At 65.6% G+C, this 57671-nt stretch carries 50 protein-coding genes (2 of these 50 cut by a window edge); 31 read left to right on the forward strand and 19 right to left on the reverse strand.

From position 1 onward, the window contains the following. From ABIA65_RS07430 to ABIA65_RS07455, 6 genes are all read right to left on the reverse strand, one after another. Nucleotides 1-9: the start of a bifunctional glycosyltransferase family 2/GtrA family protein gene (locus tag ABIA65_RS07430; RefSeq protein ID WP_241403919.1), read on the reverse strand. The gene continues 1239 nt to the left of window position 1, outside the view; 9 of the gene's 1248 nt are visible here — the first part of the coding sequence; its start codon is at nucleotides 7-9; the stop codon falls past the left edge of the window. A gap of 62 nt (nucleotides 10-71) precedes the next feature. Continuing rightward, nucleotides 72-1976, reverse strand: coding sequence for a glycosyltransferase family 39 protein (locus ABIA65_RS07435; protein WP_354523727.1), 1905 nt, complete (start codon nucleotides 1974-1976; stop codon nucleotides 72-74). Nucleotides 1977-2026: 50 nt separating this feature from the next. Beyond that, nucleotides 2027-3709, reverse strand: a complete 1683-nt coding sequence (locus tag ABIA65_RS07440; protein ID WP_241403918.1) for a sensor histidine kinase — start codon at nucleotides 3707-3709, stop codon at nucleotides 2027-2029. Further along, on the reverse strand, nucleotides 3687-4391 hold the full coding sequence (locus tag ABIA65_RS07445; RefSeq protein WP_241405542.1) for a response regulator transcription factor: 705 nt from the start codon (nucleotides 4389-4391) through the stop codon (nucleotides 3687-3689). Before ABIA65_RS07445 ends, ABIA65_RS07440 begins: the two co-directional genes overlap by 23 nt. A gap of 143 nt (nucleotides 4392-4534) precedes the next feature. Next, nucleotides 4535-4795, reverse strand: coding sequence for a hypothetical protein (locus ABIA65_RS07450; protein ID WP_241403917.1), 261 nt, complete (start codon nucleotides 4793-4795; stop codon nucleotides 4535-4537). Between the two features lie 156 nt (nucleotides 4796-4951). Beyond that, on the reverse strand, nucleotides 4952-5200 hold the full coding sequence (locus ABIA65_RS07455) for a hypothetical protein (RefSeq protein ID WP_241403916.1): 249 nt from the start codon (nucleotides 5198-5200) through the stop codon (nucleotides 4952-4954). Between the two features lie 202 nt (nucleotides 5201-5402). Here ABIA65_RS07455 and ABIA65_RS07460 point away from each other — a divergent pair, with 202 nt between their 5' ends. The 4 genes from ABIA65_RS07460 to ABIA65_RS07475 all read left to right on the forward strand — a co-directional run bounded on the left by ABIA65_RS07460 (nucleotide 5403) and on the right by ABIA65_RS07475 (nucleotide 10910). Continuing rightward, nucleotides 5403-6380, forward strand: a complete 978-nt coding sequence (locus ABIA65_RS07460) for an oligopeptide ABC transporter permease OppB (RefSeq protein WP_241403915.1) — start codon at nucleotides 5403-5405, stop codon at nucleotides 6378-6380. After that, nucleotides 6377-7336 (forward strand): ABC transporter permease, encoded by a 960-nt coding sequence (locus ABIA65_RS07465; protein ID WP_354523142.1) that lies wholly within the window; start codon nucleotides 6377-6379, stop codon nucleotides 7334-7336. The genes ABIA65_RS07460 and ABIA65_RS07465 overlap by 4 nt, the downstream gene beginning before the upstream one ends. Further along, the gene (locus tag ABIA65_RS07470) at nucleotides 7333-9156 is read left to right on the forward strand and encodes an oligopeptide ABC transporter ATP-binding protein OppD (RefSeq protein ID WP_354523143.1); all 1824 of its coding nucleotides are present in this window, start codon (nucleotides 7333-7335) and stop codon (nucleotides 9154-9156) included. Before ABIA65_RS07465 ends, ABIA65_RS07470 begins: the two co-directional genes overlap by 4 nt. A gap of 83 nt (nucleotides 9157-9239) precedes the next feature. Beyond that, on the forward strand, nucleotides 9240-10910 hold the full coding sequence (locus ABIA65_RS07475) for an oligopeptide ABC transporter substrate-binding protein OppA (protein ID WP_241403912.1): 1671 nt from the start codon (nucleotides 9240-9242) through the stop codon (nucleotides 10908-10910). Nucleotides 10911-10915: 5 nt separating this feature from the next. Here the strand turns inward: ABIA65_RS07475 and ABIA65_RS07480 are convergent, their stop codons facing one another. Then, nucleotides 10916-12163 carry an alpha/beta fold hydrolase gene (locus ABIA65_RS07480; RefSeq protein ID WP_241403911.1) on the reverse strand — a complete coding sequence of 416 codons (1248 nt, stop codon included), beginning with the start codon at nucleotides 12161-12163 and terminating at the stop codon, nucleotides 10916-10918. Between the two features lie 129 nt (nucleotides 12164-12292). On the opposite strand from ABIA65_RS07480, the gene ABIA65_RS07485 reads away from it, so the two are divergent. Then, the gene (locus ABIA65_RS07485; protein WP_354523144.1) at nucleotides 12293-13507 is read left to right on the forward strand and encodes an acyl-CoA dehydrogenase family protein; all 1215 of its coding nucleotides are present in this window, start codon (nucleotides 12293-12295) and stop codon (nucleotides 13505-13507) included. A 10-nt stretch (nucleotides 13508-13517) separates the two neighbouring features. Here the strand turns inward: ABIA65_RS07485 and ABIA65_RS07490 are convergent, their stop codons facing one another. Both ABIA65_RS07490 and ABIA65_RS07495 read right to left on the reverse strand, forming a co-directional pair. After that, nucleotides 13518-16130, reverse strand: a complete 2613-nt coding sequence (locus ABIA65_RS07490; RefSeq protein ID WP_354523145.1) for an AAA family ATPase — start codon at nucleotides 16128-16130, stop codon at nucleotides 13518-13520. Beyond that, complete coding sequence (locus ABIA65_RS07495) at nucleotides 16127-17275, reverse strand: metallophosphoesterase family protein (RefSeq protein ID WP_241403908.1); 1149 nt, start codon at nucleotides 17273-17275, stop codon at nucleotides 16127-16129. Before ABIA65_RS07495 ends, ABIA65_RS07490 begins: the two co-directional genes overlap by 4 nt. Before the next feature lie 127 nt (nucleotides 17276-17402). On the opposite strand from ABIA65_RS07495, the gene ABIA65_RS07500 reads away from it, so the two are divergent. Next, nucleotides 17403-17897, forward strand: coding sequence for a SixA phosphatase family protein (locus ABIA65_RS07500; RefSeq protein ID WP_241403907.1), 495 nt, complete (start codon nucleotides 17403-17405; stop codon nucleotides 17895-17897). Nucleotides 17898-17938: 41 nt separating this feature from the next. On the opposite strand, the gene ABIA65_RS07505 is transcribed toward ABIA65_RS07500, so the two are convergent. Together ABIA65_RS07505 and ABIA65_RS07510 are read right to left on the reverse strand one after the other, a co-directional pair. After that, a complete protein-coding gene (locus ABIA65_RS07505) occupies nucleotides 17939-18460 on the reverse strand; it encodes a DUF3558 domain-containing protein (protein ID WP_241405541.1) in 522 nt (173 codons plus the stop codon). 56 nt (nucleotides 18461-18516) lie between these two features. Next, the gene (locus ABIA65_RS07510; protein WP_241405540.1) at nucleotides 18517-19020 is read right to left on the reverse strand and encodes a DUF3558 domain-containing protein; all 504 of its coding nucleotides are present in this window, start codon (nucleotides 19018-19020) and stop codon (nucleotides 18517-18519) included. A gap of 211 nt (nucleotides 19021-19231) precedes the next feature. Between ABIA65_RS07510 and ABIA65_RS07515 the strand changes: the two genes are divergently transcribed. Further along, nucleotides 19232-20968, forward strand: a complete 1737-nt coding sequence (locus tag ABIA65_RS07515) for an ABC transporter ATP-binding protein (protein ID WP_354523146.1) — start codon at nucleotides 19232-19234, stop codon at nucleotides 20966-20968. Continuing rightward, a complete protein-coding gene (locus ABIA65_RS07520) occupies nucleotides 20965-22854 on the forward strand; it encodes an ABC transporter ATP-binding protein (RefSeq protein WP_354523147.1) in 1890 nt (629 codons plus the stop codon). The genes ABIA65_RS07515 and ABIA65_RS07520 overlap by 4 nt, the downstream gene beginning before the upstream one ends. A gap of 67 nt (nucleotides 22855-22921) precedes the next feature. Here the strand turns inward: ABIA65_RS07520 and abmR are convergent, their stop codons facing one another. After that, the gene (gene abmR / locus ABIA65_RS07525; RefSeq protein WP_354523148.1) at nucleotides 22922-23494 is read right to left on the reverse strand and encodes an ATP-binding transcription factor AbmR; all 573 of its coding nucleotides are present in this window, start codon (nucleotides 23492-23494) and stop codon (nucleotides 22922-22924) included. A gap of 68 nt (nucleotides 23495-23562) precedes the next feature. Next, nucleotides 23563-23775: a hypothetical protein gene (locus ABIA65_RS07530; protein WP_241403903.1), complete on the reverse strand. Its 213-nt coding sequence runs from the start codon at nucleotides 23773-23775 to the stop codon at nucleotides 23563-23565. A 106-nt stretch (nucleotides 23776-23881) separates the two neighbouring features. On the opposite strand from ABIA65_RS07530, the gene ABIA65_RS07535 reads away from it, so the two are divergent. Beyond that, nucleotides 23882-24844, forward strand: coding sequence for an AIM24 family protein (locus tag ABIA65_RS07535; protein WP_354523149.1), 963 nt, complete (start codon nucleotides 23882-23884; stop codon nucleotides 24842-24844). 36 nt (nucleotides 24845-24880) lie between these two features. Further along, complete coding sequence (locus ABIA65_RS07540) at nucleotides 24881-26425, forward strand: class I adenylate-forming enzyme family protein (protein ID WP_354523150.1); 1545 nt, start codon at nucleotides 24881-24883, stop codon at nucleotides 26423-26425. Here the strand turns inward: ABIA65_RS07540 and ABIA65_RS07545 are convergent. Next, nucleotides 26409-27032 carry a GIY-YIG nuclease family protein gene (locus ABIA65_RS07545; protein ID WP_354523152.1) on the reverse strand — a complete coding sequence of 208 codons (624 nt, stop codon included), beginning with the start codon at nucleotides 27030-27032 and terminating at the stop codon, nucleotides 26409-26411. The genes ABIA65_RS07540 and ABIA65_RS07545 overlap by 17 nt on opposite strands. Nucleotides 27033-27475: 443 nt before the next feature. Here ABIA65_RS07545 and ABIA65_RS07550 point away from each other — a divergent pair, with 443 nt between their 5' ends. The 20 genes from ABIA65_RS07550 (at nucleotide 27476) to ABIA65_RS07645 (ending at nucleotide 52015) form a co-directional block, all read left to right on the forward strand. Continuing rightward, nucleotides 27476-28297: a LuxR C-terminal-related transcriptional regulator gene (locus ABIA65_RS07550; RefSeq protein ID WP_241403899.1), complete on the forward strand. Its 822-nt coding sequence runs from the start codon at nucleotides 27476-27478 to the stop codon at nucleotides 28295-28297. 477 nt (nucleotides 28298-28774) lie between these two features. Beyond that, nucleotides 28775-29674 carry a glycosyltransferase family 2 protein gene (locus tag ABIA65_RS07555; RefSeq protein ID WP_241403897.1) on the forward strand — a complete coding sequence of 300 codons (900 nt, stop codon included), beginning with the start codon at nucleotides 28775-28777 and terminating at the stop codon, nucleotides 29672-29674. An 85-nt stretch (nucleotides 29675-29759) separates the two neighbouring features. Continuing rightward, on the forward strand, nucleotides 29760-31406 hold the full coding sequence (locus ABIA65_RS07560; RefSeq protein WP_354523153.1) for an AMP-binding protein: 1647 nt from the start codon (nucleotides 29760-29762) through the stop codon (nucleotides 31404-31406). Next, entirely contained in the window at nucleotides 31403-31624 is a 222-nt protein-coding gene (locus tag ABIA65_RS07565; protein ID WP_241403895.1) for an acyl carrier protein, read from the forward strand. Before ABIA65_RS07560 ends, ABIA65_RS07565 begins: the two co-directional genes overlap by 4 nt. Further along, nucleotides 31621-33009 carry a flavin monoamine oxidase family protein gene (locus ABIA65_RS07570; RefSeq protein ID WP_354523154.1) on the forward strand — a complete coding sequence of 463 codons (1389 nt, stop codon included), beginning with the start codon at nucleotides 31621-31623 and terminating at the stop codon, nucleotides 33007-33009. The genes ABIA65_RS07565 and ABIA65_RS07570 overlap by 4 nt, the downstream gene beginning before the upstream one ends. Next, nucleotides 33006-34430, forward strand: a complete 1425-nt coding sequence (locus tag ABIA65_RS07575; protein WP_354523155.1) for a KamA family radical SAM protein — start codon at nucleotides 33006-33008, stop codon at nucleotides 34428-34430. Before ABIA65_RS07570 ends, ABIA65_RS07575 begins: the two co-directional genes overlap by 4 nt. A gap of 210 nt (nucleotides 34431-34640) precedes the next feature. Beyond that, the gene (locus ABIA65_RS07580) at nucleotides 34641-36218 is read left to right on the forward strand and encodes a sugar transferase (RefSeq protein WP_502919552.1); all 1578 of its coding nucleotides are present in this window, start codon (nucleotides 34641-34643) and stop codon (nucleotides 36216-36218) included. A gap of 7 nt (nucleotides 36219-36225) precedes the next feature. After that, entirely contained in the window at nucleotides 36226-37473 is a 1248-nt protein-coding gene (locus ABIA65_RS07585) for a glycosyltransferase (protein WP_354523156.1), read from the forward strand. A gap of 85 nt (nucleotides 37474-37558) precedes the next feature. Next, entirely contained in the window at nucleotides 37559-38584 is a 1026-nt protein-coding gene (gene gmd / locus ABIA65_RS07590) for a GDP-mannose 4,6-dehydratase (protein ID WP_241403891.1), read from the forward strand. Between the two features lie 88 nt (nucleotides 38585-38672). After that, nucleotides 38673-39299, forward strand: coding sequence for a DapH/DapD/GlmU-related protein (locus ABIA65_RS07595; protein ID WP_241403890.1), 627 nt, complete (start codon nucleotides 38673-38675; stop codon nucleotides 39297-39299). Continuing rightward, the gene (locus ABIA65_RS07600) at nucleotides 39289-40245 is read left to right on the forward strand and encodes a GDP-L-fucose synthase family protein (RefSeq protein ID WP_241403889.1); all 957 of its coding nucleotides are present in this window, start codon (nucleotides 39289-39291) and stop codon (nucleotides 40243-40245) included. Before ABIA65_RS07595 ends, ABIA65_RS07600 begins: the two co-directional genes overlap by 11 nt. Then, complete coding sequence (locus ABIA65_RS07605) at nucleotides 40242-40961, forward strand: acyltransferase (RefSeq protein ID WP_241403888.1); 720 nt, start codon at nucleotides 40242-40244, stop codon at nucleotides 40959-40961. Before ABIA65_RS07600 ends, ABIA65_RS07605 begins: the two co-directional genes overlap by 4 nt. 4 nt (nucleotides 40962-40965) lie before the next feature. After that, on the forward strand, nucleotides 40966-42279 hold the full coding sequence (locus ABIA65_RS07610; RefSeq protein ID WP_241403887.1) for a hypothetical protein: 1314 nt from the start codon (nucleotides 40966-40968) through the stop codon (nucleotides 42277-42279). Continuing rightward, nucleotides 42276-43421 carry a glycosyltransferase gene (locus ABIA65_RS07615; protein WP_241403886.1) on the forward strand — a complete coding sequence of 382 codons (1146 nt, stop codon included), beginning with the start codon at nucleotides 42276-42278 and terminating at the stop codon, nucleotides 43419-43421. Before ABIA65_RS07610 ends, ABIA65_RS07615 begins: the two co-directional genes overlap by 4 nt. Continuing rightward, nucleotides 43418-44227 (forward strand): hypothetical protein, encoded by an 810-nt coding sequence (locus tag ABIA65_RS07620; RefSeq protein WP_354523157.1) that lies wholly within the window; start codon nucleotides 43418-43420, stop codon nucleotides 44225-44227. The genes ABIA65_RS07615 and ABIA65_RS07620 overlap by 4 nt, the downstream gene beginning before the upstream one ends. Next, nucleotides 44203-47085 carry an MATE family efflux transporter gene (locus ABIA65_RS07625; protein WP_241403884.1) on the forward strand — a complete coding sequence of 961 codons (2883 nt, stop codon included), beginning with the start codon at nucleotides 44203-44205 and terminating at the stop codon, nucleotides 47083-47085. Before ABIA65_RS07620 ends, ABIA65_RS07625 begins: the two co-directional genes overlap by 25 nt. Beyond that, entirely contained in the window at nucleotides 47072-47833 is a 762-nt protein-coding gene (locus ABIA65_RS07630) for an SGNH/GDSL hydrolase family protein (RefSeq protein ID WP_241403883.1), read from the forward strand. Before ABIA65_RS07625 ends, ABIA65_RS07630 begins: the two co-directional genes overlap by 14 nt. Continuing rightward, nucleotides 47830-49137: a hypothetical protein gene (locus ABIA65_RS07635; protein ID WP_241403882.1), complete on the forward strand. Its 1308-nt coding sequence runs from the start codon at nucleotides 47830-47832 to the stop codon at nucleotides 49135-49137. Before ABIA65_RS07630 ends, ABIA65_RS07635 begins: the two co-directional genes overlap by 4 nt. A gap of 61 nt (nucleotides 49138-49198) precedes the next feature. Further along, nucleotides 49199-50434: a Wzz/FepE/Etk N-terminal domain-containing protein gene (locus ABIA65_RS07640; RefSeq protein WP_354523158.1), complete on the forward strand. Its 1236-nt coding sequence runs from the start codon at nucleotides 49199-49201 to the stop codon at nucleotides 50432-50434. A 315-nt stretch (nucleotides 50435-50749) separates the two neighbouring features. Next, nucleotides 50750-52015: a glycoside hydrolase family 71 protein gene (locus tag ABIA65_RS07645; protein WP_241403880.1), complete on the forward strand. Its 1266-nt coding sequence runs from the start codon at nucleotides 50750-50752 to the stop codon at nucleotides 52013-52015. A 27-nt stretch (nucleotides 52016-52042) separates the two neighbouring features. Here ABIA65_RS07645 and ABIA65_RS07650 read toward each other — a convergent pair whose 3' ends face one another. The 5 genes from ABIA65_RS07650 to ABIA65_RS07670 all read right to left on the reverse strand — a co-directional run bounded on the left by ABIA65_RS07650 (nucleotide 52043) and on the right by ABIA65_RS07670 (nucleotide 57375). Next, on the reverse strand, nucleotides 52043-52807 hold the full coding sequence (locus ABIA65_RS07650; RefSeq protein ID WP_241403879.1) for a hypothetical protein: 765 nt from the start codon (nucleotides 52805-52807) through the stop codon (nucleotides 52043-52045). A gap of 205 nt (nucleotides 52808-53012) precedes the next feature. Next, nucleotides 53013-54164, reverse strand: a complete 1152-nt coding sequence (locus ABIA65_RS07655; RefSeq protein ID WP_241403878.1) for an adenylate/guanylate cyclase domain-containing protein — start codon at nucleotides 54162-54164, stop codon at nucleotides 53013-53015. Continuing rightward, the gene (locus ABIA65_RS07660) at nucleotides 54161-55453 is read right to left on the reverse strand and encodes a helix-turn-helix domain-containing protein (RefSeq protein WP_241403877.1); all 1293 of its coding nucleotides are present in this window, start codon (nucleotides 55451-55453) and stop codon (nucleotides 54161-54163) included. The genes ABIA65_RS07655 and ABIA65_RS07660 overlap by 4 nt, the downstream gene beginning before the upstream one ends. 52 nt (nucleotides 55454-55505) lie before the next feature. Next, entirely contained in the window at nucleotides 55506-56303 is a 798-nt protein-coding gene (locus ABIA65_RS07665) for an acetoin reductase (protein ID WP_241403876.1), read from the reverse strand. 25 nt (nucleotides 56304-56328) lie between these two features. Beyond that, complete coding sequence (locus ABIA65_RS07670; protein ID WP_354523159.1) at nucleotides 56329-57375, reverse strand: 2,3-butanediol dehydrogenase; 1047 nt, start codon at nucleotides 57373-57375, stop codon at nucleotides 56329-56331. Between the two features lie 94 nt (nucleotides 57376-57469). On the opposite strand from ABIA65_RS07670, the gene ABIA65_RS07675 reads away from it, so the two are divergent. After that, a protein-coding gene (locus ABIA65_RS07675) for an NAD(P)-binding domain-containing protein (RefSeq protein ID WP_354523160.1) crosses the window boundary here: on the forward strand, nucleotides 57470-57671 show its 5' portion. The gene runs 1637 nt beyond the window's last position; only the first 202 of its 1839 coding nucleotides appear in the window; the start codon lies at nucleotides 57470-57472; its stop codon lies beyond the right edge, outside the window.

The following is a 57671-nucleotide window of genomic DNA, read 5'->3' on the forward strand; positions in this document are numbered from 1 at the left end:
GTCCGTCATGACCTCATCGTCGAACCGCGCGTTGTGGAGGCGGTTGGACTGAGCTATGCGTCGGCTATGAGTCACGGTGCGCGGACCACCGGTGCCGCGGTGAGGTCGTAGACGATGACCCCATCGAGGGTCATTGGGGCGTAGTGGGACTGCACCCACTTGGCGATATCGGCAGCCTCGCGACTGCCGCTGGCGGTGTGGCCGCCGAAGGCGCCCATCATCGCGCTGCGCACGAAGTAGTGAACGTCGCCCTCGCTGATGTAGCGCTGGAACTCCGCCAGCGTCGGCGCGGGGTCGGTGCCGTTGAAGCCACCCACCGCCATCACGGGTGCGCCTGCGGCCAGCTGATAGCCGGCCGCATTGTTCGACCCCACAACGGCCGCCGTCCAGCGGTACTGATCGGCGTCGGCGGCCAGCAGTGCCGTCAGTCCGACACCCGGGGTGGGTGAGGCGAGCAGCCCGCCGCCCTTGCCGCCACCAGGTCCACCAAGCCCACCAGGTCCACCGATCCCGCGGGGGCCGCCGGGGCCACCGAAGTGACCGAGGCTGCGGGCCGGTCCGACCGAAGGTATCGCGCCGGTATGCGGGGTCGCGGCGGTCACCACCGCGTACGTCGCAGGTCCCGCCAGGCACACGAGCACCGCAAGCGCACCCACCGCCGTCGCGGCCCGGCGAGGTAGCCGACCGATCACCAGCAGCAGAACCGCCGCGAGAACTCCCCCGGCGGCGATGACCCCACGGAACCACGGCAGCCAGTCGTCGTGGCGCGCGAGCAGGACTGCCGCCAGAATGGCGGTACCCGCGATCGTCGCCGCCATGACCATGGCCGCCCGTACGTCGGATCGGTTGCGCCACAGCATCGTTGCGCCGATCCCAAGCACCGCGCCGATGGCCGGTGCGAGTGCGACGGTGTAGTAGTCGTGCACGATCCCGTTGGCGAAACTGAACACCAGGGCCGTGACCACCAGCCAGCCACCCCACAGCACAAGGCCGGCGCGTGCCGGGTCGGTGCGGGGCTCACGCCTGGTCAGGAGCAGTCCCGTGACCAGGCACACCAACGCCGCAGGCAGCAGCCAGGCGATGTAGGCGCCCATACCGCTGCCGAACAGGCGGGCCCAGCCGACGTCGAAGTTGAGATTGCCCAGGCCACCGGTCTCGTTACCGGTGATGCGCCCGAAACCGTTGTAGCCCAGCGCGAGTTCGAGAATGCTGTTCTGCTGCGAGCCGCCGATATAGGGCCGCGACGACGCGGGCCAGAGTTCGACGAGCAGCAGATACCAGCCCCCCGACACGACCAGTGCTGCCGTCGCGGCAGCCAGCCGTCTCAGTCGGACGCGCAGCGGCGCGGAGGCGGCGATCAGATATGCCGCGGCAAAGGCCGGCAAAACGAGGAAGGCCTGCAGCATCTTGGCAAGGAACCCAAAACCCACCGCAACACCCGCGCCGATCATCCACCAGCGGCTGGCGTCGGGCTCACACGCGCGCTGCACGCAGTACGCGCCGGCGACGAGCAGTAGCACCAGCAGCGCATCGGGGTTGTTGAACCGGAACATCAGCGCCGCAACGGGCGTGAACGCGAACACCACACCCGCCAGCAGTGCCGCATTCGGTCCAGCGGCACGACGGACCGCGGCGTAGAGCACCGCGACAGCGGCGACGCCCGCCACCGCCTGCGGGGCCAGCACGCTCCACGAGTTCAGTCCGAACAGCCGCACGGAGACGTCCATCAACCAGAGCGCGGCGGGAGCCTTGTCCACGGTGATGGCGTTGCCCGCATCGCTGGAGCCGAACAGCATCGCGGTCCAGTCAGAGCCGCCCGCCTGCGCCGCGGCGGAGTAGAACGCATTCCCCCAGCCGCTTGCCGACAGGTTCCACAGGTAGAGCACAGCGGTGATAGTCAGCAGAAGCCAGAATCCGATGCGGTGCGCGACAACCGAGCGCGACGGGCCACTGGATCCCTTGTCGCTCGGGAGCATCGGCGCGCGCGGGAGTACGGCAGTCACCCGTTCGAGTGTGCGGTAGGTGGCTAGGCACCAGATTTGTTCGCGCTGTGGTTGCGCTGTGAACCGTCGGGCAGGTACACCACGAACTCCGTACTGCCCGGCTCACTCGTCACGTCGATGGTGCCGTCATGTGCCTTCACCACGGCGGCGACGATGGCCAGGCCGAGACCTGTGCTGCCGTCGCGCCGCGACCTCGATGAGTCCCCACGCGCGAACCGCTCGAAGACCTCCGGCCGCAGTGTCGCTGGGATTCCCGGGCCATCGTCGGCGACCCTCAGCACCGCTCCGTCGGCGGTTGTGGCCAGTGACGTCGTCACGGTCGTTCCGGCGGGCGTGTGTGTCCTGGCGTTGGCGAGCAGGTTGCCCAGTATCTGGTGCAGCCGCGCCTCGTCGCCGGTCACCACGACGGGCTCCTCGGGAAGGTCGAGCGACCAGGCGTGGTCGGGCCCGGCGATGTGGGCGTCGCTGACGGTGTCCACCACCAGTCGCGACAGGTCGACTGTCTCGCGTTCCAGGGGCCTGCCGGCGTCGAGCCGCGCCAGCAGCAGCATGTCCTCGACAAGCTGCGTCATCCGCTGCGTCTCGGACTCGACGCGGCTCATCGCGTGGGCGACGTCCTCGGGCAGCTGGTCGCGCTTGCGTTGCGCGAGTTCGGTGTAGCCGCGGATCGCCGCCAGCGGGGTGCGCAGTTCGTGGCTGGCGTCGGCGACGAACTGCCGGATCCGGGTCTCGCTGGCGTGCCGCGCAGACAGTGCGCCGGCGATGCGGTCGAGCATCCGGTTCAACGCCGAGCCGAGCTGCCCCACCTCGGTGTGCGCGCCCGCCGGGTCGACCCGCACGATCGGTGTCGGCAGCCGCACCTCCCCGCGGTCCAGTTCGAGGTCGGCGACCTCACGTGCCGCCGCGGAAACCCGCGACAGCGGGGCGAGTTGGCGCCGGATGACCAGCATCCCCGCGACAGTCGCGGCGAGCAGGGCGATCGCAGCGACGACACAGAACATGCCGAGCACCCACAGCAGCGTGTCATCGACGACGGCGGTCGGCAGTCCCGTCACGATTGTCTGTCCGCCGTGGTGCGAGTGCAGCCCGATGACCCGGTAGCGACCGAGCCCATCGAGGTCGATGGTCTCCGGTCTGCGGTCGGGTGCCACCGTCGCGAGTTGGGCGGCGGCCGCGGCGCTGATCTCCGAGCGGCTGCCGTCGGCGGTGATCACACCGGCGTCCACCGATCCGTCGGGCGAGATGACCGCGCCGACGGTCCGGGCAGCCTGACCCGGCGCGTTCAGGAATCCGGGGCCGGGACCCGTCTCCGGGTCGAAGCGCTCACGCAACGGGATCGTGACGTCTGGGCGCATCGGCATGATCACCACCCGCGGGCCGGACGGTCCCGAGTGCCGGGGTTCGCCGTCAGCCCCCGGCGGGAGCGGGAAAGGCGGCCCCGGCGGAAACGGGAAGGGCGGCATGTCGTAGATCGCCGCCGAGCGTCGGCCGGCCTCCAGCAGCTGCTCGTCGAGTTGGTGCATCAGGAAGCGCTGCAACGCGAACTCGGTCGCGATGCCGATGGCCGCACAGACCGTCGCCAACAGCACGACCTGGGTGACCAGCAGCCGCACACGCAGCGACCAGGTGCGCGGCGAGAGAAACCGGGTTCGCGATCCCTCGCCGGCTCGGTCGCCGCGTGCCTCAGCGAGCGGGCTTGAGGACATACCCGGCCCCCCGCAGTGTGTGAATCATCGGCTCGCGGCCGCTGTCGATCTTCTTGCGGAGATAGCTCACGTACAGCTCGACGATGTTGGACCTGCCACCGAAGTCATAGCTCCACACGCGATCCAGGATCTGAGCCTTGCTCAACACCCGCTTGGCGTTGCGCATCATGAAGCGCAGCAGCTCGAACTCGGTCGCGGTCAACGTGATCGGCTCACCGCCCCGCGTCACCTCGTGACTGTCCTCGTCGAGGACCAGATCGCCGACGACGAGTTGGGCGTCGCTCGACTCGTTGGCGACCCCGGTGCGTCGCAGCAGTGCACGCAGCCGCAGCACGACCTCCTCGAGGCTGAACGGCTTGGTCACGTAGTCGTCACCACCGGCGGTCAAGCCTGCGATGCGGTCCTCCACCGAGTCCTTGGCGGTCAGCAGCAGCAGCGGGAGGCCGGGGATCTGCTGACGCAGTTCACGCAGCACGTCCAGGCCACTCATATCGGGCAGCATCACGTCGAGCACCACGACATCGGGCGGGTTCTCCCGGGCCAGCGCTATGGCGCTCGCTCCGTCACCCGCCGTCGCGATCTCCCAACCCTCGTAGCGCAATGCCATCGAGACCAGTTCGGCGAGCACTGGCTCGTCATCGACCACCAGGACGTTGATGGGGCTCCCGTCGGCCCGGCGCATGACGACGCGTGCGGGGTCATTCTCGCTGCCGGCGCCGTTGGTCATGGTTTCTCATTCTTCGCCCAGGCCATGGGCTCAACCTGTGCCGAGTCTATGTGTGGGCTGTGAAACCCGTACCGAGAAGGCGCGATCGATGACCAGGGCTAGCTGGCCGCCTCCGACTGTCCCGGCGGCAGCGGGGCCGGACCCACAATCTCGGGCGCGACCGACGACGTCGTCGGCGTCGTGGCCGGCACCGTCTGATCGATGGTCGTCTCACCAGTGGTTATCTCGGTGGGAGTCACGGGGCCCGGGGGCGCTGGCTCGGGTTCAGCCGCACTCGTCGCAATGGTCAGTCCGCCCATGGCGAGCAGGGCCCCGGCGCCCGCCGTGGCGGTCACGAGCTTCACCTTCGTGGTCTTCACGTGCGATCACTCCACTTCGATCTCATCGACTGCGTACCTGCAGAGGGGACCCATCTCGAACCCCTCTGCGCCTCGGGTAGCCGATGTGGAGATCGGTAAACACCCGGTCGAGAGATCGATGCCGCCCGATGGAGGGCGAACCGGCGTGATTCGGCGTTACTTGGCGGCCTGCTGCTCCGAGGGCAGCGGAGCCGGACCCTTGATCCCCGGCACGGCCTGCGCCACCGCCGGAACCGTCGGCGGCGTGGTCTCGGTACTGGTCGCACCCGTGCTCATCGTGGTGCCCTTGGCCAGGTCATAGGTGTCATGCTGCGCCAGGATCGTGGTGTTGAGTGCGCCCATCGTCAGCACAGCGCTGCCGCCGATGAGCGCGGCGAACAATTTCACGGTTCTATGGCTAGTCATCTCGATACCTCCGTCTCTCGTGATGCAGCGTCGTGACCTCGAGTGAACGCGCCGACGCTGTGACACCGCTGCCCGCATGCTGCGAACAATCCCCACATCCGAACCCGGCGGCAGACCCAGGCGCCGCGCCAAAGCGTCCGCTGCCGACCGTCGGGGCCTCGATCTCCTACCCTGTGCCCATGCGGCTACCTGTGAGCGCGACGTGACGCGGTTCCTGGCTCGTCGCTTCCTCAACTACGTGGTGCTGCTGGCGCTGGCGTCGTTTCTGACGTTCAGCCTCGCCTCATTGACGTTCGAACCACTCGACAACCTCTTGCAACGCAACCCCCGGCCGCCGCAGGCCGTGATCGATGCCAAGTCCGCCGAACTCGACCTCGACAAGCCGATACCCCTGCGATACGCGAACTGGGCGTCGGGCGCGGTGCGCGGCGACTTCGGCACCACCGTCGCGGGCCAGCCGGTGGCCGACGAGCTGTGGCGGCGCATCGGTGTGAGCCTGCGGCTGGTGTTCATCGGCTCGGTGCTGGGCACGCTCATTGGCGTGGTCGTCGGCGCGTGGGGGGCTGTGCGCCAGTACCGGATATCGGACCGCGTCATCACCGCGCTGTCACTGCTGTTGATCAGCGCGCCGACGTTCGTCGTCGCCAACCTGTTGATCCTCGGCGCGCTGCGGGTCAACTCGATACTGGGATTCAACGTCTTCGAGTACACCGGCGAGACGTCGACCAACCTGACCGGCGGTGTGGGCGCCCAACTGGTGGACCGCCTGCAACACCTGGTCCTGCCCACATTCACGCTGGCGCTGTTCTCGATCGCCGGATTCAGCCGTTACCAGCGCAACGCGATGCTCGATGTCCTGGGCCAGGACTTCATTCGCACGGCCCGCGCCAAGGGCCTGACGCGCAGGCAGGCATTGTTCAAACACGGCCTGCGTACGGCGCTGATCCCCATGGCGACGCTATTCGCCTACGGCATCGGCGGTCTGGTCACCGGCGCGGTGTTCGTCGAGAAGATCTTCGCCTGGCACGGCATGGGCGAGTGGATAGTTCAGGGCATCGCCACCCAGGACATCAACATCGTCGCCGCCATCACCATCTTCACCGGCGCCACCGTGTTGCTTGCCGGGCTGCTGTCCGATGTCATCTACGCCGCGCTCGACCCGAGGGTGAGGGTGACATGACCGAACCGGTGACCACCGAGTCGTCGTCGACCGCACAGTCCGGGGTCGACGCGGCCACGTTCGCGTCGCGCCGAACGCTGACGCTGCGGCGGTTCCGGCGCAACAAGCTCGCGGTGGGGGCCCTGGTCGTGCTGGTGGCCCTGTTCGTCGGCTGCTACGCGTTGCCACCGCTGCTGCCATGGAGCTACACCGATCTCGACTACTACTCGTTGCAACAGCCACCGAGCACCAGCCACTGGTTCGGCACCAACTCGCTCGGTCAGGACCTGCTCGCGCAAACACTGCGGGGTATGCAGAAGTCGCTGCTGATCGGCATCTGCGTGGCGTTCATCTCGACACTCATCGCCGCGACCGTCGGCGCGGTCGCCGGGTACTTCGGCGGCGTTCGCGACCGAGCGCTGATGTGGCTGGTGGACCTGCTGCTGGTGATTCCGAGTTTCATCCTGATCGCGATCGTCACACCGCGAACCCGAGAGTCCGGCACCATCATCTGGCTCATCCTGCTGCTGGCGGGGTTCAGCTGGATGATCAGCTCCCGCATCGTGCGCGGCCTGACGATGAGCCTGCGTGAACGCGAGTTCATCACGGCCGCAAGGTACATGGGTGTCCCCAACCGGCGCATCATCGTGCGCCACGTGCTGCCCAACGTCGCGTCGATCCTCATCATCGACACGGCGCTGAACGTCGGTGTGGCGATCCTGGCCGAGACCGGGCTCAGCTTCCTGGGCTTCGGCATTCAGCCGCCCGACGTGTCGCTGGGCACCCTGATCGCCGCGGGCACACCGTCAGTGACCACGTTCCCATGGGTTTTCCTGTTCCCGGCGGGCGTGCTGGTGCTGATCGTGCTGTGCGCCAACGTCATCGGTGACGGTCTGCGCGATGCCATCGATCCGAGTGCCACACCGCCCCTGAGCGCCCGCGCCAAGCGCAGACGGCGCGAGCGGAGCGCACGGTGAGCGACCTTCTGCGGGTCACCGACCTGACCGTCACCTTCCCGACCGACGCCGAGGACGTGTCCGCGGTGCGCGGTATGTCCTTCGAGGTGGGGCCCCGTGAGGTGGTGGCGCTGGTCGGTGAGTCCGGCGCGGGCAAGTCCGCGACGGCTATGGCCGTGGTGGGCCTGCTGCCCGAGTTCGCCGAGGTCACCGGTTCGGTGCGGCTCCACGGTGACGAACTGATCGGCCTCGACGATCGTCGGATGTCACGCGTCCGCGGCCGCGTCATCGGCACGGTGTTCCAGGACCCGATGTCGGCTCTGACACCGGTGTACACCGTCGGCGACCAGATCGCCGAGGCACTGCGGGTGCACCAGCGCGATATCGGCAGGCGCGAGGCGGCAACCCGCGCCGTTGAACTTCTCGAACTGGTCGGCATCGCGCAACCGCAGCAGCGGGCCCGCGCGTTTCCGCACGAGCTGTCCGGCGGCGAGCGGCAACGCGTGGTGATCGCCATCGCGATCGCCAACGACCCGGACCTGATCATCTGCGACGAGCCGACGACGGCGCTTGACGTCACGGTCCAGGCGCAGATCCTCGACGTGCTGCGCACCGCGCGCGACGTCACCGGGGCGGGTGTCCTGATCATCACCCACGACCTCGGAGTGGTCTCCGAGTTCGCCGACCGCGCTCTGGTGATGTACGCCGGGCGGACCGTGGAGACCGCGCCGGTCACCGATCTGGTGCGCAGCCGGGTGATGCCCTACACCGTCGGCCTGCTGGGCTCGGTGCCGCGTCTTGACTCCCCGCAGGGTGCGCGGCTGGTACCCATTCCCGGCGTGCCGCCGTCGATGGCGGCATTGCCCGCGGGATGCCCGTTCGCGCCGCGCTGCCCGCTGGCGATCGACGACTGCCGCTCGGCGGAACCGGAGTTGGTGCCGGCCGGGCCCGACCACCTCGCGGCCTGCATACGCATCGACGACGTCACCGGCCGGTCCGCAGCCGATGTGTACGGCGTGTCGACCACGCCGCCTGACAGCGCGGCCGACCCGGACGCCCCGGTGGTGCTGCGCGTCGAGAATCTCGTCAAGACCTACGAGCTGACCAAGGGTGTGGTGTTCCGGCGCCGGACCGGCGAGGTTCGCGCCGTCGATGACATCAGCTTCGAACTGCGCCAGGGCCAAACCCTGGGCATCGTGGGCGAATCCGGATCGGGCAAGTCGACGACACTGCACCAGATTCTGGAACTCACACCGCCGCAAGGTGGTTCGATCGAGGTGTTGGGCCACGACGTCGCCGGCCTGGACCGCCGCGGCCGCCGGGCGTTGCGCGGCGACCTGCAGGTGGTGTTCCAGGATCCCGTCGCCTCCCTCGACCCGCGGCTGCCGGTGTTCGACGTGCTGGCGGAGCCGTTGACTGCCAACGGCTTCGACAAGCGGGAGGTAGCCGAGCGCGTTGCCGAACTGCTCGGTGTCGTCGGCATGCGGCGCGAGGACGCCGCCAGATATCCCGCGGAGTTCTCCGGTGGACAGAAGCAGCGCATCGGCATCGCGCGCGCACTGGCAACCCAACCCAAGATCCTCGCGCTCGACGAACCGGTGTCGGCGCTGGACGTGTCGATTCAGGCGGGCATCATCAACCTGCTGTTGGACCTGCAGGAACGATTCGGCCTGTCCTATCTTTTCGTGTCGCACGACCTGTCGGTCGTCAAGCACCTCGCCGACCGGGTGGCGGTGATGCTGAAGGGATCGATCGTCGAGTCGGGTGAGGCCGCCGAGGTGTTCTCCCGCCCCCAGCACGAGTACACCCGCCGCCTGTTGGCCGCGGTGCCCACGTTCTAGATCGGCGCCCATCGGGTGTGGACGGCGCAGGTCATCGGGAGCTTGCGCCGTGAACCGTTGACACTTGGCTAGAGTCTGTCCGCATGGAGATCCGCCGCCTCGCCAGCGCCCTTTTCGTGGTCGGGCTCACGCTCACCGCCTGTTCGGGAGGCGACCAGCCGCCGCCGTCGGCGGGCGGTGAGGCCGAGATCGGTACCACCAGCGATATGAACCCGCAGGATCCCGCGACACTGCAGGAGGGCGGCGCGCTGCGCCTGGCGCTGTCGGGGTACCCGGAGAACTTCAACTCGCTGCACATCGACGGCAACGTGGCCGACTCGGCGGGGATGCTCAAGGCCACGATGCCGCGGGCCTTCCGCATCGCCCCCGACGGCACCGCGACGGTGAACAACGACTACTTCACCGACATCGAGCTGACGAAGACCGAGCCGCAGGTCGTGACATACACGATCAACCCCAAGGCCGTCTGGAGTGATGACACGCCCATCACGTGGGAGGACATCAAGTCCCAGATCGACGCCACCAATGGCCGCAACGACCAGTTCGCGATCGCCAGCCCCAACGGCAGCGAGCGCGTCGGCTCAGTGACCCGTGGTGTCGACGACCGCCAGGCCGTCATCACGTTCGCCAAGCCCTACGCCGAGTGGAAGGGCATGTTCGCAGGCAACGGCATGCTGCTGCCCAAGAGCATGACGGCCACGCCTGAGGCGTTCAACAAGGGACAGCTCACCGCACCCGGGCCGTCCGCCGGCCCTTTCATCATCACCAACATCGACCGCACCGCGCAGCGAATCACGTTGACGCGCAACCCCAAGTGGTGGGGCGCGGCACCGCGCCTGGACAGCATCACCTACTCGGTCCTCGATGACGCCGCCCGCATTCCCGCGCTGCAGAACAACGCGCTGGACGCCAGCGGTCTGGCCAGTCTGGACGAGATGGAGATCGCGCGTCGCACGCCCGGAATCACGATCAGGCGGGCCCCGGGTCTGGGTTGGTATCACCTGACGTTCAACGGCGCCGACGGCTCGATTCTCGCCGACAAGGCGCTACGCCTGGCGGTTTCGAAGGGTATCGACCGCCAGACCATCGCCAACGTCACACAGCGCGGCCTGGCCGACAACCCGGCGCCGCTCAACAACCACATCTTCGTCGCGGGCCAGGAGGGCTACCAGGACAACAGTGCCGTCGTGGCGTTCGACCCCGAGGCCGCCAAGCGCGAACTCGACGCGCTGGGGTGGACGATGAACGGCCAGTTCCGCCAGAAGGACGGCAGGCAGCTGGTCATCCGCAATGTCTTCTACGACGCGTCGACCACCCGGCAGGTCGCGCAGATCGCCCAGAACAACCTGGCCCAGATCGGCGTCAAGCTCGACCTGCAGGCCAAGGGCGGCAACGGGTTCTTCAGCCAGTACATCACCGTCGGCAACTTCGACGTGGCCCAGTTCAGTTGGGTCGCCGACGCGTTCCCGCTGTCGGGCTTGAATCAGATCTACCTGTCCACCGGGGAGAGCAACTTCGGCAAGATTGGCAGCCCGGAGATCGACGCCAAGATCGAGGCGACCCTCAAGGAGCTGGACCCGGCCAAGTCGCGCGCCCTGGCCAACGAGCTGGATCAGTTGATCTGGGCAGAGGGCTTCAGCCTTCCGCTCACGCAGTCGCCCGGAAACGTCGCCGTGCGAAGCGATCTCGCGAACTTCGGGGCAGCCGGCCTCTCCGACGTTGACTACACCGCGATCGGGTTCATGAAGAAGTAGCTTCCTCAGGTCGTGACGTGGCGAACCGCGCGCGGCAGCACCGCGGGCACCGCCGACTCCACGACGGCGGCCGCGCCGATCCCCCACACCAGCAGCCGGAACGGCAACGGACTGGGCGCGGCATCCAGTTCCGCCGCCCGACCGGGGAGTTCGTGCATCGTTCCGGCGTAGACCGCCTTGACGATCTCGAGCGCGGGCCGCTCCTTGGTGTCGATGACGCTGTGCCCCGCCGTCGGGAGTTCCACCAGGACTGAATCGGGGATGAGGTCCGCGATACGCCGCGCCACGGCGAGCGGTGTGGTGAGGTCACGTCCCCCTGCGACGACCACGGTCGGCCAGGTGAAGCCGGGCATCGCGGCGATCAGGTCGAACGGTTCCGCCACGAAGTCGACCTCACCCGTGGCGAGTTCGCGCAACGCGACGGCCGGATCCAGTGGCCCGCCGTCGGGTTCGGCTCCGTAGTTCAGCTCGCGGTACCCGATCCGTCCGACCAGATCCGGCTCGTGGTGGTAGGGCGTCTTGCGCTCCAGTAGCAACTGCGTGCCCAGACCGACCGCGCCCCAGAGCCAGTCGTGCCCGTCCACAAGCAGGTCCAGCTGACGGCGCAGCACATCGGGTCCGACGTAGCCGTACAGACCCGCGACGAGTTGCGTGGCGACCGGGTTGAGCATCCCGTCCTCGACCAGTCTGCGCACCCTGCTCGCCAGATCCGACGTCTCGGGGTCATCGCCATCCCACAGGACACTGCGCGTCGCGGCTCGGACCACGTCGATGTCATCGGCGGACAGCAGCGGAGAGTCGAGCACCATCGAGTGCACCCGGGCGGGATGTCGCACGCCCAGGCCTGCCGCGAGGTAGGTGCCGTATGACGTGCCGTAGACCACGGCCGAGACAACCCCGGCGTCGTCCAGGACGGCGGCGAGGTCGGCGACCACCGCCTCGATGGTCAGCGCCTCGGGCGGCAGATCGGCGCCGGTGTCGTCGTGGCGCGACATCCCCACCCCGCGGTGCTCGACCATGATGACGTCGAGTCCGGCGTTGGCGAAACGACGGCGCATGGCGCGGTAGAGCGCGATCGATGCCGCGCCGGGACCGCCGGGGATGATGAGCAGCGGGTGGGCAGACTTGCGTCCCGTCCGGGCGTAGAAGAGGTCGAACTCCCTGCCATCGCCGACGGGCCTGCGAACGGACCGCACGCCGGGCAGCGCGGCGAGCTTGTTGTGCACTCGCCTGCGCTTGGCGTTCATGGTCATCAACCCCATTGTGCACCGTCGGTCCAGCCCCGCGTGCGACGCGCACCGACTTGAGCGCAGGACCGCGCTTCGGTTCCCGGTGATTCAAAGCAGTGTCCACCTGGTCAGGTCGTCAGTAGAACGGTGACCATGACAGGAGTGGAAGGCATCACCCGCACCGTGCCCGGCTCAGCCGAGTGGACGGCACTGTTGGCGCGCATCGGATCCGGCGCCAAGGACCGAGACCTCAACGACGAGAATCCCTTTGATCAGGTCGCAGCACTCAAACGCGCCGGATTCGGCACGCTTCGCCTGCCGCCAGAACAGGGTGGTGCGGGATTCTCAGTCCCGCAACTGTTCTCGGCGGTGATCGACGTGGCCCGTGCCGATCCCATCGTCGCCCACATCTTCCGTACGCACTTCTGGTTCGTCGAGGAGCGGCTGCGCACGTCGTCCGACGCCAGCTCGGCCCGCTGGCTGCACAAGGTCGCCGAGGGCAAGCTCTTCGGTAACGCGTTCAGCGAGAGGGGTTCTCACGCTGTCGGCAGCCTGGTGTTCAACACCCGCCTGCTGCCCGACGGCTCCGGCGGCTACCGACTCGACGGCGAGAAGTTCTACAGCACCGGCACCCTGTTCTCGGACTACCTCACCGTCACAGCGACCACCGACCACGACTCGGTTGCCACCGTCGTGGTGCCCGCCGGCCGAGCCGGGGTGCGCCTCATCGACGACTGGGACGGGTTCGGGCAACGCCGCACCGGCACCGGGACCACCACGTTCGCCGGTGTCGCGGTCGCCGCCGACGAAGTGCTCACCGACGCCTCGTATGACGCCGAGCCCGAACCCACCGTGCAGTACGCGTCGCTGCAATTGTTCATCCATGCCGTGGTGGCCGGGATTCTGGCCAGCGTCGTGGACGACGGCGTCACGCTGCTGCGGTCACGCGACCGCAGTTTCAGTCACGCGCCCGCCGAACGGCCCACCGATGATCCGCTGCTGCAACGCCAGCTCGGGGAACTCGCCAGTACCGCGTCGATCGCGCGGGCGGCGGTGCTCGACGCTGCGGAGGCGCTCGCGGCCGCGACCGCATCGGAGATCGACGGTGTTCCCGACGCCAGCCTCGCCGCCGAGGCCCAGCTTCGGGCGGCCAAGGTCAAGGTGCACCTCGACGACGTGGCACCCGAGGCCGCCACCCGTCTGCTGGAACTGGGCGGTGCGAGCGCGGCCAGCAGACAGCGCAACCTCGACCGTCACTGGCGCAACATCCGGACCATAACGCTGCACAACCCGGTGTCCTACAAGGCGCGGGTGATCGGCCAGAACCTGCTGCACGGCACGCCGGTGCCCGCCAACGCCTACTTCTGATCGCGTCGCGTCAGGCGATCAGTTCGATGCGGTGGGCGTCGACGACTCCCGCGTAGCGCTCGGGGCTGCAGGTCAACACGATGACCTGATTGTCGCCGCCGACCGCGTCGAACACCTCCCCCATACTGGCCAGCCGATGCGGGTCGGTGAAGCCGAGCGCATCGTCGATGACGACGGGCACACCGTCCTCCTTGGCGACCAGCGCGGCGCTCGCCAGCCGTGCGACGATGCCGAGCTGTTCCTTCGCACCGCCCGACAGGGACTCGTACGGCACGGTGCAGCCGCGCAGGGTTCGGCTGCAGATGCGCAGTTCGGCGTCGATCTCGACCTCGAAGTCCGGCCCGAACACGATGCGCCCCAGCCGCTCGACCTCGACGCGGAACGGTTCGACGTAACGCTGCCGGGCGTCGTCGCGGTGTCGAACCATGACCTGACGCAGCAGGGCAACCGCATTCGAGCGGCGCTGCAGACGGGCCCAGTCCGCCTCGGCTCGGCCGCACTCGATCTGGGCGGCATCCAGCCGCCCGCTGCGGCCCTCAGTGCCGTACACACCGAGCTGCGCGGTGGTGCTCACCAGAGCATGCTGCAGATCGTCCTGGCGCCGGCCCAGCTCCGCGGCCCACCGCTGGGCTTCGTCGAGTTCGGCGGCCACAGCGGCGGGCTCAATGCTGGCGAGTTCGGCCTCCAGTGCGCTCACCTGCGCCGCGGTATCGCGGACCCGCTCCGCGGCGGCCTCGGTGGTGACGAGCAGTTCATCGTCTCCGACCACGGCGCGCAGCTGGGCGAGGCGCTCGGTCGCTGCGGCCACCCTGGCCTGAGCGGACTCCAGACGACTGCGCGCAACGGTTGTGCCAGTGGTCTTCTCGGCCATGGCCTTTGACGCCGCATCCGCCACGCTGCGTCGCAAGGCGCACGCCGCAACCACCTCACCGTGCGCCGCCGACGCCGCGCCGAGGCCGCTTCTCGCCGCGGCGGCGTCATCGGGCAGATCGGCGGGCAGATCGGCGCGCAGCTCGATCAGGCGCTGCCCCAGCATCGCGACATCGTCCTCGGCGAGCAGGGCCTCTCGGGCGGCCAGCGTCCGGTCCCGTGACGTCGTCAGCTCGCGGCGCCGCTGATCTAGTTCACGGGCCGCCGCGATATCGGCGACATCGGCATCCGCCAGCACCTGTGCGAGGACTTGGCGCTTGGTGTCGAGTTCCTCGCCGGTGTGCGCGGCCGGCGTACCGGGGATCACGCGGACCGTCAGCACCCCGGGCACCTCGACGGACGTCGGCGCGGTCGCACTGGTGGTCCACACCGCGTCCGGGCCCACGGCCACAACAGCACCGTCGACACTCACCTCAACCGGTGTGGGCGCCAGCACCTCGATGCGGGCGGACGCCGCCTCGGCCGCCGCGGATGCCACGTCGACAGCCGCCGCGGCCGCCTCGATGAGGCGCATCGTGCGCTCCGAGAGCCGAATCTGCCCGAGTTCGCCATTCACCTCGGTTAGGTGCCGGTCAGCGGTGTCGATCTTGGCGATCCGAGCCGCGAGCCTGTCGGCCTCGTCACGCCGAGCGATCTGGTCGACAACGCGCCGCGCGGCGTCGACATCGGCCTGACGCGATTCGACATCGGCCGCCCCGGCCATCGCCTCCGCTGTCGCGGCGGTGTGGACCTCGCGCGCAACCGCCTCGTCCTGGGCCGCCACCTGCACCGCCGCTTCCAGTTCACCGATCCCCGCGAGGTCGGCGTCGAGTTCGGCCCGGATCCGGCCGCGCTCATCAAGCGCTGCCACGGCCGCACCATGTGCGGCCCGGGCCGCATCGGCGACCACGCGGGCCTGATCGAGGTTGCCGCTCACCTTCTCGACGGCCAGAGCCCTCGCCCGCGCCGCCTCGAGACGGCGGGCCGCCGTGGCACTCTCGAGCGCGACCCCCGCGAGGTCGACGGTGATCGCGTCATGCCGCGCGACCGCGTCGTGAACCTCCGCGACCGCGGCCTCGCACACCGTCACGTCGGCGCGCGCGTCATCGCGACGCTTGATCGCTGTGGCCCACTCCCCCGTGGGTCGCCCGGTCGCGGTGAAGTACTGCCGGAACTCGACCTCGATGCGGTCGACGAGCAACGGCTCGGCACCCGAGAGTGCCACCGCCTGGCCGCCCGCGGCGTCCAGTGCGCGGGACAGCGCGTCGCATCCGGACAGGTCGACCGCCGCGGTCGACGCGGTCTGGAGCACCCGTTGCGCCTGCCAGAGGGCAACGTCGACGGTCTCGGCGAGGATCGCGCGGACGCGTTCGTGTGCCTCGTCCCCCGTCCACTGCTCACGGCTGGGTGCGGTGACGGTCAGCTCGGTGACCGGACGCTTGTGGAAGCGCTTGAAGTAGGTGAACCGGTAAGGGCCCGTGGATATCTCGGCCGTGACCTCGGCACCCTCGTCGACGTGCGTCGGCTTGACCTGCTTGACTTCCTTCTTGCTCGAGCGGTCCTTGGACTCCAGCAGCAGATCGAGCGCCTCGATCATCGAGGTCTTCCCGATCTCGTTGGCACCGCTGATCACGGTGACGCCGCGATCGGGAAACTCGACCTCGCGGAAGGTGATTCCGCGGTAGTTGCGCAGGACGAGTCGGTGAAGCTTCACGCCGCGCCCCGTTCCACCAGCCGCAGAAGCAGAGCCAGCGCGGCCCGCGCGTCGTCGGCGTCGGCACCGTCCGCCTTGGCGGTGGCAACCAGCTCGTCGACGGCGGCGGCGGCGAATCCACCGATGCCGAGATCGTCGAACTCACCGTCGGCGGGCACCACCGCGATATCGGTCTGCGCGACCCACGTCGTCAGCGCCGCGAATCGACGCGCGTACTTGTCCAGGCACGCGTCCAGGGCCGCCTTGTCGGTGACGGTCAGAGAACCGTTGAGCGCCAATTGCACGACCGTGCGGTCCTTGTCGGTGAGCAGGTCGAGGTTCAGGTCGAGATCGGCGATGTCGCGGCTGGTGTCGACCGTGTAGCGCAGCGTGACGAAGCGCCACACACCGACGTGACGCGCATCGACCGTGACGGGCCGCGACGGCGCGGCCTCGTCGATGTCCACCACCAGCACGTGGCCCGGGTCGGCCTCGATGTGGTCGTAGTTGGTGACCTCGGGGGCACCGGAGTACCACACCCGACCGGTGCTTCCCACCTCGGTGCGGGAGTGCTTGTCGCCGAGGGCGACGTAGTGCACCGCGCCCTTGTCGATCGCCGCCTCGACACCTGCGAGCCGTATCAGACAGGCCTTGTCACGGTCGGGTTCGAAGAGGTCCACACCACCGTGGCCCACCAGGATGCGGGTGACACCATCACCGGTCAGCCCGTCGAGCACCTCACCCACCAGGTCAGTGGTCGGGGCCTTGGAACGCCAAGGGGCGGCGACGATCTGGAGGCCGGGCCGCACGTCGTACACACCAGTGCGGTCCAGCACCGTCACATTGGCCGGGCACTCGGACAGGAACAACGCACTGGTGTACACCGACCCCGCGTCGAGCGGATCGTGATTGCCGGGCAGCAGATAGACCGGAACTCCGATGGCGCGCATGGCCTCCAGCGATCTGCTCACCACACCGGGTGCGACGTGGTTGTCCTCGAAGACGTCGCCCGCGACGACCACGAACTCGGCGCCAACCTCGGCCGCCAGCGGGCCCATCGCGGCGATGACGTCACGCCGTGCCGCCGAGTATCGCGGCTGCGCCTCATCGTTGAGGAAGTGCCGGGTCATCCCGAGCTGCCAGTCCGCTGTGTGCAGGAAACGCATCCGACCTTCCCTCCTCTTCCTCGTGTCGTCGTTCATCGGGTGAGGCGAGTGTAAGTCGGTGCTCCGACAAGACTGCGGACCTCGATCGGCATGTACTCCGCGGACCGGTCGGGCTACTTTTACCGATATGACCCGGACGCTGCTGTTGTTGCGACATTCGAAGTCGAGCTACCCCAGTGGAGTGGCCGACCATGACCGTCCACTCGCCGAGCGCGGTATCCGCGAGGCGCCACTGGCGGGCAACTGGATCCGTGAGCACGCCCCGACGGTGGATGCCGTGCTGTGTTCGACAGCGACGCGAACCAGACAGACGCTGGATCGCGCAGGCATCGACGCGCCGGTCGACTATGTCGACACGATCTACGACGCCGCACCAGGCACCCTGCTCGGCGTGATCAACGCTGTCGACCCCAGTGTGTCCACGCTGCTGGTCATCGCGCACGAGCCTGGGGTGTCAGCCCTGGCGCTCGGGCTCGCCGGACCGGGCAGCGATGCGGAAGCCGTCGGCGAGGTCGCCTCGAAGTACCCCACGTCGGCGATCACGATGTTGACGACCAACGGACCGTGGAGTCATCTGAGCCTGCGCGGCGCGGCGCTGATCGCGTTCCATATTCCTCGGTAACGCGACGGCCCTCGGTAACGCGGCGGCCCTCGGCAACAGCCTCAGTTGTTGGTGTTAAGCGTCAGTTCCATCAATTTGATCGCCTGACCGCACGCGTCGATACCCGGTGCCTGCGGGTTGACCCACCAGCCGACCACGCCCGCGGCGTCGCTGGCGACACCGCACGCGCCGTTGGCGTCGTTGGGCTTCATGACGATCGACGGCACCCCGGCTATCGACCTGTTCTCGACCTTGTAGTTGAGATGCGCGGCGACCTCACGCTCGTTGTCGAGGCTGCCCTGTTCGAACCAGAACCGCGTGATGTCGACCAGACCCGCCGGGTTCATCGCCTGCCACCGGCAGATCGCGCCCACGAAGGTGCTCTGGATGTCGAGCGGATCGGCACCGACTGTCTCGGCGAGGATGTCCTGGGTCAGGACGTCGCACTCCTTGAGCAGGTTCGGGTACTTCTTCTCCGAGTCGTTGTTGCGCGGGTTGTCACCCGAGCCCGCGATGACCGCGGTGCCCTCGACCGCACGGGTGCAACCCTGCAGCCCGAGCAGCACGGTCACCGCCGCGAACACCGCGAAGACTCCGGCGCCGACTTTGCGGCTGGCCCCGCGACTGCCGCCCGCGCGCCTCACTTCGCGTTCACAATCGACTGGCGCGTGAGTTCCTTGGCGACCTCACACGCGTCCGGGAAGGGTTTCTGAGCGAAGCTGACCGACCACTCAATGAAGTCGTCATCGAACTGGATGCCGATCTCGCAGAGGCTGACACCCAGTGTCGGGTCGTCATTGAGTGCGATGAAGCCGTCGTGTCCTTCGATGTTGATGTCCTCGACGCTGGTGCGGGAGAGTTCCTCGGTCTTGCGCTCGCGGCCGATCGGGCTGCCCCGGAACCACGAGAACGAGAAGTGCGGCCCCAGCACGCCGCCACCGGCGAGCCACTGGCAACCGGCCGATGTGCGTGCGGTGTTGACGAGACCTGGGATCTCCGTCAGCTGACCGATGACCTGGTCGCTGATGCCACCGCACTCGGGGAACAGCGGCCCGTGCTTGATGTTGGCGGCCGGCGCCGGCGTCGAGGGCACTTCGGGTCCACTGGACCCGTTCGAACTCGAGCAGGCGGCGAATATCGGCATCACAGCCGCGAGCGCTGCGGCCAGCACCTTCGTACTTCGCCCGCCACGAGACCCGGCCCGGCGGTCGGCGCGTCGTCCAGTCACGCACGCAACTGTAGCGGCAGCGGAGAATCAGGCTTAACGACATGCCGATTGACCTGGCGTTTTCAGTTGTCTCACCAGCGCTGCGTCGGTCATGATCCAGCGCGGGAAGGTATGCGACAGTTACGGGATGCTCTGGGCCCTGGTGCGTCAGTTCGTCGCGCCGTACCGCGGTCTGCTCGCCGTCGTGGCGGTGCTGCAGATGGTGAGCGCTCTGGCATCGCTCTATCTGCCGACCATCAACGCCGCGATAATCGACGACGGGGTCGCCAAGGGTGACACCGCGCTCATCGTCGAACTCGGCGGCGTCATGCTCGGGGTCACCGCGCTGCAGGTGCTGTGTGCGGTCGGCGCGGTGTACTACGGATCACGCGCGGGCATGGGATTCGGCCGCGACCTGCGCGGCGCGATGTTCCACCACGTGACGGGACTGTCGGCCGAGGAGGCCGGCCGGTTCGGCACCGCCTCACTGCTCACCCGCACCACCAACGACGTCCAACAGATCCAGGTACTGGTGCAGATGACGTGCACCATGGTGATCACCGCGCCCATCACCAGCATCGGCGGTATCGCCATGGCGATTCACCAGGACGCCGGCCTGTCATGGCTGCTGCTGGTGAGCGTCCCCGTGCTGACACTGTCCAACTACTGGATCGTGTCGCGGTTGCTGCCGCTGTTCCGGCAGATGCAGCGGCTGATCGACGGCATCAACCGCGTTCTCCGCGACCAACTCTCCGGGATCCGGGTGATCCGCGCCTTCGGCCGCGAACCCGTCGAACAGGCCCGGTTCGGCCACGCCAACCAGGCACTGTCGGACACGGCCCTGACCGTGGGCCGCTGGCAGGCACTGATGATCCCGATCACCACCCTGGTGATCAACGTGTCCAGCGTGGCGTTGATCTGGTTCGGCGGCATGCGCATCGACGCCGGCCAGATGCAGGTCGGCTCGCTGATCGCCTTCCTGTCGTACTTCATGCAGATCCTGATGGCGGTCCTGCTGGTCACGGTCGTGCTGGCGATCCTGCCCCGCGCTGCGGTGTGCGCCGAACGGATCTCAGAGGTGTTGTCGACCACGACGGGCGTCACCAGCCCCGCCGATCCCCGACGCCCGTCGACGCTGCGGGGCGAACTCACCCTGACCGACGCGACGTTCCGCTTCCCCGGGGCCGATCGTCCGGTGCTGCAAGGTGTCTCGTTCACGGTCGAGCCGGGCACGACGACCGCGGTGGTGGGGTCGACGGGCTCGGGGAAGTCGACGCTGGTGTCGCTGCTGTGCCGACTGTTCGACGTGACCGGCGGGTCGGTGACGGTCGACGGCGTCGACGTGCGGGACTACGACACCGAGGTGCTGTGGTCGGCGGTCGGGCTGGTGCCGCAGCGGGGCTACCTGTTCTCCGGCACGGTGGCCGACAACCTGCGATTCGGCAAGTCCGACGCGACCGACGACGAGATGTGGGAGGCGCTGCGGGTGGCCTCGGCCGCCGACTTCGTCGCCGCCCACCCCGAGGGACTGGCGATGCCTGTCGCCCAGGGTGGCATCAACTTCTCGGGTGGGCAGCGGCAGCGCCTCGCGATCGCTCGCGCGGTGATCCGTCGACCCGCCATCTATCTGTTCGACGACGCGTTCTCCGCGCTCGACGTCCACACCGACGCCCGGGTCAGGGAGGCGCTGGGTGAGGTGTCGGTGGGAGCCACCGTCGTCGTGGTGTCCCAGCGCATCTCGACGGTCGCCACGGCCGATCAGATCATCGTTCTCGACGACGGCGTCGTCGTGGGTGTGGGCACACATGCGTCGCTGCTGGTCGACTGCCCCATCTACGCCGAGTTCGCCGACTCCCAGGCCATCGCTGTGGGAGACGCGCGATGACCCGTCCGATGCGCTCGGTGCTGACGACACCGAACGAACCCACCCGAGACTTCCGGGGAACGGCCGTCCGTCTGCTCAAGAGGCTCACGCCGCAACGCGGTCTGACCCTGACGGTGCTGTCGCTCGGCGTGGTCGGGGTCGCGATCGGCGTCATCGGCCCGCGCATCCTCGGACATGCCACCGACCTGCTGTTCAACGGTGTCATCGGTCGTCAACTGCCGGCAGGCATCACCAAGGAACAGGCCATCGAGGCCGCCAGGGCGCGCGGCGACACGACGTTCGCCGATCTGCTGTCGGGTATGAACGTCGTTCCCGGCCGGGGGGTGGACTTCGACGCGGTGGGGCGCACGCTGCTGCTCGCGCTCGGCCTGTACCTCGTCGCCGCGCTGCTGGTCTGGATTCAGGCGCGGCTGCTCAACGTGGCGGTGCAGCGCACCATGGTTTCGCTGCGCGCCGACGTCGAGGCCAAGGTGCACCGACTTCCGCTGTCCTACTTCGACACCCGGCAGCGTGGCGAGGTGCTGAGCCGGGTGACCAATGACGTCGACAACGTCCAGTCATCGCTGTCGATGACGATCAGCCAGCTGCTGACGTCGATCCTGACGATCGTCGCGGTGCTGGTGATGATGCTGACGATCTCACCGCTGCTGACACTCATCACGGTGGTGGTGGTGCCGCTGTCACTGTTTGCCACACGCGTCATCGCGCGGCGCTCGCAGCGGCTCTTCGTGGCGCAGTGGCGCAACACAGGCAGGCTCAACGCGCACATCGAGGAGACCTACAGCGGTTTCACCGTCGTCAAGACGTTCGGCCACCGGGCACTGGCCGAGGAGAGGTTCCGCGACCTCAACGACGACGTCTATCAGGCCGGCTTCGGCGCGCAGTTCCTGTCGGGCCTGGTCGCGCCGGTGACGGGCTTCATCGGCAACATCAGTTATGTGGCGGTGGCGGTGGTCGGCGGCCTGCAGGTGGCAACCGGCCAGATCACGCTCGGCAGTATTCAGGCCTTCATCCAGTACGTCCGGCAGTTCAATCAGCCGCTGACCCAGGTGGCGTCGATGTACAACACGATGCAGTCCGGAATCGCCAGCGCCGAACGGGTATTCGACCTGCTCGACGCCGATGAGGAGACACCCGACCCCACCGGGCCGACCGACGGCCGTCGCGGTGCCGGGCGCGTGGAGTTCGACCACATCGAGTTCGCCTACCGACCGGGCACGCCCGTGATCTCGGATCTGTCGCTGGTCGCCGAACCGGGCAGCACCGTCGCGATCGTGGGCCCCACCGGGGCGGGCAAGACGACGCTGGTGAACCTCCTGATGCGGTTCTACGAGGTCGACTCCGGGCGGATCCTGCTCGACGGTGTCGACATCGCGTCGCTGAGCCGGCGAGACCTGCGGTCCCGGATCGGGATGGTGCTGCAGGACACCTGGCTGTTCGGCGGCACGATCTACGACAACATCGCTTACGGCAAGCCCGACTGCACGCCCGACGAGGTGGTCGCCGCGGCGCGGGCCGCGCACGTCGACAGATTCGTGCACACGCTGCCCGACGGCTACGACACCGTCGTCAATGACGACGGCGGCAACATCAGCGCTGGGGAGAAGCAGCTGATCACGATCGCGCGGGCCGTCCTCGCCCAGCCGGACCTGCTGATCCTCGACGAGGCGACCAGTTCGGTGGACACCCGCACCGAGCTGCTCATTCAGCAGGCGATGGCCGAGTTGCGCCGTGATCGAACGAGTTTCATCATCGCGCACCGGCTCTCGACGATCCGGGACGCGGACCAGATCCTGGTGATGGAGGCGGGCCAGATCGTCGAGCGGGGCACGCACGCGGAACTGCTGGAACGCCACGGCGAGTACTGGGCCATGACCCGGGCCTGACGGTGTCGCCCCATGCGACTTCGGCGCGTTTTGGAGCGGTGAGCGCTCCAAAACGCGCCGAAAATCACTAGAGGTTCGGCCCCTCGGCACGTAGATCATCGACCGCGGTCATCGCCTCGCGCAGCTTGCCGAGCCATTCATCGGCATGCTCGCCGACGAGCCGCACCGACCACACCAGCGCGTCGGAACGTGACCGTGCCACGCCTGCGTCGACCAGGGTGTCGAGCACCTGACGCTCAGGCTGTTTGAGCCGGGTCATCACGGGAACCGCGATGTGGGTGAACAGGATTCGCTCCGGCGTGTCACCCGGACCGACCTCTACACCCCAGGCGACCTTGCGGCCGTACCGGGCCTCGGCCTCGTCGGCGATCCGCATACGCTCCGAGCGGGTCTCCTCGCGGAACCGGGCGGCCCGCCCGGAGGCCCGGGCCGGTGTCTCCTCGCCATCGGGTTCGGCGAGGCGACCGATGACGGTGATCTCCTCGCGGTCGACGACGACCGAGGGGTCCCCGTCGAACCATGCCTCCGGGAGACGCCCCGCGATCCAGTCTGCTGCGTCCCCCGCGTCGGGTTGTTCTGCCTGCTGCCAGCCTCCGGACCCGCTCGGGCGGCGGCGTCCGCTGTGATGATGTTGTCTCATGATTACATGATTACACCGTTACAAGCCGCGGAGGGCGCACTTCTCCCAGGGCGAACGCAGCGGTCGGGTCAGCGCCGCTTCATGCCCGCGTAGAGCAGGCCGGCGCCACCCAGAACGAGCGCGACCAGGAGCAGGCCCGCCCACGCCGCACTGCCGGTGAGCAGCCAGACCACGCCCACCACCAGCAGCGCCGGCGTGGTGAGGAACAGCACCATCCCGGGATGCTGTTTGATGACCGCGAGCGCACTCTGGGCGCGCACCGGGTCGATTTCGTTTCCCATCACGCAAGGATGCCAGGCCAAGAGCCCTTGCCATACTGTCTTTACGACATGTTCGACACCGTCCTGAAGGCGCGTTCGACACGGCGATCAATCCGAGGAGCGAACAATGACTGGACCAGGAGCTGGCAGCTGGCAGCCCGACCCCGAGGGCCGGTTCGACTATCGGTGGTGGGACGGCAGGCAGTGGAGCGATCAGGTCTCCCAGCAGGGGCAGGTCGGTACCGCACCGATGGGCGCCGCACCCCAGGCCGCCCAGGGCGGCCAACCCGCCGCGCAGCACGCGGAGCCCGCCGCACAACACGTCGCGCAGCATGCGGCGCAGCAGACCGACTACGCCGCACAGCAAGGCGGCCAGCAGTACTCGGCACCGCAGGCCACTGCCGTCGGCGGCGGCGATGGCTTCGCGGGGATCACGGGCGATCTGGTCGACGGTCGGTTCAGCGAGAAGGAATCGAAGCCGATCGCGAACCAGAACTCGAGAATGCTGAGGGTGCGACTCGGCGAGCCGTTCATGGCGCGGCAGGGATCGATGGTCGCCTATCAGGGCAACGTCGACTTCGCGTTCGAGGGTGGCGGCGCGGGCAAGTTCCTCAAGAAGGCATTCACCGGCGAGGGCCTGCCCCTCATGCGGTGCCAGGGCCAGGGCGACGTGTTCCTGGCCGAGCAGGCCCACGACGTACACCTGTTGAACCTCAACAACTCCGGCCTGTCAATTAGCGGTAAGAACGTACTCGCCTTCTCGTCGAGCCTCGACTGGAACATCGAGCGGGTCAAGGGCGGCAGCATCGCGACCGGCGGCCTGTTCAACACGACGCTACGAGGCACCGGCTGGGTGGCGCTGACCACCGACGGCCCGCCCGTCGTGCTCAATGCCGCCGAGGCGCCGACATTCGCCGACACCAACGCCGTCGTCGCATGGTCAGCGAATCTGCAGACCCAGCTGAAGACGAGCTTCAAGGCAGGCGCCCTGATCGGCCGCGGTTCCGGTGAGGCACTCCAGGTGAGTTTCCACGGACAGGGTTTCGTGATCGTGCAGCCCTCGGAGGGCCTCCAGATTCCGGTGCAGTAACCGATGCCGGGTCCCATATGGGGTACAGAGGTCCGCGTGGGTGCGTTCGGTGGCCACGATGGCCTGGTCTACGACCAGGGTCCGTCAACGTTTACCGACCTGTTGTCGGCGACGACCGTGTGGACCGATCGCACGTTTCTGGTGCACGGTGAGCGACGGATCTCCTTCCGCGCCTTTCGCAATGCCGTCGAGGCGGCCCGCCCGACGCTGACGTCGCTGGGCGTCGGGGCGGGTGACCGCGTCATGGTGTTCGGCTACAACAGCCCGGAGTGGATCGTCGCACTGTGGGCCACGTGGCGCTGCGGTGCCGTACCCGTGTTGGCCAACAGATGGTGGAGCTCCGCCGAGATCGACCATGCCGTCGACCTTCTGGCGCCGCGCCACGTGCTCGCCGACACCACGATGGCGGTCAACGCACCGTATAGCCCGCTGGCGGATCTGCGCGCAGCGTTCGACGCCCCGGCGGGCGAGACCGTGCCCGCACCCGACACCGACGGCGACGACCCCGCCCTCGTCCTGTTCACGTCGGGCAGCTCTGGGATGCCGAAAGCCGTTGAACTGTCGCGCCGCTCGGTGATCGGAAACCAGCACAACATCCTCGCACGCAATCGGCGATTCCCGCATCTGCTCGACGCCGAGTCGCCGCAGGCGGTCAGCCTGGCCACCACACCGATGTTTCATGTCGGCGGCCTGTCGAGCCTGCTGACGCACTTCCTCACCGGCGGCAAGATCGTCATGACCGAGGGCCGCTTCGACGCCGGCCAGATTCTGCGCCTCATCGAGCGCGAGGGCATTCAAATCTGGGGCGCGGTACCCACCATGGCCAGCCGGCTTCTCGCACACCCCGACTTCGAGTCCCACGACTTGAGCAGCCTGAAGTCCTGGCCGTTGGGCGGCGCACCCGTCACCACCGACCTACTCGACCGCATCCGGACCAAACTGCCCAACCTGCGCCAGCGCGGACTGAGCAACACCTGGGGCATGACCGAGGCCGGCGGGTTTCTCACCGCGGGCGATGCGCGTGACCTGGCCGCGTACCCGGGCACCGTCGGCCGCCCCTACCCCGTCGTCGAACTCCGCATCGCCGACCCCAACTCCGAGGGCGTGGGCGAGGTACTCGCGCGCTCCCCCACCGTGATGAACGGCTACGTGGGTGTCCCGGACGATGACACGGTCGATACCGAAGGATGGCTGCACACCGGCGACCTCGGGCACCTCAACGAGGACGGCTACCTCTTCATCGACGGCCGGAGCAAGGACGTCGTCATTCGCGGTGGCGAGAACATCGCCTGCCCGCACGTCGAGGCCGCGATCGCCACGCACCCCGCCGTCGTCGAGGTCGCCGCACTCGGAATCCAGCACCCAGACCTCGGAGAGGAACTCGTGGCGGTGGTCGTGCACCGTATCGATGCCGACCCTCCGACTGTCGATGAGCTGCAGCGACACGCGGCGGGCACGCTGTCGTACTTCGCGGTCCCGACCCGGTGGGAGATCCGCACAGCGCCGCTGCCCACGCTGGCCGGGGAGAAGGTCGACAAGAAGACGCTGGCCCGCGAGTTCGGCGCTAAGACCACTCCTTGAGCACGCGTTGCTTGTTCGCGTGGTTCATCGCTGCGCGCCGCAGACGCTTCAACTCCGGATAGAACACGTTGGCCTTGTTGGCCTCCTGGCCGTTGAGCGGCAGGTCGAGGGCAGCGATCAACTTCTCCTCGAGGAACCACGGCTCGGGGTGAACCACCCACGACACCAGGACGTTCTCGGCCATCCACTGGGTCAGGACGGCTTCTCCTCCGGCGAATGTGCGCCTGTCGCCATTGCCGATCCGACGCAGCTTGAAACCGAGTTCATCGGACAGCAGGATGCCCAGTGTCTTGCGCAGCGTCGACCCCTCGGCGTCGGCGTTTGCCGCGCCGAAGTGGTACTTCACGCGTTTGCGCAGATCCTGCGTGCTCGGCGGCTTCCCGCTCACCGGCGGGCGAGTTGGACTGATACCGACGTAGAGCAACGTCAGCCCATCGCGCTGCTGGCACCCCGATACGTCGATATCCGCGGGCACCGTGCGAAACCACCAGCCATTGACGCCGGGCGCGTCGGGCACCGGGCATGGATCGCTGAACACTTCCTCCCGTGTGTGCGGCCGGGCGGCAAGGAAGTCCGCGGGGCTGTTGGCGCTTCGCCCTTTAGGCATGCGCCCTCCGATCGTGTTCGTGGTGAATCCTGAACACCCAGCTTAGAGCGGCCCGACCCGAGAACTCCGGGCACCGCCTCGCTGGCCGTCAGCCTCGGCGAGCCGGCGGTCGGCGCGACAGGCATCCACTTTTTCCGGGGTCAGTCCAGATCACGATTGCGGAGGGATTACAGGTCCGTGTCAAATGCCAGCACACGACCCATGGACGGCATCTTTCCCAGGTGGTGCAGATTTGGCAAATTTTCCCTAACACAAACAATCACGCTGCTCCAGGTGACAACGGGCGACATCCCAGGTAACAATGGTGCAGCGTGTTCTGCACGCACGGGGGAAGCTTTAACCACGGGGAGGGTGGTAGGGGCGTGGAAACAACGCGGGGAAATGAAAAATTAGCAAACGTTAATAAAACGGAGGGTTTACCTTCCGGGCCGGCACCTCGGACGATGGACATCTGGAGGCAGCACGGACCCAGTGGTCAGCACAGCGTGGTTCCCACTCAACTGACCCCACGAGGTGCCCGTGACCTCGTCAGTTGGGACAAGCTGTCGACGGACGCAGGACGAGGGTTGGTGGGCTGGGGGCTGGCGGAGGACCGCGATCCCCTGCTCGATGCCCGCATTCTGATCATCGACGACTGCACGCTCTATCGCGAGAATCTCGTCAACACCTTCGTGGCGAACGGGATCGCCGCACCGAGCGTGGCGTGGGATCTGCCATCACTGGTCAACGAACTCAATGGCGCCACCCCGAGCATCGTCCTGCTGAGTATCGGAACTCGAGACAACCTGAAGCTGCTCCAGACGGCATTGCAGATCAGCCCTGCCGCTCGGGTCATCGTGCTGGGGGTGTCCGAGGACAACGAATCGGAGATAGTCGCCTGCGCCGAGGCGGGCGTGGCCGCCTACCACACTCGTACCGAGTCGCTCGACCACCTGCTCGGATTGATCCGCAAGATTGCTGCCGGCGAGTCGGCATGTTCACCTCGCGTCGCCGCGATTCTGCTGAACCGGCTATCAGCACTCGCCGCCGAACGCCAACCACCGCCGGCCAAGGAACTAGTTCTCACGGCCCGAGAGGCCCAGATCCTGAGGATGCTGGAAATCGGTCTCTCGAATCGGGATATCGCATCGCAGCTCTGCATCGCGGTTCACACCGTGAAGAACCACGTCCACAGCCTATTGAAGAAGCTGGGCGTGAGCACACGCGCCGAGGCGGCGGCACTCTCGAGGACCATTCGATACACCGACGATGACGACGGGAACTAGACCGGGGACTAGCGAAAAGTTCGCTCCGCTGGCCCATTTACGCCGAGCACACAGCGCCCGATAGTAAGTGAGTGTTCTCAAAGGTAGCCCGTAAGGCCGGACCCCCGTCGCCGCTGTCGGCGGATTGCATAGCAGCGGTAGCGAATTCGGATCACCGAGCGTTCGCTTTGCTCTGCGGTCCAGTCTCTCGACGAGACCCTTCGGTGCCGGTTGACTACCCGAGCGACAGCTGGTGGCAGGATTCTTGCGCCACGGGCGCACCGGCTGTGGACGGCACAGATGTCGCTGGGGGGCGGCTCGAAGCCGTTGTGCCGCTCCCGTTCCTGGTCCGAACTCTCGGCCCGACGCTCGGCCGCGATGTCGACAACGCCACGAACCTCGCAAAGGCCATCGCAGTGCAGTGATCTGAATAGAATTGGGGGGAATCAATGGACAAATGTCTATTGCCAAGCACCGACGCCAGATTGCGGTCAAATCATGGCTGACCGGAGCCCGGATGAATACAAGCACAACGGATACGACGACCGGCCGTCGCCAGCTCAGTTGGCGAGCGGGACGGTCGAAGTCAGGGTGGCAAAGCCCGCACCGACTACTGGTAGCCGACGGGCCAAGCGAACCCGCCCGACCTCCTCCCCACCGACCGTCAGCTTGGTCATCCCGGTTAGGAACGAGGCGCGAACCATCGCGTGCTTCCTCGAGCAGATCGCCGACGAAGTCAGCGAGATCATCCTGGTCGACGGAAACTCAACTGACGCAACACTGATCACCGCCTGCAGCGCCCGCCCGGACATCAAGGTGATATCCCAGGAGGGCGTCGGCAAGGGCAGTGCGCTCAGGACCGGCTTCCTGGCCGCCTCCAGCGACGTCATCGTGGTGATGGACGCCGACGGAAGTATGGCGCCGCAAGAGATTCGGCACTATCTGCACTTTCTCACCAATGGATATGACTTCGTCAAGGGTTCACGGTTCATCGTGGGCGGCGGGTCGTTGGACAGCACACATTCCGGTCGGCTCGGCAATCGGTTCGTGCTGACCGTGTTCAACACCCTCTACGACACCAATCTCACCGATCTGACCTACGGCTTCTGCGCATTTCACCGCCGCTATTTGGATCTCCTCTCGCTCAGGGCGACCGGATTGGAGATCGAGGCGGAAATGGCCGTCCGGGCGGTGCAGGTCGGTCTGCGGGTCGTGGAGGTACCAAGTCTGGAGATGTCACGGAGGTCAGGAAAGTCGAACCTCCATGCCATCCGCAATGGCATCAGGGTGTTGCGCACCGTCGTACGCAGTCACCATTCCGAAGTGTTGGGACCCGTCATGCCGCCGCCACCGAAAAGCACTGGCGCCCAACAGCTCGCACGAACCTCGCCCAGATGATCAGACACAAGAAGAGTCGATCCTCGTCAATCGACGGAACCTATCCCATGCCCATTGATTTCGCCCGAACAGGAGGTTGACCGCAATGCGCGCACCCGTCACCAGCGCCACCGGATTCGTCGGATCCGCCTTGGCCGACCATGTCTTGGCCAACGGGCATCATAGGGAAGCGGATCGTTCCGGACACGAGGCCTCTCCCGACTCCGATTTCGTCGGCGACGTGGTTACGGATTTTGTCGCCGCTGCGCGGGACTTTCCACACCGCCCCGCCATCGTGCACGACGGCGCCGCAATCACCTATCACGACCTCGCAGAGCGGGTCCGTCTCACGGCATCGCGCTACAGAGCACGTCATATCGCCGCCGATGGCCCATCCAAACTGATCGGTGCCGTGGTCTCGCACACACCCGCAGTGGCAGAGCACCTGCTTGGGATACTGCAGGCAGGTGCCACGTACTGCCCCGTCGACGCCGCGCTTCCAGCCGCCCGCCAACAGGCCATCGGCGCAGTACTCGGGCTGGAGCATTTGACCGCAGTAGCCGCTGACCCGCTCGAACCAACGGACCTGGGGGTCGAGACCCTCGACGGGGATCCCGGATCTGCGGACGAAGCACTGCCCCAGTCCATCTGGCAGCGGACCGATCCCGCCTACATATTGTGCACATCCGGTTCCACTGGAGCACCCAAGCCGGTGGTGGTCTCGCGGCACGCCCTCACCGTCACAGTGCGTGCGCTGCGCCACCTCTTCGCGCTGACCCCCGATGACCGTGTGCTCCAATTCGCCTCGCTTGGCTGGGACACCTGCCTGGAGGAGATTCTGCCCGCGCTGACTGCCGGCGCGACTCTTGTTTTCGACAAGGAGGCCCACTCCGGCTCGTTCCCGCGCTTCGTCCGGATGCTGGAGGAACGGGAAGTCACCGTCCTCGACCTGCCGACAGCGTTCTGGCACGAACTGGTCTACTTCCTAGACGAGGGGCACACGGCACTTCCAGACAGCGTCCGGCTGGTGGTGATCGGCGGCGAGCGGGTTGATCCAACCCGCTTGCGGCAGTGGCGTGATCTCGACACCGGCCAAGTCAGCTTGCTCAACACCTACGGCTGCACCGAAACCACCATGATCACCCATGCGGTGCAACTGGCCGGCCCCGGCATCGAACCTGAGGCCACTTCCACCGATGCCGAGGCACCAATCGGGCGTCCGCTCCCCCACGTGCTCGATCACGTCACCGATGAGGGTGAGCTGCTGGTGGCGGGGCCCGCCCTGGCCACTGAATACCTCGACCTGACGGACATCACCGCCGCCGCATTCCCGGTCGCAGACCACGGATTCGGGCCGACTCGGTGGTTTCGCACCGGTGACTTGGTCACCCGCGGCGAGGACGGTCTGCTGCACTCACGCGGCCGTGCTGACGAACAGGTGAAGGTCGCTGGTGTGCGCGTACATCCGGCCGAGGTCGAGGTGCAGTTGAACACCCATCCCGCCGTCACGGGAGCCGTCGTGTTGGGCGAACGCGTACTCGGGCGTACGGCATTGACGGCATACATCGTGGCGACCGAGCCGACCACGCCCGCTGATCTGAAGCGCTACCTACGTGAGCGCCTACCCAGTCAATTCGTACCCACGCAGGTGAAATTCGTTACTGCGCTGACCTACACGTCCACCGGAAAAGTTGATCGTGCAGCAACCCAGCGTGCTGCAGCGGATTACGACAGCAAAGGAACAAGCCAATGAGCGCAGGCCACATCGTCCAGATCTTCCGCAGGGTCCTCGACACCATTGACGTGACTCCGCACTCCGACTTCTTCGACCTCGGCGGCGACTCTCTGCTGGCCACCCGGGTGCTCAGTGCGATCGCACGGGACTTCGGAACAGAGCTGTCATGGGAGGACTTCATCGAAGACCCCTCTGCAGCTGGGTTGTTCGACAAAGTTGCGGCCGGGGTGTCATGAACGGGCAAGCGATGCGTGTCATCGTCGTTGGTGCTGGCCTGTCCGGGCTCACAGCAGCTGTCGACTTGGCCGCGGCGGGCGCGGAGGTGACCGTGCTGGAGGCACGTGATCGGGTGGGCGGCCGGATGCACGGCATCCCGATATCAGAGGATGTCGTCGCCGACGGGGGTGCCGCCTATCTGGGGGTGCGGCACACCGAACTGCTCGCACTCATACGGGAGCATGGACTTGGCCTGGCCTCGACAGCGATGGTCGGGGACAGCACGTTCCTGCTGTCGGGCCATCGGACCACAACCGCGAGTCGCGTGCCGCCGCTGGACGCAGTCGCGCTCGGCGACCTGTTCGATCGGCTTGAGGACCTCGTCGCGCAGCTCCGGCCGGATGCACCTTGGCAAGGCCGGGGTGCGGAGCGCCTCGACCGACTGACTGCCGCGCGCTGGCTAGCCGACGAGGTCGAGCATCCGGACGCGCGGACCTTCTTCCCGCTGTTCATTGGCGAGATGATGGCAGCCGATCCTGCCGCGATCTCCGTTCTGCACATGGCCTTCTATCTGCGGTCTGGCGGTGGGATCCGCTATCTCAACGCCTTCGAGGGCGGCGCCCAGCAGTGGCGGATCGATGGCGGCGCACATCTGCTGACTCAGGCACTCGCTGAACGGCTCGGTGGACGAGTGCGGTTGGCACATCCGGTATCTGCGATCGACCAGAACGCCGATGAGGTGATCGTGCATTGCCCTTCGACCACCGGCGGCGACGCCTCGCAGTATCGCGCCGACCGAGTGGTCGTCGCCGTGCCACCACTGTTGGCGCAGCAAATCGAGTTTCGGCCTGCGCTGCGCACGCCACGAGCGACACCGGCCACTGGCCGGGGCTGCGCAGTCAAGGTCCACCTTGGCTATCCGGCACCGATCTGGCGTGAGCGTGGGTTGTCAGGATGGTCGGTGAGCGCAAACGGGCCGCTGCTGTCCACGGTCGACGACTCTCCCGCGGATGAATCTGCGGGTGTACTCACGGGATTCGTCACCGGCGCAGCGGCGTCAGCCTTCTCCGCGCAGTCGCCGAGCCAGCAGAGGGAGGCGGTGCGGAACCACATCCGCCAACTCTTTCCTGAGCTGCCGTCGCCGACGCAGTGCACGGTGACTGACTGGTTGGCGGAGAAGTACAGCAGGGGATGCTATGCCGCCCTGTTCGGACCCGGCGACTGGTTGCGGCTGGGACCGACGCTCACCGAACCCCATGGCCGCGTTCATTGGGCGGGGACCGAAACCAGCCTGGAGTTCTTTGGGCTGATGGAGGGTGCGATTCGGTCAGGTCGACGTGTCGCGACCGAATTGATCCAGGGCGCCGAACCGGCGACCACTTCGCGAAAGGTTCTGGTCCGATGACGACACTCAGTGAATCCGGACAGGCCGGCTTCACTGCCGTCGCCGACCAGCCGTATAGCTATGTGCGCAGCGAGTTGTCCGAGCCGGACTGGCGACGATACCCAGGCTGGGCGGCTGTCACCGAATCTGATTGGCGAGATCCGCAGTGGCAGCGCGCGCACTCGATCAAGAACATCGGTCAGCTGCGAGCCGTGGTGGGGGAACTTCTCGACGAGCGGTTCTATGCCGATCTGGCCGACGATCAGCAGCAGCAGGCGACCATGTCCATGTTGCTGCCGCCCCAGATGCTGAACACCATTGCGCCACATGTCATACCGGGACGCCGCAGCCTCACCGAGGCGTTCTATGCGGATCCGATTCGGCGCTACATGCTGCCGGTGCTCAGCGATCGCGAACCGACATGGGGCTCACACCCTTACGCCGAGCGAGACTCGCTGCACGAGAGCGATATGTGGGTAGTCGAGGGGCTAACACATCGATACCCCACCAAGGTTCTCGCCGAGATGCTGTCGACGTGTCCTCAGTACTGCGGCCACTGCACCCGAATGGATCTGATCGGCAATTCCACACCAACGGTCAGCAAGTCCAAGCTGACGCTGCGGCCGGCCGACCGGCAGGACCGAATTCTGGACTACCTCCGATCCACACCGACGGTCCGTGATGTGGTCGTTTCCGGTGGTGATGTGGCCAACGTCCCTTGGCCCCGGCTGGAATCGTTTGTCATGCAGCTGCTCGATATCGACACCATCCGAGATATCCGATTGGCGACCAAGGCGCTGGCCGCGCTGCCGCAGCACTGGCTCCAGTCGAACGTGGTCGAAGGCGTCAACCGGGTGTCACACATTGCCGCGGCTCGCGGGGTGAACCTGGCGCTGCACACCCACATCAACCATGTCCAGTCGGTGACGCCGCTGGTGGCGGAGGCGGCCCGGGCCCTGCTCGGCGCCGGGCTGCGCGACGTGCGCAACCAGGGAGTGCTGATGCGGGGGGTGAACGCCACTGCCGACGACCTACTCGACCTGTGCTTCGCACTTCAGGGAGAGGCAAACATCCTGCCGTACTACTTCTACATGTGCGACATGATCCCCAACTCCGAACACTGGCGCACCCCACTGTGGCAAGCCCAGCAGTTGCAGTTGTCGATCATGGGGTATCTGCCCGGTTTCGCGACGCCGCGGATCGTCTGCGACGTTCCCTTCGTTGGCAAACGCTGGGTCCATCAGGTGGCCCGCTACGACCGGAACCTCGGCATCTCCTACTGGAACAAGAACTACCGCACGGTATTGGACGGCGCGGATAGCGATGTCCTGAACCGCGTTTACCCGTTCTACGACCCTATCGACAGCCTGCCCGCATCGGGGCAAGCGTGGTGGCGAGAAGCACGCGACTGTGCCAGTGACACAGAAGCTTCGGCCGGATGACGTCGATGAACGCACCGCAACGCACGAGACGGCACTCAGCAGCCCAGGCGCTGGCTAGAGGCAACCGGGCTGGTCTGCGCGAGCAGCTTCCCATATGGACGACTGTCGGCCCGCTGGTCCGATTCAGCCTGCCTGAACGCCGCACACGCGGCGACGGCATTCTCGCCGCGGAATTCGTGGGATTGGAGTAGAACGATGCAACAGACCGAGATGCAGATCAGACCCGTCGGCCTTCGCTCCACCAATGGGAACGGACATCCGACAGCTGTTGACCACACAGTCACAGTCCCATCGCCACCTGAAGTGGCCAACAGTCGCGTTGCAGCTGCCGCGCAAAGACTCATACCGAGCGAGGTATTCGCACGCACCACTTGGCAACGGCGATACGCGGCCCAGTTGCGGCTGACTGACACCTTGGTTGTCTGCATGGGTGTGGTTCTGGCACAGTACATCCGGTTTGGAACACCCGGAACAGCAGCGGGCGACTTCAAGTACCTCGTACCGGGCTTCTCCGTCGTTTTCATCGTCGTGTGGCTTTTTGCCCTTGCCGCATTCCACACTCGGTCCCCAAGAGTCATCGGCTCGGGTATCGAGGAGTATCGGCGGGTTATCGCCGCATCCTTCTGGACCTTCGGAGCGATCGCGATCGTCACGCTGCTCCTCAAGGTCGACGTCGTGCGTGGCTATCTGGCGGTCGCGCTTCCGGCGGGGATTCTCGGTCTGCTGCTGAGCAGGCTGTTCTGGCGTGGCCATATGGCGCGCAAGCGGGCGGAAGGCGGCTACCAGACCGCTGTGCTGGCCATCGGTGAACCCGACGCAGTGCAGAACCTGGCGAACGAGTTGACCCAGAATGCGGTGGACGGCTACCGCGTAGTGGGAGTCGGCGTGCCGGGATATGGCCCTCCGCGGGGCGAACGGATCACCGTGAACGGCGCGGACATCCCGATCATCGGCGGGGAGGCCCAGGTGTTGGACGCGATCCGTACCTGTGGCGCGGACACCGTCGCCATCGCTGGAACGGAGCACTTCGGTGTCCAGGGCATCCGAAGACTGATTTGGGATCTCGAGCCGCTTGGAGTTGACCTCGTCGTCTCGACTGGCGTGATGGACGTAGCGCTATCCCGTCTGGTGATGCGTCCGATCGCCGGCCTTCCGTTGTTGCACATAGAGAAACCTCAGTATCTCGGCGCACAGCGATTCCAGAAACGGGCGTTTGACATCTGCTTCGCCTCGGCCGCTCTCATCGGGACGCTGCCGTTGCTGATTGGCACCGCCATTGCGATCAAGATCGGCAGCCGGGGCCCCATCTTCTATTCGTCCGAACGGATAGGCATCGACGGGAAGCCGTTCTCGATGATGAAGTTCCGCACCATGGTCAAGGACGCCGACAAGCAGTTGGCAAGTCTGTTGAGCGCCAACGAAAGTGACGGCCTGCTCTTCAAGATCCGTGACGATCCGCGCATCACCTCGGTGGGCCGGTTCCTACGGCGGTTCAGTATCGACGAGATGCCCCAGTTCCTCAACGTGCTACGCGGGGAGATGAGCGTCGTCGGTCCCCGGCCACCGTTACGACGCGAGGTGGAGGCATACGACTGCGATCTGGTGCGTCGGCTGTTGGTGAAGCCAGGCGTAACAGGGTTGTGGCAGGTGAGCGGCCGGTCCGATCTCTCCTGGGAAAGGTCCGTTCGCCTGGATCTCTCGTACGTCGACAACTGGTCGATGACTCAGGACGTCTTGCTCATCGCCAAGACGTTGCGAGCAGTGTTCCGACGTTCCGGCGCGTACTGAGGTTGTCATGGACGATCAGCCATCAGTCACGGTCCTTGGCATCAACTATGCCCCCGAACCCTTTGGCATTGCGCCATATACGACTGGCCTGTGCCGGGGCCTGGCAAGCAGAGGCTATCGGGTCAATGTCGTCACCGGAATGCCTCACTACCCGGAGTGGCGGGTGCCGGCTGAGTATCGTTGGAAATGGACATCGCTGGAGACGATGGACGGCGTATCCATCAAGCGGGTTCGCCACTCCGTTCCAAAACGAGCGTCGAACCTACGCCGCCTTCTCATGGAGGCGACCTTCGGCGCCCGCGGCGTCGCATCGCGGTGGCACGAGCCCGACGTCGTTATCTGCACCACGCCGGCACTTATCTCGACGGCCGCTCAATGTCTGCGCCGCCGCGTGTCCGTCGGGCGCCGTCCGGTACTCGGCGTCTGGGTTCAGGATCTCTACTCAGTCGGCGTGAGTGAAACGCAGGATCCGGGATCCGCCGCGGCCAGGTTTGCCAGCAAGCTGGAGAGCTGGGTCATGCGGGAGGCCGATGGCATCGTGGTGGCGCACAGCCAGTTCCGCAGTCAGCTGGTACAGAGGCTCCAGGCAGACCCTGCCAAGATCACGACGATCAGGAACTGGACTCACGTTGAGTCCACTGACGAAAGCGATCGAGCCGCAAGTCGCGGACGCCTCGGTTGGGCAGACAACGAAACGGTAGTTCTGCACGCCGGAAACATGGGCGTGAAACAGGGCCTCGAGAACGTGATCCGCGCCGCTCAGGTCGCAGACAACGACAACCTGAACCTGCGGTTCGTGCTCATGGGCGATGGGAATCAGCGATGCACGCTCGAGGCGATGGCACGTCAAACACATCATCTGGAGATCCGAGACCCACTTCCGCAGGGCGACTACGTGGCTGCATTGAAGGCCGCTGACATCCTGCTCGTGAACGAGAAGCCCGGCGTCTCGGAGATGTCGATACCAAGCAAGCTCACCTCGTACTTCCAGAGTGGCACGCCTGTGGTGGCTGCCGTCGGTTCGGACAGCAACGCAGCACAGGAGATCCGGCGCTCCAGAGCCGGGATCGTGGTCGACGGAGGGGACCCGGTATGCCTCATTGAGGCGGCCGCATCGCTCGGCAGAGATGCCAGTCTTCGGAAGCAGCTGGGGGCGAACGGAATCGAGTACGCGGCAGCCGAACTGAGCGAGGCGGCGTCAATAGACAAGTTCGACCACTGGATTCAGCGCATGCTGGCGACGCAGAAGACATGAGGGAGTGGGCATGCCCGAGATCCGTGGGATTCCCGAGATGGATATGAACATTCACTTCAGACAGTCGAATCACAAGGGGGAGAATATGAGCAAGGTGGCACTGATAACCGGGATCACCGGACAGGACGGGTCGTATCTGGCCGAGTTGTTGCTAGCCAAGGGCTATGAAGTTCACGGCCTGATCAGGCGGGCATCGACATTCAACACGGTCCGGGTCGAGCATATCTACCAGGACCCGCACCTCCCCGACACCAGGCTGTTCCTGCACTACGGTGACATGTCCGACGGTGCCCGGCTGTCGATGCTGTTGAGCAAGATCAATCCCGACGAGGTCTACAATCTCGCAGCACAATCGCACGTGCGGGTGTCGTTCGATGAGCCGGAGCACACGGGAAGCGTGACGGGTGTGGGCTGCGTCCGACTACTGGAAGCGGTTCGACAGGCGGGACTGTCGTGCCGGTACTACCAAGCGTCGAGTTCTGAGATGTTCGGCGCCTCCCCTCCCCCGCAAAGTGAGACCACACCGTTCTACCCGAGGTCCCCATACGGCGCCGCGAAGGTCTACTCCTATTGGGTAACCAAGAATTACCGCGAAGCCTACGGAATGTTCGCAGTTAACGGGATCCTGTTCAATCACGAGTCACCCCGACGCGGTGAGACCTTCGTGACCAGGAAGATCACGCGAGCCGTCGCTCGGATCAAGGCCGGCATGCAAGACGAACTGTTCCTCGGCAATCTAGATGCCGTGCGTGACTGGGGATATGCGCCCGAGTTCGTGGAAGGTATGTGGCGCATGCTCCAGGCCGACGAGCCCGACGACTACGTTCTGGCGACTGGCCAGGGGCATACCGTACGGGAGTTCGTCCGAATCGCATTCGCTCGAGCGGGGCTGAACTGGGAGGACCACGTCAGGTTCGACCAGAACTATGTGCGACCCACTGAGGTGGACGCGCTTATCGGGGATGCCTCCAAGGCTGCCCGATTGCTGCACTGGAAGGCGGAGGTGTCCGGGCCCGATCTCGCCGCAATCATGGTGGACGCGGACATCGCGGCGCTGCGGTGCGCGGGAAGCCCGTGGGTCGACAAACCGGCACTGGTCGGCTGGGAATAGCACAGCGAGCCGAACCCGACATGTGCAGTCGCGCTGATCACGTCGCGAACACCAAAGCCTCTACAGACCAGATGAAGGGAGACCCCAAATGAGCACAGTGGCTGAGCACAACTCACCTCAACTCTCCGGGCACAACCCCGAACCGGGCAACCAGTTCGCCCTCGATGGCTTCACCGGACGCGGATACAGCCGCGGCCGCGGGGTGCCGATTCAGGTCCTGTGGCTAATGTCGCGCGGATTGTTGATGAAGTGGTGGTGCCCAAACAAGATCCGCATCGGGGTTCTCCGACTCTTCGGCGCCAGAATCGCTGCAGGAGTGATAGTTCGGCACCAGGTGAAGATCCATTGGCCCTGGAAGTTGACGGTCGGGCACAACTCCTGGATCGGTGAGGAGACCTGGATCCTCAACCTCGAAGAGGTGACAATCGGATCAAACACGTGCATTTCGCAGGGAGCGCTGTTGTGCACCGGCAGTCACGACCGGAGAAGTCCCACCTTCGAGTTCGACAACGCGCCGATCGTCATCGGAGATTCGGTATGGGTCGCGGCGCGGGCGACTGTGCTGCGAGGTGTTCGCATAGGAGACGGCGCGACGGTAGGGGCAACGGCGATTGTGACCCATGACCTTCCCGGCGGAGCCACTGTGCTGGCGGCTGAGCCGCGAGCACAGTGGCGCCACCGCCGTTCTGATGATGGGAACACTGATGCAGACTGATTCCGTCATCTACGTCGCCGGCCACCGCGGCATGGTCGGTTCCGCAATTACACGCCGGCTGCGCGACGCGGGCTACCGGAATGTCCTGACCCGCACACACGAGGAACTTCCTCTCGACGACGCTGCGGCAGTCGAGGAGTTCTTCGCCTCACAGAAACCCGAGTACGTCGTCCTCGCGGCCGCGAAAGTTGGTGGAATCATCGCCAACTCGACTCAGGGCGCCGACTTCATCCGTGAGAACCTCAAGATTCAGACGAATGTCATCGACGCTGCGTACCGCTATGGCACACAGAAGTTCATGTTCCTGGGCTCGAGCTGCATCTATCCCAAGTACGCTCGACAGCCGATCGTTGAGGAGGCGCTCCTCACCGGTCCGCTGGAGGAGACCAATCTGCCGTACGCGATCGCGAAGATCGCCGGTATCACGATGGCCGACGCATACGCGAAGCAATACGGGTTCAACGCATTCGCAGTTATGCCCTCCAATGTGTACGGCATGGGAGACAACTTCCATCCGGAGAATTCACATGTGGTCGCGGGTTTGATGCGTCGATTCCACGAGGCCAAGCTGTCGAACCTGCCCGAGGTGGTCGTGTGGGGAACCGGCTCGCCGCTGCGAGAACTGATCGACGCCGACGACCTCGCCGACGCGTGTGTCTTCCTGCTGCGGGGTTACAACGACAGAGGAATCATCAATGTCGGTTCCGGACAAGAGATCACAATCCGAGACCTTGCACTGTTGATGAAATCTGTCGTGGGCTTCGAGGGTGAGGTGACGTTCGACTCAATGCGGCCGGATGGGACTCCGCGCAAGATCATGGACAGCAGCAAACTGGCGGCACTCGGATGGCGGCCCACCCTCACCATCGAGGCTGGATTGAAGAAGATGTACGCGTGGTTCACCGAGTCACAGTCTGACGACCGTTGTGTGGGGGGAACACAATGAAGGCAATCGAATTGCTGGTCTGGCTTCTACCCGGCCACGCGCTGAAGAACAAGCTGTTGCGGCTGTTCGGCCACGACGTCTCCCGGTCTGCACGCATCGGCCCCGTACTGGTGTTGAACGTCGACCGTGCCGTCATCGGCGAGGGCGTAACGATCGCCGCACTGAACATATTTCGGTCTCTTCGACTCCTGGAGATGGGCGATGGAGCCACGATGGGCTCCTTCAACATGATCTCCGCGCACCCGGCGTACCAAGCGTTGCACCCGGATGTCGGAAGCCTGACCATGGGCGACGGCGCAACCATCACCAGTCGACACAATGTCGACTGTTCCGGGATAGTCCGGATCGGCGCCATGTCCGCTATCGCAGGCCAGCGGACCACGATTCTGAGCCACGAGATCGACATAACGATGAACGTGCAATCCGCGGGACGGGTCATCATTGGTGAGCGGTCGGCGGTGCTGACCAACTGTCTGGTGCTGAAGGGCGCCATCTTGCCGAGATACTCGCTGCTGACCGCGAACTCGATGCTGATCAGGACTAGAGAACTCGATCCGGCTCCGGGTATCTACGGAGGATCTCCCGCCCAGTTCATCAGGTCCAATCCCCCGGATGATGGTGAGAGTTGGTTCGAGCGTGCGGAGACCAGGACGACCAAACTGAGGATCGACCTTCCGCGTGGCGAGCTACGCACAGTGGTCTCGGGGATCGGTTGATGCGATGACGAATACAGTGCGTGTCGGGTCACTGGATCTCGCGATGGCCGGCGATCCGGTGTGGGTGGTCGCGGGCCCGGTGGCCGACGACGTTGAATGTCAGTTCACAGACGTGCTGGCCCGAATGGCCGCCAATGGTCCACGTCTTCGGGTCGGCCTCATTCCGGCAACCTCCGGGCGGTTGTGGGAGTGCACGGACAAACCGGGTGCGCTCTTGAAGGCGGATCTGGCAGGGGCACGGACACCAGAACAGATTTTGGAGCGGGTTCTGGGCCGTCCCGCACCGGCGCCGATCTCGCTGGTCCAGGTGGGCGCGTATGTCTGCGTGTGTTTCGACCACGGCATCGGCGACTCCCACGTGATGATGGAGATGCTTGCCGCGATCACCGCGCGAAACGCCCCTAGGGGTTTCGTGGAGCCGGTGCCAAATCCCGCGCTCATCGACCGTCCCCTCCGCACTGCCTTGGTGACCTTTGCGCGCAACAGCGAGCACCGGGGACCGCTCACACTTGAGTTCGCGCAGTCGACGTTCACCGCGGTGGTCCACAAGGCCCGCAAGATGTTTCACAACTTCAAGACTCAGCATGGCCACACGGCCACGGTTCGTGGCTACGAGGCGATTCATGTGGTGAGCAAGCCCGGATTCGTGAGAGATGTCAGGGCATGGCGGGACGCTCGTCATGCCGGAGCGTCGCTCACCTCGGTCGTCATCTTCTCGATCCACCGCGCTCTCCGCGCCGCGGGCATCCCCGTCGCCGACGACGTCGACGTGCTGATCGACCTGCGTCGGCGGCTTCCCCGCGGGGTCGAAACCCTGGCGAACCTGTGCACCATCACCAAGGTGGCCGCCGGCAGGAACATGACGTTCGACGAATTCAGCGATCAGTTCCGCGTACGCACCAGTTCGGGATGGCCGCTGGTTAAGACCGCGGCGCATCTGGGTCTCGGACGGATCGCCCTCGCCCTCGGCGTGCGGCCATCCCCGAAATGGTGGCTCGTGGGCACACCGGCCGAATCTGGATTGGTGGAGGTGACGTACTCGGATATCTCCAAGATTCCGTCTACGTCGAAGCTCGACTTCACCAGGCCCGAGGCGGGCGTGCTGGCGGTCGCGTTGCCGCCCGGGACCACGCGAAGTCTGACGATCGCGTTGTGGGTCAGTGCCGCCGGACAGGTTCAGGTCACCGCGACCCAGCCGCCGGGGTTGATCGATCGGGATACCTTGCGGCGTGCGCTTGAAACCGCACTCAACCCCGCGGTCGTCGCTTGCGACCGCAGTGATCCTCGGTCGGACATCGTGGAGGCGATCGCACTATGAGGGTCCTGCAAGTGCTCACGCTCGTTTCGCCCGATGGCGCCTATGGTGGTCCGGCGCGGGTCGCACTCAATCAGTGTGCCGCTCTGCTGGAGGCAGGCCATGAGGCAACCCTGCTGGCCGGAACGCGCGGCTACGCCGTTCCACCCCAACAGATCGATGGCACGCCGGCCCAGCTGTTTCCGGCTCGTCAGGTGCTACCACGGGTGGGTTACGCCGCGACCTGGACACCCGCGATGGTCGGCTGGCTCAAGTCCCACGGATCCGAGTACGACGTCATGCACGTACACCTGGCGCGCGACCTGGTCACAATTCCAGCGGCGCTGACCGCACTGCGACTCGGACTACCCATCGTGGTGCAGACGCACGGAATGATCGTCACCGGTTCGCACCCGCTTGCGACGCCCATTGATGCACTGTGGACGAGGAAAGTGCTCAGATCGGCCGGCGCCGTCTTCTACCTGAACGATGCGGAACGCGCTGAACTCAGCGTCATCGGCGGGCCGGGGTTGCGTCTGGAGCCGCTTGAGAATGGTGTGCCGGTGACAGCTGGCGCCAACCCCGACAAACGGGTACAGCCCCCCGAGGTGCTGTTCCTCGCGCGTCTGCACAAGCGGAAACGTCCAGAGGTCTTCGCCGCGGCGGCAGTCGAGCTGCTGCGCAGTGGTATCGACGCCCAGTTTGCCCTCGTGGGTCCACCCGAAGGGGGGGAAGTGGCGGTCGACCGGATCATCGCCGAGGCACGCGCCGACGGTATCGACGAGTCACGCCTGCGCCGGGAACCTGCGGTGGCTCCGGGGAATACGGCCGAACGTATGAGGGCGGCATCCGTGTACGTGCTTCCCGCCGTCCGTGAACCGTTCGGGATGACAATCATCGAGGCACTCGCTGAATCCGTGCCGGTGGTGATCAACGCCGACGGGGGGCTCGCCGACTTCGTGGAACGGGGTGGTTGCGGCGCGGTTGTCGCGGGCAGCTCGCACGACTACGCGGACGCGATCGCGGGCTTGCTCGCTGATCCCGTGTCCGCCGGAACCCAGGGTGAGGCCGGGCGGGTGGCGGTTCGCGAGACGTACGGCATGGCGCCAGTGCGCCAGAGACTCGAAGACGTATACGAATCGATCACGCTGCAGAGGACGACATGAGTACCCGGACGACCCACACCCACAGGACCCACACGAGCCCACGGACCACCCGCGGGCCACTTCGGCTGGGCCTGCAGGTTGCGTTGGCTGTGTTGCTCGCCGTTGTGGTGACGGGCGCGCTGTGGTGGGGCTTCGTTCGAGGAAACGCTCCCCCTGCCGCGCAGGGGATCAGCGTCGAGGCCACGTTCGCGGGCATGCCCGACGGGCCCGCACCGGAACGGTTCAACGGCGGTGAGCCGGCGCGGGTCGCCGGTACCCCGAATGACCCGGGCGCCCGCCCCCGCATCGTCGACGGCCGGCTCACCTATCAGCCCACAGCTGAGGAGACTGCCGCGGGATTCTTCAGTACACCGGATCTGCGTGCGCCAGTGCGATCGTTGGGTGCCCGATTCGTGTTCCGGCCGGGTGGCGGCACCAAGGGAGCTGTGGTGTTGTTGGTGTCCCGCGGCGTCGACACCAACTTCCCACCCACGATCCGTCCGCTGCCGGTGCACTTTGTGTTAACGCCCGCGAACTGGAACCTCAGCGTGACGCACGCTGAGGGAGACCCTCTGGATGTCATTGCCGCGGGCGACTTTCCGGAGCCGCTGGCCGAGGACGGGAACACGGCGTACGAGGTCCAGATCACTATCAGCGGTTCCGAGGTCACCTTGGATCTACCGCAGAACGTTCATCGGAACGTCTCGGATCCGCGGATATCGGAGTGGCAAGGAAGCTACGCGAATTTCGAACTGTTCGCCAACCACGGGTTGACGGATTCGCTGCCCGCCTTGGAGAAGGTATGGGCGTCGGCGGCGGGCGGGTAGCCGACATGGAGCGGCCGTCGACGTTCAGCAAGGCGCGGGCGCTTGCTGGCGGAATCGATCAAGTCTTCTCTAGCCTGAGCAACGGTTTGATCATCTATGCGATCGCGGTTGTGACGTCGGTTGCCGACTTTGGGCGAATCGGCCTGGTGATGACGCTGCTTGCAGCAGCCATCGGCGTCCAGCGCGGGGCGCTGGGTACGCCGCTCCTCCTCAGTTCGGCGAAATCCACCACCGATGTCCGTCGGGAAGGTGGGTACGCGGTGACGACGGCGTTGATCATCGCGCCAGTCGTCGGAGTTCTGATGGTCACTGTCGCCGGTTCTTCGGTGCGCACCGAAGCGCTGCTTCTCTTGTTGGCCACCCCGGTGGTCCTCGTCCAGGATGTGTTGCGCTATATCGCCATTGCAGAGGGTCGCTCGTACATCGCAGCGATATGGGACGGTGTGTGGTCCGCCGGCTCGGTTCTTCTGCTGGTGGGTACCTGGCTGAAGCTGCCGCACATCACCGCCAGTTTCCTGGTGTGCGCATGGGGTTTACTTGCGCTCGTCGCGCTGGTCGGCATGCTCGTCAACGTCCGGGTCAGCCCGAGGCTCGCGGGCTACCGCGAATGGATGGCCGACGGTTGGCGACATCGCGTCCGCTATGGCACCGAGGCGGGACTGGAGCAGGTCACCGTGTTCGCGGTGTTGCTGTTCGTGACCCTGGTGCTCAGTCCGGCAGTCACTGCCGCGGTTCGGGGCGCGACGGCGGTACTGGCGCCCGTGGCCATCCTTGCCAGTGCCGTGCCACTGATCGTGATATCCGAGGGCACTCGCCTGACGATGCGGCCGGAGCAGGTGTGGCGAATCTTGGTTCGCATCACGGCGGCGATGTCGTTGGCCGCCGTGACGTTGGGTGTCGTTCTGTACTTCCTGCCGCTGCGCTGGGGAGAGTTCCTGCTCGGTGCAACGTTCGCCGCGACACAACAGATCGTGCCGATCATCGCGTGCGAGTACGCCATCGGTGGCTGGGCGATCGCAGTCGCCATCTACCTGCGTACCTTCAACCGCAGTCGTGATGCGCTTCGGCTGAAGGTCGGTTACGTCGCGGTGATGCTGCTGACCTCACTTGGAGCCGCAGTCGCGTTTCGCACGGCATCCGGTGTTGCGCTTGGCATGGTCGCCGCGACGGCATTCGTCGCGACGATGGCCATGCTGTGGTTCCGCCCGTGGGCCAGCGACGACGACGTGATCGACCGATCGCCGCGCGTACGCCGGCCGATCGACCCGAAACGACAGGTGTTGACGCTCAGGGTGAATTCGGTCGCTCGACGTCAGCTACCGAACACCGTCGCCGCACGCCTGGCGTCGCGTGTGCACACCTCCAACGGACTTCTGGCACTGTGGACCAGCGCCATACTGGTCGTGTTCGGCCCGGTGGCGATCATCAGGTACACGGGAGTGCCGGACAACGGACTGTGGATGTGGTCACTGCCGGTGATCGTCGTCGCCGGCGTCCGGTTCGCCTGGTTGATCGGCACCGGCGAGCGTCGACTCTTCGAAATGATGTACTGGGCCTTCGCTTACGCATTTCTGGGCCTCGCACCCCTGGCGCAGCTTCGTATGGACATCTTCCCGACCACCATTGCCAGAATGGATCACACCTTGATAGCGGTGGGGTCCCTGATCGCGATCGTCGGCTGTTGCGCGTTTCTGCTCGGGGCTCTGGCCGATAACGCGATGTTGCTTCGCGGAAAGGCCGCTGGGCTCGCCAAGCAAGCACGTCACATGTCGCGCATGTTCACCATCGATGGCACGCGCCTGCTCATACTGGTGGCCTTCGCAGTCGTGTTGAACGTCTACTACTTGTCGAAGGTCGGGTGGATCCAGTTCGCTCAGAGCCGTGACGAGTCTTTCGCAGTGTACGACGCGATATGGAAACCCGGCACGCCGGGTGCCATGGTCCGTGGCTGCTCGTACATGGCACTGCTGATGGCCTTTGTTGCGCTGGTTAGGTTTCGCCGAGAACTGAAGCGCGCCAACGAGATGGGGTTCCCCGCGTCGGCAGGTACGCTCCGGCTGAACCTCGTTCTCATCCTGTTGATCGGAGCACTACTGGCCAACAGCATGAACCCGATATCGAATGCCCGATACCTGTCCGGTACGGCAATCTTGGGCGCGGCGACGGCGTTGGGACTGGCGGCGACCAGAACCAGATTCCGAGTCATGGCGGTGTCCTTCCTACTGGGTCTCCTCGTGATCTTCCCGCTGGCAGACGCATTTCGATACGGGCGGGAAGCAAACTTCAAGGCGGCCAATCCGATTGAAGCGTTGATATCTCCTGACTACGACTCGTTCGGACAGTTGGTCAATGGGTATCTAGTGGCGGAGCGGAACGGCATATCTCCCGGCAGGCAGATGCTCGGCGTGTTCTTGTTCGCCGTTCCGAGGGCCTTCTGGAGTGACAAACCGGTCGATTCAGGGATTCTCATCGCCAATGTGCGTGGTTACCCGTTCACGAATCTCTCGGCACCGCTCTGGATAGAGTTCTATTTGAACGGCGGCTGGGTCTTGCTCGTACTCGGGATGTTCGGCCTGGGCTGGTGGCTGCATCGGATTGACACCGGCATCGAGCGACAGTTCAACACAGTCGGCATGCCGGCTCTGCTCAGCTGCGTGCTGCCCTTCTACATGATGATCCTGTTGCGCGGGTCGCTGCTGCAAGCGGCCTCGTATCTGTTCTTCATAGTGGTGTTCGCAGCCTTCCTACGAAAATCCCCCGCGAGTTCAGAGATACGCGACGGTATCGCCCGAGCGCCCGACGATCCCCCTGCCTTCGAACTGCTCAATCCGGCCAAGGAGAACCATGTTCGGGTCTAGGAGCGAGTCGGCGGGCCTCGGGCGCGCGTCATTGGTGCTGTTCACGCTCGTCCTGCTCGCATTGACCGTAGGTGTTGGATACGCGCAATGGCACCGCAACGATGTGTCCACGCATGGGCAGGCGCCTGAATCCACGGTGTCCGCGCTCGGGTCGATGTTCGATTACAAGCCGACACTGCTCATTGTCGGTGACTCGTTTGCCGGCGGCACCGGCGACCCGACATTCCGCCCGTACCCGTATCTTCTCGGCGACCGACTTGGCTGGAGCCTCACCCTGGACGCCGAGGGGGGAACGGGATTCGTCAACGTGGCGGGCGGTGTCAAGGCAGGCCGCACCCCCTTCATCGACCGTCTTGCCCGAGACGGGCAGCTGTATGACGTGGACGTCGTTCTGATCGACGGCGGCCGTAACGATCTCGGGTTGCCGCCCGCGGACGTCATCCCCGCTGCCGACGAGTACATAAAGAAGGTCCGTGCCACATGGCCCAAGGCGAAGATCATTGTGATGCTGCCGTCCTACGTCGCAGCACAGGAAGCGTCAAACTACGCCGCCGTTTCCGCGGGAATGAGGCGTAGCGCCGAGGAAGTGAACGCGTACGTCATCGATCCGGTCGCGGAGGGTTGGTATCGCGGGAGGGATCTCGAGCCCTTGTTCTGGACCGATGGTGTGCATCTCAATGCCGTGGGCAACGAATACTACGCAAGTCGAATATTCGACAGCATGAGGACAATGGGGTTGGTGAAATGAGAAGCATCGGAACCCTTCTCGCCATCGCCCGACGTAATTCTCTGGCACTGCTGTGCTGGGCCTTGCTCGGGGGTGCCGTCGCCAGCGTCATGAGCTTCTTCCTGCCGACGGAGTATCAGGCAAGCGCCCGCCTGATGATCGTGGCGCCGTACTGGAACGATTCAACAGCCATCGCGGATCCGAATATCGGTGGCGCCGTACTGGCCTATGGCGACGAGTTCACCCAGCAGCGGGTGGCGAGCTACGCGCGACTGGTCGATACCCCGTTCATCACCGGGCCGGTGAGCGAACGTCTGGGCCTGGGGATCTCGGCACAGGACCTGAGCCGGAGGGTGACCACACACGTGATACCGGACACGGTCATTGTGGAGGTACAGGCGAACGATCAGTCTCCGACGACAGCGGCCCTGATCGCCGACGAGACGGCACGTCAGCTGATAGCCACCATCAAGGAAGTCGAGCGACCGCCTTACACACGGGTTTCACCGGTCCAGCCGTTGCTGGTGGAATCGGCCTCTGTTCCCACCCGCCCAGTGTCACCGCGGACAGTGCTCTACATCGGATCAGGATTACTCCTCGGACTCCTGGCCGGATTGACCTATGTGTCGATGCGGGAAGGCAAGGCAGTCGCCGAACTCGTGGGATCCGCGGATGACGCCGACAACGTTCTCGGGATCCTGTCAGCGGATGAGGCGAACACCGATCTGGTCGACGCCGATGCGGGATTTGTCGATTTCCAGATCAACAGACTGCGCGACGATGCCTGGGCACCGTTGGTCTTCGTCGCACCCCGTGGTACGCCGGCCGTGACGCTGGCCGCGCGGCGACTCGCAGCGGTCATGTCGATCACCCGGGGTCGGCAGCCCGTCGTCGTCGTAGCCGACTCCTCGGTGGACGTTGGCACGGCAGGCCATCCGGGCCTTCTGGACGTCGCCGCCGGCCGGTGTGCGCTCGAGGACGCGATCGTGTTCGACGATGTCGGGGACTTCGGTTGGATGCCGTTTGGAGGGTCGAAAGAGTCTGCCGCGCACCCGCGTTGGGATGCACTAAGGGCAGTCCTCGATGAACTGGCGGCCACACAGGAGGTCCTCGTCATCGCACCGGCGGTATTGGAATCGATCGATGCGATCGATCTCACGGGTACGGGCAGCGCGACGGTGCTGGTGACCGATGCTCCGGGAACGTCGAGTTCCGAAGTGCGAGAGGCAGAGCGGCTGTTGCGGTTAGGTCAGGCACGTTACCTCGGGCGGATCATCGTGGCGACGCCTGCCCTTGTACACAGTGGCCTAGCCGACAGGTTGTAGTCGGCGTACGAATCGATAGTCCGGAGGAGCAATGGAACTTCTGAAGCGATGGTGGATCGTAATGCGTCGACGCTGGTTGGTCGTCGCCGTCTGCCTGGTCGTGGCGTTGGTCGGGGCCAGTGCCTACAACGTCACTGCCCACGCGGAGTACACGGCTTCGACCCAACTCTTCCTGCGGGCACCCGATGTCAAGACGTCAGCTGGCGCATACCAGGGCGACCTCTTCTCACGGCAGCGTGTTCTGACGTACTCGAAGATGTTCAAGAGCGACGATCTCGCTCAACGCGTCATCGACCGGCTGGGTCTGACGCTGACCCCTCAGCAGTTGGTCAGTCAGGTATCCGCGTCGACGGTCAAGGACACGGTTCTGATGGTGGTTTCGGTGACGGATGGGAGTCCGGAACGGGCGGTGAACATCGCCAACGCCTACGGCGATGTGCTCAATTCCTATGTGGCGAAGCTCGAGTACATCGACAACAACCCCGACATCCCGCCTTTGGTTCAGGTGGTGACCCGGGCGAATCCGGCCACCGTGGTATCGACTGCAATTCCGTTGTGGCTGATCATCACTGCTGCGGTGGTCAGCGCCCTGGTCGTGGCCCTCTCACTGATCTGGCTCCTCGAACGCTTTGACACCAAGGTGCGGTCACGTCGCGAAGTGGAGGCAATCACCGGAAGCCCGGTGATCGGCCAGTTCACGCGCAACAAGGCGTTGGCCCGGAATGACGATGTGGAAGCGGTTTTCGATGCCGACGAGAGGTTCAGGCAGGCCGCATTGCGCCTGAGCGTCAATGTCGATTCGGTTCTGCAGCGTCTCCCCGACCTGAGCAAGCCGCCAGTGTTGGCGGTGGTCGCCCCGCACCGTGGGGATGGCGCGAGCATGGTCGCGAGAACGCTCGGTCGCGCGTTTGCCGAACGTGGAAAATCCGTTGCGCAGCTGCAGTTCGGGCCGGAGAGCGAAGTGTCGAGGTCACAGCGGGAGTACGCCGGTTCCGTCATGACCACAACCCTCAGCCTCGCACCCCTGCTCACCGCCGAGGCCTTCGACTACCGCCTGGATGCCGCGAGGGAGGGCGCCGACATCGTCATCGTAGACTCGCCAGCCTTCTCGGAATCCGTTGAGGCCCAGGTCCTGGTAGGTGCCGCAGACGTCATCGTCCAGGTGGTCGACGCCGGTGCGACAGCCCGTTCGTTGACCGAGATTGCCGACGGTACAAGGGTTATCGGCACTCCTGTCCTCGGGGTGGTCGTCAACTTCGCGCACGACTCCACGACCGTGGACGGCCGCTACTTGTAGAGGTGAAGTCGCCCAGGCCCGTCGGCCAGGGTGTCACGGACACATTGGGGAACGTTGGATGACCGACATGACGGCAACAGACCGACGGAGCTTCCGGACGTGAGAGGAATCGCCGGACGGTTCACCGCAATCCTCGCTCTCGTGACGACATTCGTGGCCGCCAGTCTCTATCCCCCCCATTCCAATACACAAGAAGGGGGGGCACGCACCGAACGTACCGTGACCGCGTACCTGCCTTTCGACCTGCCCAGCGGTCCGACACGCCGCAAAGTGTTCGCACACTATGTGCCGAACTTCCCCATATCAATCGACAATATGAATGGGGACAACGACTACTATCAGCGCCAATATCTCTCCCCAGAAGGGGAAGGGGGAATTCACGCCAGCTACGGCGGATTGCTCCGAGATCGGCCCCTGCCCCGCAGGCACATCGATCAACCCGATTGGCAGATCGCGGATTTCACCACCGAGATAGGCCAAGCCAGATCAGTGGGCATAGACGGATTCGCGATAGACGTCATCAAACCGCGCGCACAGTCTGACATCGTGGACAATCTCCTGACGGCCGCTGCCCGAGACGCCAACTTCGATATCCTCATCACCGCGGATGTATCTGGTCCTCTGTTCGACGTCTCCGTTGAGGAGTTCGTCGCGGACTTCTCCGCGTATCTCGCTTCGCCCGCGGCATATCGGCTTGCGAACGGCACTCCGGTGCTCAGCGCGTTCGCGGCGGAGCGCCGACCGCCGGAGTGGTGGGCCGCGGTGCTGGGAGCCCTGGCTGCCAACTTGCACACCCAGATTGCGTTCGTCCCCGTATTTGTCAACGTGTCGGGCAATATCGCTGCGTACGACTCGATCTCCTACGGGTTCTCCGCTTGGGGCGGCAGAAGCCCTCGCGGAATGACGCTGTCAGATCACACCCCTGGCTCGCCGGGCGATCTGATCAGACAAGCGCACCTTCGCGGAAAGATATGGATGCAGGCCATCCCCTTTCAGGACAGCAGGCCACGCAGCGGTACCTTCGAAGAGTCGTTGAACGGGATGACCAATCGAATGGCGTGGCAGCTTGCGAACGGCTACGGGGCCGAATGGGTTCAGCTGATCACCTGGAACGACTACGCGGAGTCGACGGCGATGGCTCCATCGGTCGCCCACGGATGGCGAATGCTCGACCTCAACGCCTACGACATCGCCACATTCAAGCGCGGTAAGCCGCCCAGAATCGCACGCGATGCGCTTTATGTCTCCTACCGAATCCAGCCCGTCGCAGCTCCCCCGGCATTTCCCGAGACACTGCTGATGCGCCAGGTCCCCGACACCACCGAACCGCGGGATGCCATCGAAGTGGTCAGTTTTGCCACCGCTCCCAGCCGAATCGACATCGCCGCCGGCGATCAGATGACGTCGTGTGCCGCGGCCGTCGGCCGCGGAATATGCGTGGCACCGTTGCGCCCGGGATCCTTCACGGTGACGATGACACGCGACGGCACTGTGGTGGCCTCGACGCAGTCGGATGTCCAAGTGGTCAGCCACCCGTTCATCCAGGACCTCCAATACCGACTGGTGGGAGGTTTACGGTAGCCACCTGACGGGGTGATGTCTTGTCCGTCACGGGGTGGGGCCGGCGGGCAGCTGGACGTCGGCGGGCGTGGTTGATGCACGCCACCTTTGAATCTCCACCCGCCTATCGGTGTTGGCGTTGTCGTAGAACTGCTCAGCAGCGACATACGAGGCGTCCGTCTCGCTGATCAAGGGATGCGAGTACGGGCCGTAGACTATGCCGGTCGGCGCCAGGACCCATGCTTCACCAAGGTCCTTGCGGACGTAGACGGCCACGTGCTGAGTCTCGGTCGTGAAAGTTCGTCCGTAGGCGACATTTGCGATAACAGTGAGATGGTCGTTCCGCCACACGCCATACTCGAAATGGTCGTTCAAGAAGACGACGTGGGCTGGACTGTCTGGCACAGGGGTGTCGGCAAGGAAACCGGACCGCATTGGGCTCGCGAATGAGCACAGGGCCAACTGACCGCCGTCGGTTGTCCCCGATGAACTGAAGTTCCAGTCGGCCTCGATGTATGCGGCGTTGGCGCTGAGCTGACCAGACGCGTATCCCGCTGCCTTCCCCGCACCGCTGTAGTCAATGACGGACCTGCCCCCGTAAATGGTCGGGCGGGCCGCCTCGTTCGGGGTGTATGTGAGAGTCGCCTCCTGACCGGAGTCGAAAACCGAGGGATGCTGGCCGTTCGGCTTGGTGGTGTAGTCCTGGTACAGATTGGTGTAGTCGACCGACGATGCCGATGGCGCACACCCGGTGGTCAGCAGGCCAAGCAACAGCACTGCGGATGCGATGCCTCGCAGCACTTTTGATGTCACAGTCGGCCTCCCGCCACCGTGCCGGGCCCTCCCCGCGAGCCGTTGTGCGTCCGCATTGCCGGTGCGCAGCCACCCATAGAGAATTATGGCGAACCCCGCGCCGTTTCGGCAGGAAACCCCGGGTTACCTGCGATCCTCTCATCCTAGGCCTTGACCCTCGCCTCGGCGTGTGTAGCGACTCTTGGGCCGTGCCGACACGCCTGCGTCAGTTGCGGGTTCGCTCCGCCCGGCGCACTCGGAACAGCTTCACGTCGTCCTTGATGCCCTTGAGGTGACGCGCGCCCGCGAACGACCACACGAACCGCTCGTCCGAGCCCAACCCGGCGACAGCATCTCGCGTCGACTCGGCCACCAGGATCGCCCCCGGTCGCGACGCCGTCGTCACCCTCGCGGCGAGGTTGACCGATCCGCCGTACCAGTCACCGGCGCGACTCACCGCGAGGCCTGTCGCGACTCCCGTGCGCAATCGTGGAAAGCCCTCAATGGCCTCGGTGGCGTCGACGAGGTCGAGCAGTGCGTCGACCATCGCCACTGGGTCGCTACTGACGAGCATGACCTCGTCGCCGATGCTCTTGACGTAGCGCACCGGCGGCACCGCGACCTCACGGGCCAGGTCGGTGAGCTGATGTGCCAGCTTCTCCAGATCCTCGGGTGGAACCACCTCGCCCAAGCGGGTGAAACCGACCAGGTCGGCGAAGGCGATAGTCACCTCCCTTGCGCCGGGCAGTGGGATTCCCTCAGCTCGCTCGGAGGCGTTGACGGCCTCGGTCTCCATGACGTGCAACAGCTGAAGGCGCAGCATGTCGGTGATCATGGGACCGAGCAGGGGCTCCGTCTCGAGCATCAGGGCTTCCGACCGCTTCGCCACATCGAGTTCGGTGGCACCTGGTTCCATCACCGCGGCCAGGGCTGCATATCGCATGACGTCGGCCGCTCGGGCCAGGCCCTCGGTGACCACTTGAACGACCAGCACGATCTGATCCGGGCTAAAGCCGAGATCGATGAACTTCTTTGCATACAGCGCGGACTCACCGTCGACGCGCATGTGCACTGCAGCGTCCGGATCCTCCACCCCCGCCAAACCGCTCGCGCGTTGTATCCGCTCCAGAAGGTCGAGGTCGACGCCCGTTTCCGCGCTGATCTGCCGGGCCGACATCATGGTGCCGTCCTCACCGAGGATGCGGCGCGACGCCAGCAGCATGGGCTGATAGGAGTCTCGGATCTGTGCAACCGTCACGCCACGTTCGAGCAGCCACGGAATGAGCTCGGCGCGTTCCTCGCGTGCCCTGCCCTCGAGTCCGTCGAGCAGGCCCGAGGCCTCGACGTCGAACTCTTCGATGTCGAACTCTTCGGTCACCGAGTCAACGTATACCGCGCGGCACGGATAGCCGGTGCGGTCGACGTCGGAAGGAATGTCGTCATGTCGTGCGGATAGACCACGTCGACGATGGCCGTGGCCGGAAAGCGATAGGGCTTGCCCAGTACCAGCCCGACGAACTGGCGGCGCAGCCGCGACATCTCGGCGCGGACGGTGACCACCCGCGAGCGGTCGCCGTAGAGGTCGTCCGCCAATTCCTGCGCGGAGCGGCCCTGTCGGTGCGTGGCCAGCACGTGCAGGATCTCCGCGTGGCGCGGCGAGATGTCGCGGCGCCAACTCCCGAATTGCCCCACGACGTCCAGGGCTGTGCCCTCGCGCAGGTCGAGTGTGATGGTTGACGGTAACGGCGCATCGTCGGCGTCGTGAGCCAGACGGACCAACCAGCCGCCCGGAAGCGACTCCACGTCACACGCTCCCAGCGACGGTATCCAGGTGCGCCCCGGTACCCCGTTGTCGGGCAACAGAATCCGCCGGTGCGGCGGTAGCGAGTCCACCGCCGCCACCCAGCCGTCCTGATCGACCGCCAGCGCAGGCCTGCCGACGCGCGCGAGGATCGGTGCCGCGATAGTCCGCAGTAGGTTGAGTGTGCGGTCGTGCACCTCTCGCAGTTGAGACTCCGCCAGCCGGGCGACCAGGTCGACCAGTGCGATCGTGGTGGGATGCACCGTCGCTGCCGGGCCGGACACGTCGACGACACCGACCACCTGACCCGTACGGGGGTCCTTGATCGGGGCCCCTGCGCACGTCCACGCGTGATGACTGCGCAGAAAGTGCTCTGCGGAGAACACCTGCACCGCGCGATGTGACGCCAGTGCCGTGCCGATGGCATTGGTACCCACAGCACCCTCGCTCCACTGCGCGCCCTCGACGAAGCCGAGCCTGTCGGCGTTGCCGAGCACGCGGGGTGAGCCGTACCGCCACAGCACCCGGCCGCGAGCGTCGGCGACGACCAGGATGTTGTCACCGCCCTCGATCACCGAATCCAGGCCGCGTGAGACGTCGTCGAGCACCGCGAATAGCCCGGACGCCTGCCGCAGCGCATCCAGACCGCTGGAGTCGACGTCGGGCGGGTGGTGGTGTTCCGGATCGATACCCTTGCCCAGCAGCCGATTCCACGAATCGGCGATGACATCGCGTGGTCGAGCGGGCCCACGGTTGCCTGCCATTGTGGCGTCGTAGACCTCCGACAGCAGCATGGCGTAGCTGCGCGGATCATCGCCCGCCGCGACGGCGGGTTCTGGCCCACTGGGTGAAGCCGAGGAAGACATCACCGTCGATTGTGCTCCACGTCACACCTCCTGTCACGCCGGGGCCGGCGCGTCACCGGTAGACCATGCCACCGTCGATCAGGCCCGACTGTCCGGTCATGTAGTCCGCACCAGGTCCGGCCAGGTACGCGACGAATCCGGCCACGTCCTCGGGCGTCTCCGGACGGCCCAGCGCGATCGTGGCGGAGAACTTCTCGAACGTCTCCCCCGCCGCGGCGCCCGTGATCTCGGCGAACCGCCTGTCGATCTCCACCCACATGTCGGTGCCGACCACGCCGGGGCAGTAGGCGTTGACCGTGATGCCGTCGGCGGCGTGTTCCTTGGCCGCTGCCTGTGTCAGTGCGCGCACCGCGAACTTGGTCGCGCTGTATGGGCCAAGCATCGCGAAACCCTCGTGGCCCGCGATGCTGGACGCATTGATGATCTTCCCGCCATGACCCAGTTCCCGGAACTTCGCGACGGCGGCCTGGATGCCCCACAGCACACCGTCGACGTTGATCGCCCACAGTCGCGCCAGATCGTCGGGTGTCACCTCTGAGATCGGGCCCACCTGAGCGATACCGGCGTTGTTCACCATCACGTCGAACCCGCCGAGTGTCGACGCCGCATGGTCTACGGCGGCGAAGATGGCCGTGCGGTCGGACACATCGGCGACGAACGTGGTTGCCTTCGAACCGATCTCGGCGACCTCTCCGGCCACCGCCTCAACGGCGGCGGCGTGCACGTCGACCAGCGCCACATCGGCACCGTGGCGGGCCAGCTCCAACGCTATGCCCCGCCCGATACCCCGACCCGCACCGGTCACGAGCGCGACCTTGTCGAGCAACGGCGCAGCAATGGATCTCGTCATGTCATACCTTCCGTGGTAATGGATTTCACGCCGACGGGTCGACGAGAACCTTCATCTTGGTTCCGGCGTGCAGCGCCTCGAAGCCCTCGTCGACGACGTCGTCGATGGGAATCGACGTGACCCACCCCGTCGTGTCGTACACGCCGCGGGCCATCAGGTCGATGACAGCGTCGAAGTCCGCAGCCGTGTAGCACAGCGAGCCCTGGATTCGGGACTCGTTCATCACCAGGTTCAACAGCGGTGTGGTGAGCGGCTTCTCGTAGATGGCGACGCTGACCATCGCCCGCCGCGCGCCCACGCAGGCCAGGGCAGTCTGTACGGCGGGGGCGACACCGGCCGCGTCGTAGACCGCGTCGGCTCCGCTGCCGCCGGTGTGATCGGCGATGAAGGCCGGCACGTCGAGGGCCCCCGGGTCCAGGGTCCGCGCCCCGAGCCCCTCGATGGCGGCGCGCCTGGTGGGTGAGGGCTCGACGACGAAGACGTCATCAACACCCTTGCCGCGCAGGGCGAACCACAAGCCGATCCCGATGGGTCCCGCACCGAACACCATCGCGGTGCGGCCGGGCCTTGGCTCACCGAGGGTGGCCGCGTGATAGGCGACCGACATCGGTTCCACTAGGGCACCCAGTTCGAGTGAGACATTGTCCGGCAGCCGGTGCAGCATGTTGGTGGGGACGACGGTGTACTCGGCCATACCTCCGTCGGACATCAGCCCGTGGAAACCGATCTGGGCGCAGATGTTGTAGTTACCGATCCGACAGGGCTCGCAGTGCCCACAGCGGTAGATCGGCTCGACGGCCACCCGGTCGCCCTCGGCGTAGCCGGTGACGCCCGCACCGATCGCGGTGATGGTGCCGGCGAACTCGTGGCCCATGGTCAGCGGCAGCTGTTGGCCGGTGAGGGGGTGCGGTTCGGTGGGCACGAATATCGGCCCGGCGTAGTACTCGTGCAGGTCGGTGCCGCAGATTCCGTTGTAGCCGACCTTCACCTTGACGGTGCCCGGTGTGGGCTGGGGTTCGGGCACATCGGTGACATCGAGCTTGTTGGGTCCGTAGTAGACAGCTGCCTTCATGCAGCCTTTCTATGTGACCTGGCGCACAGGCATAAGAGTTGCAGGGGGTTGCAACCCTTGTGGGCGGCACCGTTGCGGGTGTGTCCTGCCTCACATGACTTCAACGATCGAAACCACGACTGCGGAAACCACTCGCTCTCCGCAGGAGCGCGTCGACGCCTGGCTCGTCGACTTCGAGTCCGCCCTTGCCGTCCGCGATATCGAACGCGCCGTGAGCATGTTCGCCGTCGACAGTTTCTGGCGTGACCTGGTGGCGTTCACCTGGAACCTCAAGACCATGGAGGGCCGGGACAGCA

Source organism: Mycolicibacterium sp. 624 (genome assembly GCF_040548615.1).
Lineage (GTDB): Bacteria > Actinomycetota > Actinomycetes > Mycobacteriales > Mycobacteriaceae > Mycobacterium.

Excerpts from the sequence above, each read along its gene's own strand:
- ABIA65_RS07465 (WP_354523142.1), top strand. The coding sequence starts at position 6,377 with ATGACCGAACCGGTGACCACCGAGTCGTCGTCGACCGCACAGTCCGGG.
- ABIA65_RS07550 (WP_241403899.1), top strand. The coding sequence starts at position 27,476 with ATGGACATCTGGAGGCAGCACGGACCCAGTGGTCAGCACAGCGTGGTT.
- ABIA65_RS07670 (WP_354523159.1), bottom strand. The coding sequence starts at position 57,375 with ATGAAGGCAGCTGTCTACTACGGACCCAACAAGCTCGATGTCACCGAT.
- ABIA65_RS07575 (WP_354523155.1), top strand. The coding sequence starts at position 33,006 with ATGACGACACTCAGTGAATCCGGACAGGCCGGCTTCACTGCCGTCGCC.
- ABIA65_RS07620 (WP_354523157.1), top strand. The coding sequence starts at position 43,418 with ATGAGTACCCGGACGACCCACACCCACAGGACCCACACGAGCCCACGG.
- ABIA65_RS07440 (WP_241403918.1), bottom strand. The coding sequence starts at position 3,709 with ATGTCCTCAAGCCCGCTCGCTGAGGCACGCGGCGACCGAGCCGGCGAG.
- abmR (WP_354523148.1), bottom strand. The coding sequence starts at position 23,494 with ATGAGACAACATCATCACAGCGGACGCCGCCGCCCGAGCGGGTCCGGA.
- ABIA65_RS07495 (WP_241403908.1), bottom strand. The coding sequence starts at position 17,275 with ATGCGTTTCCTGCACACAGCGGACTGGCAGCTCGGGATGACCCGGCAC.
- ABIA65_RS07500 (WP_241403907.1), top strand. The coding sequence starts at position 17,403 with ATGACCCGGACGCTGCTGTTGTTGCGACATTCGAAGTCGAGCTACCCC.
- ABIA65_RS07630 (WP_241403883.1), top strand. The coding sequence starts at position 47,072 with ATGTTCGGGTCTAGGAGCGAGTCGGCGGGCCTCGGGCGCGCGTCATTG.
- ABIA65_RS07530 (WP_241403903.1), bottom strand. The coding sequence starts at position 23,775 with ATGGGAAACGAAATCGACCCGGTGCGCGCCCAGAGTGCGCTCGCGGTC.
- ABIA65_RS07485 (WP_354523144.1), top strand. The coding sequence starts at position 12,293 with ATGACAGGAGTGGAAGGCATCACCCGCACCGTGCCCGGCTCAGCCGAG.
- ABIA65_RS07545 (WP_354523152.1), bottom strand. The coding sequence starts at position 27,032 with ATGCCTAAAGGGCGAAGCGCCAACAGCCCCGCGGACTTCCTTGCCGCC.
- ABIA65_RS07515 (WP_354523146.1), top strand. The coding sequence starts at position 19,232 with ATGCTCTGGGCCCTGGTGCGTCAGTTCGTCGCGCCGTACCGCGGTCTG.
- ABIA65_RS07475 (WP_241403912.1), top strand. The coding sequence starts at position 9,240 with ATGGAGATCCGCCGCCTCGCCAGCGCCCTTTTCGTGGTCGGGCTCACG.
- ABIA65_RS07610 (WP_241403887.1), top strand. The coding sequence starts at position 40,966 with ATGACGAATACAGTGCGTGTCGGGTCACTGGATCTCGCGATGGCCGGC.
- ABIA65_RS07480 (WP_241403911.1), bottom strand. The coding sequence starts at position 12,163 with ATGACCATGAACGCCAAGCGCAGGCGAGTGCACAACAAGCTCGCCGCG.
- ABIA65_RS07600 (WP_241403889.1), top strand. The coding sequence starts at position 39,289 with ATGCAGACTGATTCCGTCATCTACGTCGCCGGCCACCGCGGCATGGTC.
- ABIA65_RS07635 (WP_241403882.1), top strand. The coding sequence starts at position 47,830 with ATGAGAAGCATCGGAACCCTTCTCGCCATCGCCCGACGTAATTCTCTG.
- ABIA65_RS07585 (WP_354523156.1), top strand. The coding sequence starts at position 36,226 with ATGGACGATCAGCCATCAGTCACGGTCCTTGGCATCAACTATGCCCCC.
- ABIA65_RS07560 (WP_354523153.1), top strand. The coding sequence starts at position 29,760 with ATGCGCGCACCCGTCACCAGCGCCACCGGATTCGTCGGATCCGCCTTG.
- ABIA65_RS07645 (WP_241403880.1), top strand. The coding sequence starts at position 50,750 with ATGAATGGGGACAACGACTACTATCAGCGCCAATATCTCTCCCCAGAA.
- ABIA65_RS07565 (WP_241403895.1), top strand. The coding sequence starts at position 31,403 with ATGAGCGCAGGCCACATCGTCCAGATCTTCCGCAGGGTCCTCGACACC.
- ABIA65_RS07580 (WP_502919552.1), top strand. The coding sequence starts at position 34,641 with ATGCAGATCAGACCCGTCGGCCTTCGCTCCACCAATGGGAACGGACAT.
- ABIA65_RS07555 (WP_241403897.1), top strand. The coding sequence starts at position 28,775 with ATGGCTGACCGGAGCCCGGATGAATACAAGCACAACGGATACGACGAC.
- ABIA65_RS07510 (WP_241405540.1), bottom strand. The coding sequence starts at position 19,020 with ATGCCGATATTCGCCGCCTGCTCGAGTTCGAACGGGTCCAGTGGACCC.
- ABIA65_RS07445 (WP_241405542.1), bottom strand. The coding sequence starts at position 4,391 with ATGCGCCGGGCCGACGGGAGCCCCATCAACGTCCTGGTGGTCGATGAC.
- ABIA65_RS07595 (WP_241403890.1), top strand. The coding sequence starts at position 38,673 with ATGAGCACAGTGGCTGAGCACAACTCACCTCAACTCTCCGGGCACAAC.
- ABIA65_RS07570 (WP_354523154.1), top strand. The coding sequence starts at position 31,621 with ATGAACGGGCAAGCGATGCGTGTCATCGTCGTTGGTGCTGGCCTGTCC.
- ABIA65_RS07535 (WP_354523149.1), top strand. The coding sequence starts at position 23,882 with ATGACTGGACCAGGAGCTGGCAGCTGGCAGCCCGACCCCGAGGGCCGG.
- ABIA65_RS07435 (WP_354523727.1), bottom strand. The coding sequence starts at position 1,976 with ATGCTCCCGAGCGACAAGGGATCCAGTGGCCCGTCGCGCTCGGTTGTC.
- ABIA65_RS07625 (WP_241403884.1), top strand. The coding sequence starts at position 44,203 with ATGGGCGTCGGCGGCGGGCGGGTAGCCGACATGGAGCGGCCGTCGACG.
- ABIA65_RS07615 (WP_241403886.1), top strand. The coding sequence starts at position 42,276 with ATGAGGGTCCTGCAAGTGCTCACGCTCGTTTCGCCCGATGGCGCCTAT.
- ABIA65_RS07665 (WP_241403876.1), bottom strand. The coding sequence starts at position 56,303 with ATGACGAGATCCATTGCTGCGCCGTTGCTCGACAAGGTCGCGCTCGTG.
- ABIA65_RS07520 (WP_354523147.1), top strand. The coding sequence starts at position 20,965 with ATGACCCGTCCGATGCGCTCGGTGCTGACGACACCGAACGAACCCACC.
- ABIA65_RS07455 (WP_241403916.1), bottom strand. The coding sequence starts at position 5,200 with ATGACTAGCCATAGAACCGTGAAATTGTTCGCCGCGCTCATCGGCGGC.
- gmd (WP_241403891.1), top strand. The coding sequence starts at position 37,559 with ATGAGCAAGGTGGCACTGATAACCGGGATCACCGGACAGGACGGGTCG.
- ABIA65_RS07660 (WP_241403877.1), bottom strand. The coding sequence starts at position 55,453 with ATGTCTTCCTCGGCTTCACCCAGTGGGCCAGAACCCGCCGTCGCGGCG.
- ABIA65_RS07605 (WP_241403888.1), top strand. The coding sequence starts at position 40,242 with ATGAAGGCAATCGAATTGCTGGTCTGGCTTCTACCCGGCCACGCGCTG.
- ABIA65_RS07640 (WP_354523158.1), top strand. The coding sequence starts at position 49,199 with ATGCGTCGACGCTGGTTGGTCGTCGCCGTCTGCCTGGTCGTGGCGTTG.